Source organism: Amnibacterium sp. (genome assembly GCF_051956055.1).
GTDB lineage: Bacteria > Actinomycetota > Actinomycetes > Actinomycetales > Microbacteriaceae > Amnibacterium.
The window spans coordinates 1-42,259 of sequence record NZ_JBQCGC010000052.1; the positions used below are offsets into that span (position 1 = coordinate 1).

37 protein-coding genes are annotated in these 42,259 nt (G+C 73.0%); 13 read left to right on the forward strand and 24 right to left on the reverse strand.

The annotated features are described in order from the left end of the window. A partial coding sequence (locus ACTHLI_RS07680; RefSeq protein WP_440182606.1) for a WhiB family transcriptional regulator occupies positions 1–141 on the forward strand: 141 nt, incomplete at its 5' end. 69 nt (positions 142–210) lie between these two features. On the opposite strand, the gene ACTHLI_RS07685 is transcribed toward ACTHLI_RS07680, so the two are convergent. The 4 genes from ACTHLI_RS07685 to ACTHLI_RS07700 all read right to left on the reverse strand — a co-directional run bounded on the left by ACTHLI_RS07685 (position 211) and on the right by ACTHLI_RS07700 (position 4,594). Beyond that, positions 211–1,707: a sensor histidine kinase gene (locus tag ACTHLI_RS07685; RefSeq protein ID WP_440182571.1), complete on the reverse strand. Its 1,497-nt coding sequence runs from the start codon at positions 1,705–1,707 to the stop codon at positions 211–213. A gap of 112 nt (positions 1,708–1,819) precedes the next feature. Next, the gene (locus ACTHLI_RS07690; protein WP_440182572.1) at positions 1,820–2,698 is read right to left on the reverse strand and encodes an aminodeoxychorismate lyase; all 879 of its coding nucleotides are present in this window, start codon (positions 2,696–2,698) and stop codon (positions 1,820–1,822) included. Positions 2,699–2,711: 13 nt separating this feature from the next. Continuing rightward, positions 2,712–3,965 (reverse strand): nucleotide-binding protein, encoded by a 1,254-nt coding sequence (locus ACTHLI_RS07695; RefSeq protein ID WP_440182573.1) that lies wholly within the window; start codon positions 3,963–3,965, stop codon positions 2,712–2,714. Beyond that, the gene (locus ACTHLI_RS07700; RefSeq protein WP_440182574.1) at positions 3,962–4,594 is read right to left on the reverse strand and encodes a hypothetical protein; all 633 of its coding nucleotides are present in this window, start codon (positions 4,592–4,594) and stop codon (positions 3,962–3,964) included. Before ACTHLI_RS07700 ends, ACTHLI_RS07695 begins: the two co-directional genes overlap by 4 nt. A gap of 102 nt (positions 4,595–4,696) precedes the next feature. Here ACTHLI_RS07700 and ACTHLI_RS07705 point away from each other — a divergent pair, with 102 nt between their 5' ends. After that, entirely contained in the window at positions 4,697–4,972 is a 276-nt protein-coding gene (locus tag ACTHLI_RS07705) for a helix-turn-helix domain-containing protein (protein ID WP_440182575.1), read from the forward strand. A 56-nt stretch (positions 4,973–5,028) separates the two neighbouring features. On the opposite strand, the gene ACTHLI_RS07710 is transcribed toward ACTHLI_RS07705, so the two are convergent. Next, entirely contained in the window at positions 5,029–5,598 is a 570-nt protein-coding gene (locus tag ACTHLI_RS07710) for a hypothetical protein (protein WP_440182576.1), read from the reverse strand. Positions 5,599–5,753: 155 nt separating this feature from the next. Here ACTHLI_RS07710 and ACTHLI_RS07715 point away from each other — a divergent pair, with 155 nt between their 5' ends. After that, entirely contained in the window at positions 5,754–6,185 is a 432-nt protein-coding gene (locus tag ACTHLI_RS07715) for an Rv3235 family protein (protein ID WP_440182577.1), read from the forward strand. Positions 6,186–6,618: 433 nt separating this feature from the next. Here ACTHLI_RS07715 and secA read toward each other — a convergent pair whose 3' ends face one another. The 6 genes from secA to mtrA all read right to left on the reverse strand — a co-directional run bounded on the left by secA (position 6,619) and on the right by mtrA (position 15,188). Beyond that, on the reverse strand, positions 6,619–9,474 hold the full coding sequence (secA, locus tag ACTHLI_RS07720) for a preprotein translocase subunit SecA (RefSeq protein ID WP_440182578.1): 2,856 nt from the start codon (positions 9,472–9,474) through the stop codon (positions 6,619–6,621). Between the two features lie 148 nt (positions 9,475–9,622). Then, positions 9,623–10,309 (reverse strand): ribosome hibernation-promoting factor, HPF/YfiA family, encoded by a 687-nt coding sequence (hpf, locus tag ACTHLI_RS07725; protein ID WP_440182579.1) that lies wholly within the window; start codon positions 10,307–10,309, stop codon positions 9,623–9,625. Between the two features lie 173 nt (positions 10,310–10,482). After that, entirely contained in the window at positions 10,483–11,121 is a 639-nt protein-coding gene (locus ACTHLI_RS07730) for a ComF family protein (RefSeq protein ID WP_440182580.1), read from the reverse strand. Positions 11,122–11,187: 66 nt separating this feature from the next. Next, positions 11,188–12,846, reverse strand: a complete 1,659-nt coding sequence (locus ACTHLI_RS07735; RefSeq protein ID WP_440182581.1) for a hypothetical protein — start codon at positions 12,844–12,846, stop codon at positions 11,188–11,190. Next, positions 12,843–14,504: an MtrAB system histidine kinase MtrB gene (mtrB, locus tag ACTHLI_RS07740; RefSeq protein ID WP_440182582.1), complete on the reverse strand. Its 1,662-nt coding sequence runs from the start codon at positions 14,502–14,504 to the stop codon at positions 12,843–12,845. The genes ACTHLI_RS07735 and mtrB overlap by 4 nt, the downstream gene beginning before the upstream one ends. 3 nt (positions 14,505–14,507) lie before the next feature. Continuing rightward, positions 14,508–15,188 (reverse strand): MtrAB system response regulator MtrA, encoded by a 681-nt coding sequence (gene mtrA, locus ACTHLI_RS07745; RefSeq protein ID WP_440182583.1) that lies wholly within the window; start codon positions 15,186–15,188, stop codon positions 14,508–14,510. 208 nt (positions 15,189–15,396) lie between these two features. On the opposite strand from mtrA, the gene ACTHLI_RS07750 reads away from it, so the two are divergent. The 6 genes from ACTHLI_RS07750 (at position 15,397) to ACTHLI_RS07775 (ending at position 21,353) form a co-directional block, all read left to right on the forward strand. After that, positions 15,397–16,551, forward strand: coding sequence for a hypothetical protein (locus ACTHLI_RS07750; RefSeq protein WP_440182584.1), 1,155 nt, complete (start codon positions 15,397–15,399; stop codon positions 16,549–16,551). Then, entirely contained in the window at positions 16,548–17,186 is a 639-nt protein-coding gene (locus ACTHLI_RS07755) for a DUF4129 domain-containing protein (RefSeq protein ID WP_440182585.1), read from the forward strand. Before ACTHLI_RS07750 ends, ACTHLI_RS07755 begins: the two co-directional genes overlap by 4 nt. Continuing rightward, on the forward strand, positions 17,183–18,382 hold the full coding sequence (locus tag ACTHLI_RS07760) for a DUF4350 domain-containing protein (protein ID WP_440182586.1): 1,200 nt from the start codon (positions 17,183–17,185) through the stop codon (positions 18,380–18,382). Before ACTHLI_RS07755 ends, ACTHLI_RS07760 begins: the two co-directional genes overlap by 4 nt. Beyond that, entirely contained in the window at positions 18,379–19,326 is a 948-nt protein-coding gene (locus tag ACTHLI_RS07765; protein WP_440182587.1) for an AAA family ATPase, read from the forward strand. Before ACTHLI_RS07760 ends, ACTHLI_RS07765 begins: the two co-directional genes overlap by 4 nt. A gap of 139 nt (positions 19,327–19,465) precedes the next feature. After that, positions 19,466–20,797 (forward strand): DUF58 domain-containing protein, encoded by a 1,332-nt coding sequence (locus tag ACTHLI_RS07770; protein WP_440182588.1) that lies wholly within the window; start codon positions 19,466–19,468, stop codon positions 20,795–20,797. A 106-nt stretch (positions 20,798–20,903) separates the two neighbouring features. Further along, positions 20,904–21,353 carry a PRC-barrel domain-containing protein gene (locus tag ACTHLI_RS07775; RefSeq protein ID WP_440182589.1) on the forward strand — a complete coding sequence of 150 codons (450 nt, stop codon included), beginning with the start codon at positions 20,904–20,906 and terminating at the stop codon, positions 21,351–21,353. Here the strand turns inward: ACTHLI_RS07775 and ACTHLI_RS07780 are convergent. After that, the gene (locus ACTHLI_RS07780) at positions 21,337–21,888 is read right to left on the reverse strand and encodes a hypothetical protein (protein WP_440182590.1); all 552 of its coding nucleotides are present in this window, start codon (positions 21,886–21,888) and stop codon (positions 21,337–21,339) included. The genes ACTHLI_RS07775 and ACTHLI_RS07780 overlap by 17 nt on opposite strands. Positions 21,889–22,752: 864 nt before the next feature. Further along, on the reverse strand, positions 22,753–23,748 hold the full coding sequence (locus ACTHLI_RS07785; protein WP_440182591.1) for a stage II sporulation protein M: 996 nt from the start codon (positions 23,746–23,748) through the stop codon (positions 22,753–22,755). Between the two features lie 95 nt (positions 23,749–23,843). On the opposite strand from ACTHLI_RS07785, the gene ACTHLI_RS07790 reads away from it, so the two are divergent. Continuing rightward, positions 23,844–24,671 carry an RDD family protein gene (locus ACTHLI_RS07790; protein ID WP_440182592.1) on the forward strand — a complete coding sequence of 276 codons (828 nt, stop codon included), beginning with the start codon at positions 23,844–23,846 and terminating at the stop codon, positions 24,669–24,671. Here ACTHLI_RS07790 and ACTHLI_RS07795 read toward each other — a convergent pair whose 3' ends face one another. From ACTHLI_RS07795 to ACTHLI_RS07805, 3 genes are all read right to left on the reverse strand, one after another. After that, complete coding sequence (locus ACTHLI_RS07795) at positions 24,672–25,868, reverse strand: hypothetical protein (RefSeq protein ID WP_440182593.1); 1,197 nt, start codon at positions 25,866–25,868, stop codon at positions 24,672–24,674. 243 nt (positions 25,869–26,111) lie between these two features. After that, entirely contained in the window at positions 26,112–27,614 is a 1,503-nt protein-coding gene (gene ahcY, locus ACTHLI_RS07800) for an adenosylhomocysteinase (RefSeq protein WP_440182594.1), read from the reverse strand. 156 nt (positions 27,615–27,770) lie between these two features. Continuing rightward, positions 27,771–28,010, reverse strand: coding sequence for a DUF3499 family protein (locus ACTHLI_RS07805; protein ID WP_440182595.1), 240 nt, complete (start codon positions 28,008–28,010; stop codon positions 27,771–27,773). A 69-nt stretch (positions 28,011–28,079) separates the two neighbouring features. On the opposite strand from ACTHLI_RS07805, the gene ACTHLI_RS07810 reads away from it, so the two are divergent. After that, complete coding sequence (locus ACTHLI_RS07810) at positions 28,080–28,520, forward strand: metallopeptidase family protein (protein ID WP_440182596.1); 441 nt, start codon at positions 28,080–28,082, stop codon at positions 28,518–28,520. Positions 28,521–28,545: 25 nt separating this feature from the next. Here ACTHLI_RS07810 and ACTHLI_RS07815 read toward each other — a convergent pair whose 3' ends face one another. The 6 genes from ACTHLI_RS07815 to ACTHLI_RS07840 all read right to left on the reverse strand — a co-directional run bounded on the left by ACTHLI_RS07815 (position 28,546) and on the right by ACTHLI_RS07840 (position 36,949). Continuing rightward, a complete protein-coding gene (locus tag ACTHLI_RS07815; protein ID WP_440182597.1) occupies positions 28,546–29,769 on the reverse strand; it encodes an acyltransferase family protein in 1,224 nt (407 codons plus the stop codon). Positions 29,770–29,872: 103 nt separating this feature from the next. Further along, positions 29,873–31,432 (reverse strand): DUF5719 family protein, encoded by a 1,560-nt coding sequence (locus ACTHLI_RS07820; RefSeq protein WP_440182598.1) that lies wholly within the window; start codon positions 31,430–31,432, stop codon positions 29,873–29,875. After that, positions 31,423–34,449, reverse strand: coding sequence for a glycosyltransferase (locus tag ACTHLI_RS07825; protein WP_440182599.1), 3,027 nt, complete (start codon positions 34,447–34,449; stop codon positions 31,423–31,425). Before ACTHLI_RS07825 ends, ACTHLI_RS07820 begins: the two co-directional genes overlap by 10 nt. 347 nt (positions 34,450–34,796) lie before the next feature. Further along, the gene (locus tag ACTHLI_RS07830; RefSeq protein WP_440182600.1) at positions 34,797–35,117 is read right to left on the reverse strand and encodes a WhiB family transcriptional regulator; all 321 of its coding nucleotides are present in this window, start codon (positions 35,115–35,117) and stop codon (positions 34,797–34,799) included. A 482-nt stretch (positions 35,118–35,599) separates the two neighbouring features. Beyond that, the gene (galE, locus tag ACTHLI_RS07835; protein WP_440182601.1) at positions 35,600–36,559 is read right to left on the reverse strand and encodes a UDP-glucose 4-epimerase GalE; all 960 of its coding nucleotides are present in this window, start codon (positions 36,557–36,559) and stop codon (positions 35,600–35,602) included. Between the two features lie 51 nt (positions 36,560–36,610). Continuing rightward, on the reverse strand, positions 36,611–36,949 hold the full coding sequence (locus tag ACTHLI_RS07840) for a hypothetical protein (protein WP_440182602.1): 339 nt from the start codon (positions 36,947–36,949) through the stop codon (positions 36,611–36,613). A gap of 79 nt (positions 36,950–37,028) precedes the next feature. Here ACTHLI_RS07840 and ACTHLI_RS07845 point away from each other — a divergent pair, with 79 nt between their 5' ends. Then, on the forward strand, positions 37,029–37,721 hold the full coding sequence (locus ACTHLI_RS07845) for an SOS response-associated peptidase (RefSeq protein WP_440182603.1): 693 nt from the start codon (positions 37,029–37,031) through the stop codon (positions 37,719–37,721). A 345-nt stretch (positions 37,722–38,066) separates the two neighbouring features. Here ACTHLI_RS07845 and ACTHLI_RS07850 read toward each other — a convergent pair whose 3' ends face one another. Continuing rightward, positions 38,067–38,966, reverse strand: a complete 900-nt coding sequence (locus ACTHLI_RS07850) for an endonuclease domain-containing protein (RefSeq protein WP_440182604.1) — start codon at positions 38,964–38,966, stop codon at positions 38,067–38,069. A 292-nt stretch (positions 38,967–39,258) separates the two neighbouring features. After that, the gene (locus ACTHLI_RS07855; protein WP_440182607.1) at positions 39,259–39,996 is read right to left on the reverse strand and encodes an HAD-IIB family hydrolase; all 738 of its coding nucleotides are present in this window, start codon (positions 39,994–39,996) and stop codon (positions 39,259–39,261) included. A gap of 290 nt (positions 39,997–40,286) precedes the next feature. On the opposite strand from ACTHLI_RS07855, the gene ACTHLI_RS07860 reads away from it, so the two are divergent. Further along, positions 40,287–41,825: a sugar transferase gene (locus ACTHLI_RS07860; protein ID WP_440182605.1), complete on the forward strand. Its 1,539-nt coding sequence runs from the start codon at positions 40,287–40,289 to the stop codon at positions 41,823–41,825. Positions 41,826–42,259: the final 434 nt, after the last annotated feature.

The window sequence follows — 42,259 nt, forward strand, 5'->3', positions numbered from 1 at the left end:
TGCGGTCGCTGCACGGTCACCGAGTCGTGCCTCCAGTACGCGCTCGAGACGAGCCAGGACTCCGGCGTCTGGGGCGGCCTGTCCGAGGACGAGCGCCGCGCCCTGAAGCGCCGCGCCGCGCGCGCCCGCCGCTCCGCCTGACACCTTCCATCGTTCAGGGGGCCGGTGCACATCGGGCATCGGCCCCCTGAACGGTGAGGGACGACCGCGTTACGCGTTCTCGGTGAAGTTGAACGGCACCGCGATCGTGACCTCGGTCCCCCGGCCGGACATCGTGTGCCAGTCGATGAGGCCGCCGAGCTCGCCCTCGATGAGCGTGCGCACGATCTGCGTCCCGAGCCCCATGCCGACCTTGCCCTCCGGGAGCCCGACCCCGTTGTCGCGGACGGACACCGTGAGACCCTCGTCGGCGCGATGGGCCGTGATGACCACGGTGCCCTCGCGACCGGCCAGCCCGTGCTCGACCGCGTTCGTCACCAGCTCGGTGAGCGCGAGCGCGAGCGGGGTCGCGTAGTCGCTCGGGAGCACCCCGAACGACCCGCGCTTGATCGGGTGCACGCGCGTGTGGTGCGACGACGCGACCTCCGCGATGAGCATCAGGACCCGGTCGAACACCTCGTCGAAGTCGACGCTCTGCGCGAGCCCCTGCGCCAGGGTGTCGTGCACCACCGCGATCGCCGACACGCGCCTGGTCGCCTGGGCGAGCGACTCCCGCGCCTCCTCCGAGTTCGAGCGCCGCGCCTGGATCCGGAGGAGGGAGGCGACCGTCTGCAGGTTGTTCTTCACCCGATGGTGGATCTCGCGGATCGTCGCGTCCTTGGTGATGAGCTCCTGCTCCTGGTGCCGCAGCTCCGTGACCTCGCGGCACAGCACGATAGCGCCGACCCGGTCCTCCTCGTGCCGCACGGGGATCGCCCGCAGGGACAGCGTCGACCCGCGGGCCTCCACCTCCGTCCGCCACGGCGCCTTCCCGGTCACGACGACCGGCAGCGTCTCGTCGACGCCGAAGCGCTGCGGGAGCAGCTCGACCACGGCCTCCGCGAGCGTCTGCCCCTCCAGCTCCCCGGAGAAGCCGATGCGGTTGAACGCGGACAGCGCGTTCGGGCTCGCGAACAGCACGGTGCCGTCGACGTCGAGCCGGATCAACCCGTCCGACGCGCGCGGGTTGCCGCGGCGCGGCGCGGTCGGCGCCGTCAACGTCGGGAAGTCCCCGGTGGCGATCATGCGGAACAGGTCGTTCGCGCAGTCGTTGAACGTAAGCTCCTGGCGGCTCGGCATCCGGGCCTCGGAGAGGTTCGTGTGCCGGGTGAGCACCGCGATCGGGCCGATCGTCTGCTGCGGGCCGGCCGACGGCGAGGTGCGTCGCAGCACCGGGACCGCGCGCACCCTCGTCGGGGTCTCCTCGAACCAGTCAGGAGCCGACGAGTCGAGGATCGCGCCGCGCTCGAACGCGTCCGTCACGAGCCGCTTCCAGTCCGGCTTGATGACCTGCCCGACGAAGTCGCGGTAGAAGAGCGTCGCCGCGGAGGACGGGCGGGCGTGGGCGACGGCGACGAACTCGCCCTCGACGCCCGGCGTCCACAGCACGATGTCCGCGAAGGCGAGATCGGCGAGCAGCTGCAGATCGCCCAGCAGGGCGTGCAGCCAGTTGAGATCGTCCTCGCTCGCCCTGCCGTGGGCGCTGACGAGCTCGCTCATGGTCGGCACCCGGGAAGTCTACGGAGCATTCCGGCGCCTCCCCCGTGCCGTCGATCGACGCTCCGTCCCTCGTCCGACGGGGCGCTCGGTCGATTCAGGGACGGCGCGTCGATCGGACCCGTCAGTCGCGGCGGGCGAGGAGGTGCGCGTTCAGGTCCGCGGTGAACGCGGGGTCCATGGCCCGCGCGACGCCGTCGACCGAGCGGACGGGCGCGGCGTTGCGCACGCTCGACACGAACCACAGCGCGTCCGCCTCGGCCAGCGCGTCCCGGCCGAGCACCTCGTACGACGTCGTCATGCCCCGCGCCCTGGCGAACCGGAACGCCTCCGCCTGCGTCGTGCCCGCCAGGATCCCGAGCCCCGTGGAGGGAGTGAGCAGGCGGTCGCCGACCTTCAGCAGGATGCTCGACGTCGGCCCTTCGAGCAGGATCCCGTCGGTGCTGACGAAGAGGACGTCGTCCGCCCCGCGCCGCCGCGCCTCCCGCATCGCGGCCATGTTCACCGCGTAGGAGAGCGTCTTCGCGCCCTGCAGCAGCCACGGGGACTCGCTCGCGCTGTCGTGCCGCAGCCCGCGGTCGAGCACGACGACGTCGATCCCCTCGGTGCGCGCGACCGTGTGGTCCGGGGAGGAGGAGCCGAGCACCCAGCCGGTCGGCGTGCCGGTCCCCTCCACGCCGCGCGTGTAGACCAGCTTGACGAACGCCTCCGGGTGCTCGGCGAGCCGCCCGGCGACGGCGATGGTCGCCGCGCGCCACGCCGACTCGTCCGGCGCGGGCAGGTCGAGCATCGCCGCGGATCGCGTGAGGCGGGTGAGATGCGCGTCGACCGCCTGCGCCCGCCCGGCCCCGACGCCCATGGTCTCGAAGACCCCATCGCCCCGGGTGACACCGAGGTCGAGCACGGTGAGCACCGGGGCGTCCGGGTCGACGAGACGGAACGGCTCCGGCGCCTCCGATCCTGTGTGGGGCGCGGTCAGGACGGCGAGCACTCTGTCGGGCACGGCTCCATTCTGCTCACGACGCGGTGGGGCGGAGCCCGCGCAACCCCGGCAGCCGCCGCCGCTGCACCCGGATCGGCCGCTCGATCAGGTGATCCGCCGCGAACCGCCGCAGCGCTGCGGTCGCGGCGGATCGCGGCGCCGCCTCCGGCAGCGGCCGCGCCGTGAGCAGCGCGGCGTCGCACGCGATCGGGTCCGAGGGCACCAGCGCGACCTCCCCGATGCCCCCGAAGCGCTGCAGGCTCGCGCGGATCTGGCCGCCGGCACCCATCCCGACCGCGCTCTGGCGCACCTTGCCGATCACGGCACGCACGCGATGCGGGTCGACGAGCTCCACGAGCTCACCGAACGCGCGCACGTACCGGGCGAGCCCCACCGGGTCGCCGGCGCCCACCGCAACGACCGTGTCGGCGGCCCGGACGGCCGCGATCGTCGCGGCGTTGCGGCGCGGCGCGAAGAGGTCGCTGACGATCTCCTCGTCGGCCTCGAGGTTGAACCCGGTGTCGACGATCGTGTGGTCCGCCCAGGACCGGCAGTGGTCGAGCACCGTCGTCACCCGGTCCGCCGACAGCTCCGGCCAGCGCGCGGGGCGCCCGATCCCGGTGAGCACGAGCAGCTCGCCGCGGGCCGCCCGGTACCGCTGCGCGATCCGGTCGAGCTCGGCGTCGGTGAGCGCGCCGGCTGCGGCGAGCCGGCACGCGGCCGCGAGGCCCGGCGCCTCGTCGAGCAGCCCGAGGGAGGGGGCGATCGCGGCCCCGATCGTGTCCGCGTCGACGAGCGCGACACGGAGGCCGGCGGCGGCGAGCTCCGCGGCGAGGGCGATCGCGGTGGTGGTCCGCCCCGGCGCGCCGGCCGGGCCCCAGACCGCGGTCACCCGTCCCGGCCGCGCTGCGGTCGCGGGCCGTTCGACCGGGTCGGGCACGGCGACGCCGTGCGCGATGCGGGCGGCGATGTCCTCCGCGGAGACGTCGGCGTCCAGCGGATCCCGCACCCCGAGCCCGGCCGCGTGGGCGCGGCCCCGCTCCCCGTCGGCGAGCACGACCAGCGCGGTCCCCGTCGCGGCCGCCTCGAGCAGCAGCTTCGCGTCGAGGTGCCACGGCTCGGCGCTCGCGATGAGCACGCCCGGCCGGAGGCGCCCGAGCGCGGCCGCCGCCTCCTCCGCGCCCGGCGGCCTCGCGACCACCAGGATGCCCGCGTCCGCGAGGCGCGGCAGGAGACGGTCCTCCTGATGCGGGGCGAGGCAGAGGACCGCAGGCACCGGCTCGGTCACGGCCGTCCCCCGCCCAGCTCGACCGCGGACAGCCGGGCACCGCCCGCCTGGGCGGCGAGCCCCGCGGCGACGTCGCCGCGCGGGACCTGCAGCTCGACCGTGTCGTCCTGCGCGCCGGCGATCAACCCCGCCGGGGCGGAGACCTTCGACACGACGGCGTCCCCGACCAGCACGACCGGCGCCGCGTACCGGTTCTGCGTCGGGTCGGTGCGCGCGGCGGACCAGAGGTCCACCGTCGACCCGACCCGGACGCCCGCGGCGAGCGGGGAGGCGAGGTCGACGACCACGGTCGCCGAGTCGACCGCGGTGGCCGTGCCGACGGCCGATCTCGGCACCATCTCCCCCGCCGCCACCGTCCTGGTGGCGACGAGGCCGTCCTCCGGCAGCGGCCCGGACAGGTACAGCGCGGCCGCGTCCCCGAGCCGCACCGTCGCGGGGGCGAGCCGGGCCTCCGTCAGCCGGTCGCCGGCGACGATCGCCTGAGCGGCCCGGTAGACCACGACCGTCCGCGTCAGGGCGCCGACGAGCAGCGTGGTGCCGATCGCGGACGCGGCGATCAACACGATGCCGATGAGGATCCGCGGATCGGGCGCTCGGCGGCGCCGCGGAGCGTGCAGGAGGGCGACCATGGGGCGTCATGCTGCCCCGCCGGAGGCATCGGCGTCGGGAGTTATCCACAGCACGCGGCCGGCCCGATCGGGGCCCGCCGCCCGGTGCCATGCTTGCCGACCATGACCGCAGCCGAACGCGCCGACCCGGTGGGGCGATTCCTCACCGTCGCCGAGACGGCGGAGGTGCTGCGCGTCTCCGCGGCCCAGGCCTACGCCCTCGTCCGGTCGGGCGAGCTGCCCGCGATCCGGGTCGGCGCGGCCCGGCACTGGCGTGTGGAGCGCGCGGAGCTCGAGGCGTACATCCAGGCGCGGTACGAGGAGGAGCGCCGGCGCGCGAACTGGCGACAGAGCGAGTTCGCGATCGTCCCGGAGCTCCGCACCGGCCCGCTCCTCTGAACCGTCCGCGCGGCGTGGCGTCCTCCTGAGCCGCGGATCGGCGGGACCGACTCGATTCAGTCGACGCGGACCAGGAGGATCTGCGAGAGCGCGAGCACCTCGACCCTGGCGACGGCGGTGGCGCGGCGGACCCCGTCGACGGGGTGGACGGCGAGGTCCAGGTGGTCGCGTCCGACGCGGTCGACGGTGCCCGCCAGCACGCCGCGTGCCGTCGTCAGCTGCAGCCGCCTGCGGCGTCTGGCGAGATCGCGCAGGACGAACGCGAGCCCGATGCGGTCCGTGACCGCCCCGAGCGCGACCGGCTCGAGGCTGCGCTGCAGCTGCGCGGCCGTGGGGAGCACCGCCGCCACCGCGGCGAGCGGCAGCACCGCCTGCGCGGTCGACCCGGCGAGGTCGCCGGACACCCAGTCGCGGCCCACGGTTCGGGGCACGAGATCGACCAGGCCGCCGTCGACGAGGCGCACGCGGACCGCCTCCGTCCCGTCGGCGAGCGCCGCGACCCGGTCCCGCAGCGACGCCCTGCCGACGCGGAGCCGCTCCTCCTCGAGCTCCGCCTCCCGCTCCTGGCCGTCGAGCCCGTGTTCGAGCTGTCCCTCGAGATCCGCGAACAGCTCGTCCCAGCGCATCGCGGCACGGTACCCGGAAGCCAGGGCACGACGAGGGCACTTATCCACAGATCGCGGCGAACGCTGGACGCGGCTCGGAACCATTTGCTTGGGTATGCCCACCCGCCTCCCCCGGCGGGTCATCCGCGAAGCAACCCATTCGCATCGGAGCCCCCATGAGCGCCGTCCCGCCGCCTCCCGCCCGCCGGCACCTCGCCGCCGTCACCGCCGACGAGTACTTCGAGCGGCAGGCCACTCATCGTTCGCAGCTGCCCGACCCCCTGGTGCTCGTCGAGAACCTCGCGACCGGCGTCGTCGAGGTGCTCGGAGGCGTGCGGGACCTCGAGCAGCTCGGCCGGTGGCTCTCGGAGGGCGTCTACCGCCACCTCCTCCGCCGCTCGGTGATCGCCGCACGCGGTCGCGCGATCCGGGGCCAGATGCCGGGGCGGCCGATGGCGCGCATCGCCGCGACCCGCATCACCTACCCGGCGGGGAACGTCGTGGAGGCGACGGTGATCCTCCACGGCAGCGCCCGCACGCGCGCGGTCGCCATCCGGCTGGAGGGCATGGACAACCGCTGGCGCGCCACGGCGCTCGCGGTGCTCTGAGCCGCGCGAGCTGCGGGGTGGTCTCGAGTCCCTCGGCGGGGAACACCCGCCGTTGGGCCCATCGCTCCGCTCACTGATGCACCCTGGTGGTGTCGGTGGCTCTGGATGGGTTGCTGATGCACCTGCGGTGCTGTCGGGTGATCGCCCCGCTCGCTTGACCGGTTGGAGGTCCAGTGCGAGATCTGCGGAGCCCGATGGTGTCGCGGGGTGCGGAGACCGTCAACAGGGCTGAGCACCATCGAGTGCCGTTCAGTGAGCGAAGCGGCTGCCGTATCCCGTCACCGTGACATGCAGGTGCCTCCTCACTGGGTGAAGCAGCAAGGAGGCTGACATGGAGTCTGCCAGAGGAGCACTGATCGAGACCGGCCCGTTCGGACGGGTCGAGGCATCGCCTCGCACCTCGACCACCGGATGGGACCGGAGCGAAGCCCTCCTACTGGCCGCGTTCGGCGGCTCGGCGCTGCTGACGGTTCTGCGCCGCCGGCGCCGACTGCTGCTGCTGCCCGAACGCGCCGCGCTGCGCCTGTGCGGCCGGCCGCTGGGGCGCGGGTCGCTGCGGCGCCGGGCGCTGCGGGCCGCGGCTCGGGCGCTGCTCCTCGCCCTGCGGCAGCTCCCCGCCGAACTGGGTCGCCTGCTGGGCCGCGGCGAGCTGTGCCTTCGCGGTCGCGGCGCGCTCGAGGAGCCCGCGCTGGTTCCGCACCTCCACGCCGCCGTCGTCGGACGGCGCCGTGAACCGGAGGGTGTCGTTCGACTGGCCGCCCTCGAGCCCGCGCGCGTTGACGCCTCCGGGCTGCACCTCGACCTCGAGGTTGTAGAGGAAGCCGATCGACTCCTCGCGGATGGCGCCCATCATCGTCTGGAACATCGCGTAGCCCTCGCGCTGGTACTCGACCAGCGGATCGCGCTGCGCCATGGCCCGCAGGCCGATGCCGTCCTTGAGGTAGTCCATCTCGTAGAGGTGGTCGCGCCAGCGGCGGTCGATGACGGAGAGCACGACGCGTCGCTCGAGCTCGCGCATCGCCTCCTCGCCGAGCTGCTGCTCCCGCTTCTGGTACGCGATCTGCGCGTCGGAGAGCACCTCGCGCTTCACGAAGTCCCGGTTCACGCGACCGCGGCTCCCCGCCTCCGCGAGCACCTCCTCGATCGTGATCGAGATCGGGTACAGCGTCCGCAGCTCCGCCCATAGCGCGTCGAAGTCCCAGTCGTCGCCCGCGCCGTCGCCCGTGTGCGAGTCGATGACGTCGGAGATGACCGCCTCGAGGAAGCTCTGCACCCGGAGGTGGATGTCGTCGCCCTCGAGGATGTGGTGGCGGTCGCCGTAGATCGCCTCGCGCTGCCGGTTCAGCACGTCGTCGTACTTGAGGACGTTCTTGCGGATCTCCGCGTTGCGCGCCTCCACCTGCGACTGCGCGGAGCGGATCGCGCGCGACACGACCTTCGACTCGATCGCGAGGTCGTCGGGGACCCCGGAGCGGCCCATCAGCGCCTCGGCGGCGCCCGCGTTGAAGAGGCGCATCAGGTCGTCCGTGAGCGACAGGTAGAACCGGGACTCGCCCGGGTCGCCCTGGCGCCCGGAGCGGCCGCGGAGCTGGTTGTCGATGCGGCGCGACTCGTGCCGCTCGGTGCCGAGCACGTAGAGGCCGCCCGCCGCGACGACGCGCTCCGCCTCCTGCTCCACCTCGGCCTTGACGGCCGCGAACACCGCGTCCCACTGCGCCTCGTACTCGTCCGGCGTCTCGGACGGGGAGAGGCCCCGCGCCGTCATCGCGGACACGGCGAGGAACTCGGCGTTGCCGCCGAGCATGATGTCGGTGCCGCGGCCCGCCATGTTCGTCGCCACCGTGACGGCGCCGTAGCGGCCCGCCTGGGCGACGATCGCGGCCTCACGCGCGTGGTTCTTCGCGTTCAGCACCTCGTGCCGCACGCCCTTGCGGGCGAGGAGCTTCGAGAGGTACTCGCTCTTCTCGACGCTGGTCGTGCCGACGAGCACCGGCTGCCCCTTGCGGCTGCGCTCGGCGATGTCCTCGACGACCTGCGCGAACTTCGCCTGCTCGTTCTTGTAGATCAGGTCCGACTGGTCGACACGGCGCATCGGCTTGTTGGTCGGGATCGGGATCACGCCGAGCTTGTACGTCGACATGAACTCGGCCGCCTCGGTCTCGGCGGTGCCGGTCATGCCCGACAGCTTCTTGTAGAGGCGGAAGTAGTTCTGGAGGGTGACGGTCGCGTAGGTCTGGTTCTCCGCCTTGACCTGCACGTTCTCCTTGGCCTCGATGGCCTGGTGGATGCCCTCGTTGTAGCGGCGGCCGACCAGGATGCGGCCGGTGTGCTCGTCGACGATGAGCACCTCGCCGTTCATCACGACGTAGTCCTTGTCGCGCTTGAAGAGCGCCTTCGCCTTGATCGCGTTGTTCAGGAACGAGATGAGCGGCGTGTTCGCGGACTCGTAGAGGTTGTCGATGCCGAGGTAGTCCTCGACCTTCTCGATGCCGGGCTCGAGCACACCGACGGTGCGCTTCTTCTCGTCGACCTCGAAGTCGACGCCCGGCTTCAGCTGCTTCGCGAGCTGCGCGAACTCCGCGAACCACCGGTTCGCCTCGCCGCTCGCGGCGCCCGAGATGATGAGCGGGGTGCGGGCCTCGTCGATGAGGATCGAGTCGACCTCGTCGACGATCGCGAAGTAGTGCCCGCGCTGCACGAGCTCGTTCGGCGACCACGCCATGTTGTCGCGGAGGTAGTCGAAGCCGAACTCGTTGTTCGTGCCGTAGGTGATGTCCGCCTGGTACTGCTCGCGGCGCTGCTCGGGCGTCTGCCCGGAGAGGATCACGCCCGTCGTCATGCCGAGCGCGCGGAACACGCGGCCCATCAGCTCCGACTGGTAGGAGGCGAGGAAGTCGTTGACGGTGACGACGTGCACGCCGCGCGAGGCGATCGCGTTGAGGTAGGCCGGCATGGTCGCGACGAGGGTCTTGCCCTCACCGGTCTTCATCTCGGCGATGTTGCCGAGGTGCAGCGCCGCCCCGCCCATGACCTGGACGTCGAAGGGGCGGAGGCCGATGGTGCGGGCGGCGGCCTCGCGGACCGCGGCGAACGCCTCCGGGAGCAGGTCGTCGAGCGACTCCCCCGACGCGTAGCGCTCGCGCAGCTCCGCGGTCTCGTTCCTGAGGTCGTCGTCGCTGACGTGCCGGAAGTCGTCCTCCAGGTTGTTCACCTGGTCGACGATGCGCTGCAGCTTCCGGAGCAGGCGGCCTTCGCCCATGCGCAAGGCCTTCTCGAGCACATTCGCCATGTGGGCTCTCCCTCCGTACCCCGCCCTCACGGCCGGAACGTCAGCGTGCGAATCTACCCCAGGCCCCTCGCACGGGGGCGCGCGCCGGAAGGTGTTCCTGGATCCGGGGAACTGCGCAGCTCCCCGGATCCAGGAGCACCGTGCTCCGTCAGGCCGTCGCGCCGGCCGAGGCGAGGATCCGCTCGGCGACCTCCTCACGCCCGTCGAGGGCGATCACGCCGTAGTTCCAGCCGACCCGCCGGTACACGACGGACGGCTCACCGGTCGCGGCGTCGATGAAGAGGAAGAAGTCGTGGCCGACGAGCTCCATGCGGTCGACCGCCTCCTCGACGGTCAGCGCCTCCGCGGGGAACCGCTTGCTGCGGATCACCACGGGGCTCCGACGTTCCTCCTCGACGGTCAGCGCCGCCTCCTGGGCGCCGCCCTCCGCGACCGGCCGCAGCAGCGACGCGTCCGCGGGGACGACACCGTGGGTGGCGAACTCCTTCGCGGAGGCGTCCCGGAGGCTCTCCACGCGCCCGCCGTGCCCGCGGTGCACCTTCTTGCGGTCCTTCGCCCGGCGCAGCCGCTCCATCAGCTTGTTCAACGCGACGTCGAACGCCGCGAACTTGTCGATGCCGGAGGCCTCCGCACGGATCACCGGCCCCGGCCCGATGAGGGTCATCTCCACTCGATCGTCGCCTGCCGTGCCGTTCGTCTCATGGTGTCGGCAGAGCCGCACCTCCAGTGCGAGCGCCCGGTCCGCGAGGTGCTCCACCCGTTCCGACTTCTCCTCCACGTAGGAGCGGAAGCGGTCGGTGATCCCCACGTTGCGACCGATGAGCGTGATGTCCATCGGGACCTCCCTCGTGTCGCGGCGCGCCGCCCTCGGTGGACCTCCTGGTCGCCTGGCGGCGGCCCCTGCGGAGGGCCGGGCGGTCTTCTTCGACGCCGTTGCAGCACCGTAGACCGCGCGCATGGACGGCGTCACTACCCCCGGACCCGGTTCATGCGATTCGCACGCTCCGCTCACCGGCGGGGCGTCGACGCCACCGTGGCGGCACCGAGCACGACGCCGCCCGCGGCCTGGACGCAGCGGCGCGCCTCCGCGAGCGTCGCCCCCGTCGTCACCACGTCGTCGACGAGCAGCACGCGTCGCCCGGCGAGCGGCAGCCGTGCCCCCATCGTGTGCTCGAGGTTCGCGAACCGCTCCTGCCGCCCGAGCGCGAGCTGGTCCCGCGGACGGCGCACGAGCCGCAGGGCGTCGGTGCGCGGGAGGCGCGCCGTCCGCAGCAGGAGGCGGACCGGGTCGTAGCCGCGCTCGACGGCGGAGCGGCGCGTCCTCGCCATCGGGACGAGCAGCACGTCGTCGTCCGGGACGGCCGCCACGGCCTCGGCGACGGCCGCGCGCAGCGCCGCGGCGAGCGGTGGGGCGAGGCCCGTGCGCCCGTCGTTCTTGAACGCGACGACGACCGGTTGCACGACGCCCGCGTAGCGCAACGCGCTCACGACGCGCATCCCGCCGATGTCCCGTTCGGCCGGAGTCGGCAGGAGCCGGAGGCGGCAGTCCCGGCACAGCGCGGGCCCCGCGGACCCGCACCCGGCGCAGTCGACCGGGAGCACGAGCTCCTGGAGGAAGCCGGCGATCCGGGCGAGGGTGCGCTCCACGCGGGCATGCTGCCGCGCCGGACGCGCGCCGTCCTGTGGAGGACGCGAATCCGTGCCCTGGGCGGTTCAGCGCTGGACCGCGAGCACCGACACGCTGGGCGCGGTCGAGGACTGCGCCTGCCAGCTCGGGTCCTGCCACACGAACAGGTCCCCGGTCTGCAGCAGCACCCGGAGGTCCGAGGTGCTGGAGGTGCCCACGATCGCGGTCGCGTTCGGGATCGAGCCGAGCGGCGAGCTCAGGCCGCCGAGCTGCTGCAGCTGCACGCGCTCGGTCGAACCGTCAGGCGAGTTCACGAGCACCGCCACGTCCCCCGGGTCGACCCAGGTGGCGTCGACCGCCAGCCCGGTGTTGCCGCCCAGATCGACCGCGTACTGCGCGTCGGTCAGGCCGGTCGGGGTGCCGTCCGGGTTGCGCAGGATCCCCTTGACGAACGCCACGGGGCCGTTCGGCCGCTGCAGGACCACGAGCATCCTGGTGCCGTCCGGTGACACCTCGATGGCCCTGACCGTGCCGCTCGGCAGGCTGGACACGAGCTGGATCGCGTTCCCGCCCGCGTCTGTCGCGGTGAACGCGTTCGGCGAATCGGCCGGCACCGAGTAGGTCCAGCCGCGCTGGTCGAGGGCCGGGGCCACGACGCCCGAGCGGGAGTCGACGGTCCGAGCGCCGCTGGTCGTCACGACCGCCACCTCCCCGGCGCCCGTGAGCACCGCCGCCAGCCCCTGTCGCAGCGAGACCGTGATGGCGGAGGGGTTCTCGGCCTCGATCCTCCTGCCGAGCGTCCCGTCCTCCGTGAACGTGCCCGAGGAGGAGAGCGTGCCGAACCGGCCGTTCGCGACCACGTACGCGGCCGGCTGCGGCGACTGGCTCACGAGGGACTTCACCGGCGACGCGAGCTTGTCGTTCACGACGAGCCGCAGCGCGTTCGGCGTCGGGAGGCGGAGGGACTGGATCAGCTGCTGCTGCATCCGCGTCAGGGTGGCGGCATCCGGGCCCTGTCCGGTGGTGCGCAGCGTCACGGTGGTCATGCCCGTGCTCGCGGCATCCACCCCCTGCACCGTCGCACCGTGGAGGGCGTTCATCGTCACGCCGCCGGCGAGCGGGCCGGCCGGGCCGGCGATCAGCGCCGCGACCACCGCGCTGCTGCTCGGCGCGGTGGTGTCGCTCGGGAACCAGCGCAGGTCGGGCACGAGTCGCGACCAGCTCTCGTCGTAGAACTCGAGCGACTGCGGCTTGTAGTTCCGCGCGAAGACGGTGGGCGTGAGGACGATCCCGTCGGGCGCCTGGTCGATGCGCCACTCGCCGCTGCGCTGCGTCAGGTGGAACACGAGCGGCACCGTGGCGGTCGTCTGCGTGTAGACGCCCTCCGCATCCACCTTCGCCGTGACGGGCATCTCGAGCGTGAGGACGTTGCCGTTGGCGCTGCTGGTCGGCTGGGACGCCTGCACCAGCACGCGGCTGTTCGGCTTCCACTTCGCCGCGAAGCCTGGCGTGAGGTACTGCTTGGCGACCTGGAGGCGACCGCCGGCGCTCGCGGCGGTGAGGAACCCGCTGACGATGTCCCGCTGGCTCGCGCCGGGCGCCGGCGGGTTCGGCGCGTAGACGATGCTCGTGCCGTTCGGCTCCTCCGTCGTCCCGGGCTGCACGGGACCGGCGCTCGGGATCGCCGAGCAGCCCGCGAGCAGCAGCACGGCTGCGAGGCCCACGAGCCAGCGTGCCCGCCTCACGAGCCGACCCGCAGCGGTCGGCGCGGCTTCCTCCGCGCGGGCGGCGGCTGCTCGGGTGCGGCGTCCGCGGGCACGACCGGCACGGGACGGTGCTGGTCGACGCCGTCGCTGCCCCGCGGCAGGGTGAGCACGAAGTTGGTCCCGTCCCCGCGCCGGCTCCACACCTCGAGCGCGCCGCCGTGCAGCGCGGCGTCCTCCAGGCTGATCGCGAGACCGAGGCCCGTGCCGCCGATCCGGCGCTGGCGGGAGGGGTCGGCACGCCAGAACCGGTCGAACACGCGCTCCGCGTCCTGGGGGTCCATCCCGATGCCGTGGTCGCGCACACCCACCGCGACCGCGCTGCCGGAGCTGTCGATGGTGACGTCGATCGGGCGCCCCTCGCCGTGCTCGAGCGCGTTCGCGAGCAGGTTCCGCACGATGCGGGCGATGCGGCGCGCGTCGACGTCGACGGAGGCGTGCCCGCCCGGCGTGTGCAGCCGCACCGAGCTGCCGGTCTCCTCCGCGAGCCCGCCGAGCGAGTCGATCCCCTCCCGCACCAGATCGACGAGGTTGGTGGGCTCACCGCTCAGGTCGGCGGCCCGCGCGTCCATACGGCTGATCTCGAGCAGATCGGCGAGCAGCAGCTCGAAGCGCTGGACCTGGGCCTTCAGCAGCTCCGCGGACCGGGCGGTGGGGGCGTCGTAGCGCTCGCGGGCGTCGTAGATGACGTCGGAGGCGAGCCGGATGGTCGTGAGCGGGGTGCGCAGCTCGTGCGACACGTCGGACACGAACCGCTGCTGCACGCGCGACAGGTTCGCGAGCTGCGTGATCTGGCGCTGGAGGCTCTCCGCCATGCGGTTGAAGGACCGCGCGAGCGTCGCGACCACGTCGTCGCCGTGCTCCGGGATCCGCTGCTCGAGGTGCCCGTCGGCGAGCTGCTCGCTCGTCGCTGCGGCCTGCTTCAGGGGCGCGATCACGAGGCTCGCCACCACGGCGGCGACCGCGCCGATCAGCACGAGGAGGACGAGGCCGCCGACGAGCAGCGCCCGCTGCACCAGGGTCAGCGTGGTCTGCACGTCGTCCAGGTCGTAGATCAGGTACAGCTGGGCGCTGCCGTCACCGAAGTGCAGGGTGTCGCCAACCACGACCCCCGGGTGCATCCCTCCGTCGGCGGTCGGGAACGCCACGGACTGCCAGTGCTGCCCGCTGCCACCCCGGACCGCGGCCTGCAGCTCCGGCGAGACCACCTGCTGGATGCCGTCCGCGCTGTACACCGGCGCGAACGACTGCCCGGGGATCGGGTTCGTCAGCCAGTAGTACCCGGCCGGTCTGGCGACCTGCGCGACGCTCGCGATCGCCTGGGCGCGCACCGCCTCCAGCACGACCTGGTCGTTCGAGGAGGAGCTGTTGATCGTGTTCTGCGCGGCGGTGTTCGCGCGCAGGGACAGCGACTCCAGCTGCTGGACCCGGTCGTGGAAGAGGCCCTGGGCGATCGTGTAGGAGACCACCGTGTCGACCGCGAGCAGGGCGACGGAGGAGAGGAGCAGCGTGATCGCGACCGTGCGCACCCGCAGCGACCGGCGCCAGATCCGGATCGGCGCGATCAGCGCGCGCCGCACCCGGTCCGCAGCGAGGGCGGCCCGCAGCGATGCGGGCGGGCGCGGCTGCTCCGCGCTCATGGGTCAGACGGCCGCGCCGGCGCGGTAGCCCACGCCGCGCACCGTGGTGACGATGCGCGGGTTCTCGGGATCGAGCTCGACCTTCGCGCGCAGCCGCTGGACGTGGACGTTCACAAGGCGGGTGTCCGCCTTGTAGTGGTAGCCCCACACCTGCTCGAGCAGCATCTCGCGCGTGAACACCTGGTGCGGCTTCGACGCGAGGGTGTGCAGCAGGTCGAACTCGAGCGGCGTCAGCGGGATCGAGGCGCCGGCGCGCATCACCTCGTGCCCGGCGGCGTCGACGGTGAGGTCGCCGATCCGGAGGCGGTTGCCCGGCACGGGCGCGGCGGGGCGCAGCCGCGTGCGGATGCGCGCGACCAGCTCCTTCGGGTCGAACGGCTTCACGATGTAGTCGTCGGCGCCCGACTCGAGCCCGTCGACGACGTCGGAGGTGTCCGACTTCGCCGTCAGCATGATGATCGGTGCGCCGCTCTCGGCGCGGATCGCGCGGCACACCTCGATGCCGTCCATGCCGGGCAGCATCAGGTCGAGCAGCACCAGGTCGGGATCGGCGGCGCGGAAGCGCGCGAGCGCCTCCGACCCGTCCGCGCAGAAGACCGGCTCCCATCCTTCGGTGGACAGGACGATGCCGATCATCTCCGCGAGCGCGGTGTCGTCGTCGACGACCAGGATGCGACCGCTCATGCGTTCCTTCCATCCGCGCTCAGCCGCTCGTCGTCGTCGACGAGCAGAACGGGTGGAGATCAGCGTAATCGACGCGCGACGCGGCGCGGCGTCCCACCCCTCCGCACGCCCCTTCGTCGTTCAGGAGATTCTGCCGACTGCGGGCCGTTTCTCCTGAACGACGAAGGGGGTGCAGACCTTCCTGCGCCGCGCGTGGAAGCATGGCGTCATGGCTGATCAGGGCGACGACTGGACCTCGCCCGGCGGCGGTCCCGAGCGCGATGCCGACCCGCCCCGCTACGGCGAGCGCATCCCGGGCTGGTCCCCCGCACCTCCCGCGCCCGCACCGGCCGTGTCCCAGGGCTACGTGCCGCCGCCGAAGCCGGGGCTGATCCCCCTCCATCCGCTGTCGTTCGGCCAGCTGCTCGGCGCCTCGTTCCAGGTCATCCGGTACAACCCGCGCGCCACGATCGGGCCCGCGCTCGTCATCAGCCTCATCCAGAACGTGCTGACGCTCGGGCTCACCTACGGCATCGGGCTCGTGACGATCGACCGGGTGCAGCGCGCGACCAACGCCGCGGACCGGACCGCCATCGCCGTCGGCGGCGCGGCGACGGGCGGCGCCGCATTCCTGGCCGTGCTCGTGGCCTCGGTGGTCGGCTCGGCGCTGCTGATGGGCGTCACGACCCGGGTGGTCGCGCAGGGCGCGATCGGCAAGCGGCCGAGGGCCGGGGAGGCGCTCCGCGCTGCGGGGCAGCGCTTCTGGCCGCTCATCCGGTTCTCCCTGCTGCTCGGGGTGATCCAGCTGGTGCTGGTCCTGCTGCTGGCGGGAGCCGTGGTCGGTCTGGTCGTCGCGTTCTCGGGCCTCGCGAACAACATCGGCGTCGTCTACACCGTGCTGATCGCCATCCCGATCGCGATCGCCCTCTTCGTCGTCTACTTCTTCTTCTACATCAAGTTCGCGCTCGCCCCGTCGGTGATCGTCCTCGAGCGGCAGCGGGTCCTCCCCGCGATCGCCCGCTCGTGGCGCATCACCCGCGGCGCGTTCTGGCGCACCTTCGGCCTCGTCGCCCTCGTGTACCTCATGATCTCGGTCGCCGGTCAGATCGTGTCCCTGCCGTTCAGCATCATCGGCGGCGCGATCTCGGGCCTCCTGTTCCCGAACGCGGGCAACGACCTCTCGAGCACCGTGCTGGTCGGGCTCATCGGCAGCGCGCCCGCGCTCGTCGTCGCCGTGATCGTGGCGGGCATCGGGCAGATCGCGCAGGTGTCCGCGCTGGTGCTCATCTACCTCGACCGGCGGATGCGGACCGAGGGGCTCGACCTCGAGCTGCAGCGCTTCGTGGAGCAGGGCGGCGACGACCCGTACGAGCGGGTCGGATGATCGCGCTGCCGGCCGCCGTGCCGGTGCAGCCCGACGCCGGGACCGCGCGCCGGTGGCTGCTCGACGAGCTGGCCAAGCCCGCGTACCAGGCCGCGCAGCCGACACCGTGGGACCGGGCGGTGCAGGCCTTCCTCGCCTGGTTCGCGAGCCTGTTCGACGCCAAGCACGCGGGCGCACCGCCGATCGCGCTCGCGGTGGCGATCGCGATCGTGGTCGTGGTGCTCGTCGCCGCGCTGCTGCTGTTCGGGCTGCCGCGCCGCAACCGGAGGAGCACCGTCGGGGCCCTGTTCGGTGCCGACGACCGCAGGAGCGCCGCCGAGATGCGCAGGGCCGCCGAGGGTGCCATGGCCCGCGGGGACTGGTCGCTGGCCGTGCTCGAGCGGTTCCGCGCGGTCGCGCGCGGGCTCGACGAGCGCACCCTCGTCGCCGTCTTCCCCGGCACCACCGCGACCGGGTTCGCCGTGAGTGCGGGCCGCGTCTTCCCGTCCGAGCTCGGCGAGCTGCAGGCGGCGGCGGAGCTGTTCGACGCCGTCCGGTACGCCGACGAGGCGGCGACCAGGGAGGACGCCCTCTCCATCGCCGCCCTCGACGACCGGCTCGCAGCCGCGCGACCGCTCGTCGCGGAGCCCACGTGACGGCCGCTGCGACCGCGCAGGAGGCGGTCACCCCGACCCTCGGCGGCCTGGTGCGGCGTGCGCGCTTCTGGGTGGTCGTCGCCGTCGTGGTCGTGCTCATCGCGATCGGCACGGCGATCGCGAACTCCTCGCTCGTCCCCGGACCGACGTTCGGCCCGGACAACCCGGGCCCGACCGGGGCCCGCGCGCTTCGGTCCGTGCTCGAGCAGCAGGGGGTGCGCGTGTCGACCCCCACCACCGTCGCCGACGCGGCGGCCGCCTCCGGAACCCTCCTCGTCGACGACACCGAGGCCACGATCACGGCGGCCTCGTGGGCGAAGCTGCTCGCGGGCCGGACGAGGGTCGTCGTGCTCGACCCGGACCGCACGGCGCTCGACACGCTGCTGCCCGATGCGCAGCCCGCGGGCACGCCGGACGCCGCGACCGCGAGCGCCTCCTGCCCGCTGCCGCTCGCGCGCCGCGCGGGGACGATGTCGCTGCAGGGCGTCGGCCTCGCACTGCGCGCCTCGACCTCGACCGCGTGCTTCACGACCCCCTCCGGTGCGGCGCAGCTCGTGTCCGGCACGCACGACGGCGTGCAGGTGCTCCTGCTCGCCGACCGGACCGCGTTCACGAACGAGCACATCGCGGCCGCCGGCAACGCCGCGGTCGCGCTCGGGGCCCTCGGCGCGACCCCGGAGCTGGTCTGGTTCCAGCAGTCCCCGCTCGACCCGGCGGCGAGCACCGGCGCGCCGACCCTGCAGGACCTCACGCCCGCGTGGGTGACCCCGCTCGTCGTCCTCCTGCTGACCGCCGGACTCGCGGCGGCCCTCTGGAAGGGGCGCCGGCTCGGCCCGATCGTGGTGGAGGCGCTGCCGGTCGTCGTGCGCTCCCGCGAGACCGTGGAGGGCCGCGCGCGCCTCTACGGGCGTGGCCGCGCCCGGCTGCACGCCGCCGACGCCCTGCGGATCGGCGCGATCCGGCGCATGGCGCCCGACCTGGGGCTCTCCCGCACCGCCTCCGTCGACGAGGTCGTCGTCGCCGCGGCGCAGCGCACCGGGCGCCCGCGGGACACGGTCGCCGCCGTCCTGCTCACCGCCGAGCCGGCGACCGACGCCGATCTCGTCCGCCTCTCCGACGACCTCGCCAGGCTGGAGGCGGCCGTGCGCGCCGCCGTCGTGCCCGGCACCTCCGCCCCGACCACAGGAGCCCCATGACCGACGACCTCCGCGCCCGCCTGTCCGCCGTCCGCTCGGAGGTGGGGAAGGCCGTCGTCGGCCAGGAGGCCGCAGTCAGCGGCCTGATCGTCGCGCTGCTCGCCCGCGGGCACGTGCTGCTCGAGGGCGTCCCCGGCGTCGCGAAGACCCTGCTCGTGCGGTCCCTCTCCGCCTCCCTGGCGCTCGACACGAAGCGCGTGCAGTTCACCCCCGACCTGATGCCGGGCGACGTGAGCGGCTCGACCGTGTTCGACGCGGGCACGGGGCGGTTCGACTTCCGGCCCGGCCCGGTGTTCACGAACCTCCTGCTCGCGGACGAGATCAACCGCACGCCGCCGAAGACGCAGAGCGCGCTGCTCGAGGCGATGGAGGAGCGGCAGGTCACCGTCGACGGCGTCTCCCGCGCCCTGCCGGACCCGTTCCTCGTCGCGGCGACCCAGAACCCCGTCGAGTACGAGGGCACGTACACGCTGCCGGAGGCGCAGCTCGACCGCTTCCTCATGAAGATCGTGCTCGATCTCCCCGCGCGCGAGCAGGAGGTGGAGGTGCTCGTCCGGCACGCGAACGGCTTCGACCCCCGCGACCTGTCGGCGCTCACACCGCAGCTGACGCCCGAGCAGCTGCGCGCCGCGCGACTCGCGGTGCGGGAGGTCCACGCCTCCGGCGACGTGCTCGGCTACGTCGTCGACCTGGTGCGCGGCACCCGGTCGGCCCCGTCCGTGCAGCTCGGCGTCTCGCCGCGCGGCGCGGCGGCGCTGCTCGCCGCATCGCGGGCGTGGGCGTGGCTGCGCGGGGCGACGGCGCTCACGCCCGACCACGTGCAGGACATGGCGCTCCCCGTCCTCCGGCACCGGATCCGCCTCCGGCCCGAGGCGGAGCTGGAGGGCGTCTCCGTCGACGCGGTGCTCCGCAGCATCATCGCGACCGTCCAGGTCCCCCTGTGACCGAGCACGTCGGCAGGATCCAGCGCCATCAGCAGGACACAGACGACGTTCCTGTCCTGCTGTCGGTGCTGGGTCCTGCTGTCGTGCTCCCGGAGGCGCGCAGGCTCCCGGAGGCGCGCAGGGTCCCGGAGGCGCGGCGGTGCTGATCACGGGGCGGGTGCCGGTGCTCGTGCTCGTCGGCGCACTGGCAGTCGTCGTGCTCGGGTCCCTCGGCGCCGGATGGGCGATCGGCGTGCTCGGCGGGTGGCTCGCCCTCGTCGTCGTCCTGATCCTGCTCGACGTAGCGCTCGCCCCGAGCCCGCGCCAGGTGCGCCTGGAGCGCGAGCTGCCGTCCGCGGTCCGGCTCGGCGAGCGCACGGAGGCGGCCCTGCTCGTCACGAACCCGGGCGCCCGGCGCCTCCGGGGCCTGCTCCGCGACGCGTGGCAGCCGTCCGCAGGAGCCGAGCGGACCCGCTGGCCGCTCGACCTGCCCGGCGGTGAGCGCCGCGCGTTCCGGAGCGCGTTCGTCCCGCTGCGCCGCGGCGAGCGCCGCACCGAGCAGGTCACGGTCCGCTCCCTCGGCCCCCTCGGGATCGCCGGGCGGCAGGTCACCCTCCGCGCCCCGGGCTCGTTCCGCGTGCTCCCGCCGTTCCGCTCGCGCCGCCACCTCCCGAGCCGTCTCGCCCGCCTCCGGGAGCTCGACGGCCGCACGCTGCTGCAGGTCCGCGGGCAGGGCACCGAGTTCGACTCCCTGCGCGAGTACGTGCGGGGCGACGACGTCCGGTCGATCGACTGGCGCGCCACCGCGCGCAACCCCGCGCTGCCCGGCGCCGGGCAGCGCCTCATGGTGCGCACGTGGCGCCCGGAGCGGGACCGCCGCGTCGTGGTCGTCGTCGACTCCGGCCGCACCGCGGCGGCGCGCATCGCCGACGAGCCGCGCTTGGACACCGCCTTCGAGTCCACGCTCCTCCTGACGGCGCTCGCGACCCGCGCCGGCGATCGGGCGGACCTGCTCGTCTGGGACCGGAGGATCCGGGCCCGCGTGCACGCCGCGGCACCGGCGGACGTGCTGCACCGGATGGTCGACGCGATGGCGCCGATCGAGCCGGAGCTGCTCGAGACGGACTGGGCCGGCGTCCCCGCCCAGGTGCGCGCGCTCACCTCCCAGCGGGCGCTCGTCGTGCTGATCACCTCGCTGGAGGGCGCGGGCAGCGCCCGCGGGCTGCTCACGATGCTCCCGCAGCTGACGAGCCGGCACCTCGTGGTGATCGCCTCGGTCACCGACCCAGCGGTGGCGGCGATGACCACGGAGCGGCACGACCTCGACGAGACGTACCTCGCGGCGGCGGCCGAGCGCACCCTCCTCGAGACCGACCGAGTGGCCGCCGCGGTGCAACGGCTCGGCGCGCAGGTCGTCACGGCCCCGCCGGCCGATCTGCCGCCTGCGCTCGCCGATCGATATCTGGCACTCAAGGCGGCCGGGCGTCTTTAGCACGACTCACGGTCTTGCCGGAAGCCTTTGACGTGGGACCCAGGTGCCGTCACCCGCGTGTCCAGTTTCGTCCGGAAGCGTGGACGCCTCGGCCTCAGGAGGGCACATGATCACGTCCGACGTCATCGACAGCATGATCGGCGCAGACGCGCTCGACGCGCAGGACGACCGCATCGGCGAGGTGAGCCAGGTCTACGTCGACGAGCGGTCCGACCGGCCCACGTGGGTGAGTGTGCGGCTCGCGCTGCTGAGCGGCGCCGAGGTGCTCGTCCCCCTGGAGGACGCCGAGTGGGACGAGCGCTCGCTGCGCGTGGCAGTGGACCGGCAGAGCGCTCGAGAGGCGCCGCGGATGGAGATGGACGAGCCGCTCACCGTGGGTGAGGAGGAGCGCCTCTACACGCACTACGGTATCCCGACGGTGCGGCACCCGCGTGACGAGGACGCGCTGATCGTGCCGGACCCCGACGAGGTCTGCTACAGCGTGCAGGACGTCACGGCCGAGGAGGCGCGCTCCGTCCACGACGGGGCGCAGGAGGATCTCAGCCGGGCCTCGTGAGCGCGGTCCGCTCCGTCACGACGAGCACGCGCTGCGGCGGCGTGGAGCCGCTGACGGCACCGGAGACGCCGATCCACGGCCCGTCCGCGAAGCGGTAGGCGGCGGTGTAGACGACCGTGCCGGTCGCGCGGACGTCGGCTCGTGCGCCGTAGACGTGGCTCGTCGACGTCGCGGTCAGCTCCGCGTGTCCGAGTGCGGCCCACGAGGCGCCCGGGATCGCTGAGGTGCGGCTCGAGCCGTCCCCGTAGTCGAAGCGGTACGCCTGCGGGGTGAACCGCACCTGGGCCGTGTCCCCGAGCAGAGCACCGCTCACCGTGACTGCGCCGCTCTCGATCCAGAAGTTCGCCGGCACGCCGACGACCGCCCACCCGTTCGGCTCGACGTGCAGCGCCGCCGTCGCCGGGAGGAACCGGGCGAGGTCGTCGATGGTGATCGCAGGCGTCGTGGCCCTCGCGCCACCGGTGCCGGGATCGGGCAGCACGATGAGCGGGTTCAGCGCCGCCGCGGAACGGACGTCGCACTGCCCTGCGCTCACGCAGATCGCATCGAGCAGCGCTGCCCGCTCCGCGTCGGTGAGGACATGCCCCGCCCCGCTACCGGCTCCCACATGCGCCCCGGATCCGCTGGGATTCTGCTCGATGGAGCCAGTCACGTTCACGCCGGTGCCGTCGGACGTGCCGGAGGTTTTGCAGATGCCGGCCGTCTGTTGGAGGGGGGTGCAGTCCTGCTCAGCTGCGCTCGCTACGGGTGACTGCTGCACAAGCAACCCAGAGGTGAGCGACAAAAGAACAACTAGCAGATGGGATCGCCGGACCATGAACTTGTCTTCTTGACTACGAGACCATGGGCAGACCACACGAAGTTCGCCACTGAGGTCTGACGATCGTTTCGCGTCGAGGGCGTCACGTCGTCGCCCCCACGATCGAGTACGCGCGTGTCGCTCACGTCCACGCACACATAGGCCGTGACGTCCCCAGAGGCAAGATCAACGCTTTGAAGCCGCAGACGTTGCAGGCGCGATGCTCCCACGACGCGAAGGCCCTGGGCCTTGAGGCTGGCCGCGATAGTTCGCTCTCTCTCCAGTTCGGCCGTCGTGACAGAGTCGGCCAATACATCAACGCCATCACCGCCGTTGGCGGCCACTTGATCTGAGAGCGAGAGGTATCGCGAGTACGCGTGTTGCGCGGCGGTCTTCGCGTCCTCATTCGACGGAAAGACTGAAGACTGAGATTTCGTCGGCGAGGACGGTCGCGCTGACTCAGGTCGGGAGCACCCGGCGAGCGTTCCAACCAACAGGAGCGCGATGAGGCATATGCCCCTCCCCCAATTCACACGGTCACCGTAGAACAGGCGCGCCCCGTGGCGGGAGGGTTCTCCACAGGCCGACGGCCGTGACGCCTCAGTCGGCGATGATGCGGCGGGCTCCCGCCGCGAACGGGTCCAGGTCGCCCGTCTCGCCCGCTCGCACGGCCCGGCCGCCGACGAAGAGCATGTAAAAGAGGAACGCCGCGAGCGCCAGGGCGCCCAGGCCGATCTTGACGGGCCAGGGCAGATGGGACGGGGTCACGAACCCCTCCAGGGTCCCGGACACGAACAGCGACATCGTCAGTCCGACGGCGATGATGAACAGCGCACGGCCGTCCTCCGCGAGCGCCTGCCCCCTGGTCCGCGCGCCCGGCGCGATCCAGGCCCAGAAGACGCGCATGCCGGCGGCGCCGGCGACGAAGACGCTCGTCAGCTCCAGCATCCCGTGCGGCGCGATGTAGAGGAAGAACGTGTCGGCGTGCCCGTAACCGATGAGGATGCCGCCGGTCAGCCCGACGTTCATCGCGTTCTGCAGCAGGACGTACGGCACGTAGAAGCCGAGGATGCCGAACGCGATGCACTGCGCCGCGATGAAGGCGTTGTTGGTCCACACCTGGCTCGCGAACGAGGCCGCCGGGTTGTCGCTGTAGTAGGCGGTGAAGTCGTGGTCCACCAGCCGCTTCAGGTCGGCGTTCTGGCCGAGGGCCGCCTGCACGTGGGGATCGTTCGCGGACCACGTGCCGTACGCGATCGCGACCACCGCGCTCACGAGCGCGACCCAGAACGTCCACCACCGCACCCGGTACAGCGCCGCGGGCAGCTGCAGGAGGAAGAACGCGGGCACCTGGCTGACCACGTTCCGGCCGGTGCCGGTGAAGCGCATGCGGGCGCGGGAGAGCGAGACCGACAGCCGGTCACCGAGCGGCACGGATCCGGCCGTGGTCGTGATCCCGGAGAGGTCGGCCGCCGCATCCTGGTAGCGCAGGATCAGCTCGTCGCTGCCGCGGCCGTCGAGCCTCCGGTCGCCCGCGAGCTCGTCCAGCCGCTGCCACTCCCCCTGCCGGGCGGAGCGCAACGCGTCCAGATCCACAGCGCGAGCCTACGGGCTGCCTCCTGCGCCGCACCGCCCCCGGCAGCCCCACAAGCGGGGCCGCACGCCCGGGTCGGCGCGGGTAGGTTCGGGGCGTGGCGGCCCCGGAACTCGACGACCTCGGCATCGTCACGGGCGAGGCCGTCGCGCTCGAGGTTCGGTCGACGAGCTTCCCGCTGCGAGCGCTCGGCGCGCTCATCGACTTCCTGTGCGAGCTGGGGCTCTTCCTCGCGCTCATGTTCGGCGTCATCGCGCTCGGCCTGGTGTCGGGCGACCAGGCGCTGTCGCGGGCACTGCTCATCGTCGACCTGGTGCTGTCGTTCATCATCGCGCCGACGGTGCTGGAGACCGCGACCCGCGGCAGGTCCGTCGGCAAGTTCGCGGTCGGCGCGAGGATCGTGCGCGACGACGGGGGCGCGATCGCGATGCGGCACGCGTTCATCCGGGCCCTCAGCGGCCTCGTCGAGATCGTCATGACGCTCGGCGGCATGGCCGCCGTCGTGGGCATCCTCAACCGGCGTTCGAAGCGCGTGGGCGACCTGCTCGCGGGCACGGTGAGCCAGCACGAACGGGTGCCGCGGCCGGTCTCGAACGCCGTCGGGGTACCGGAGTCGCTCACCGAGTGGGCGGCGATCGCCGACGTGGCGCGGCTGCCGGATCCTCTGGCCCGCCGGATCGCGGCGTTCCTCGCCCAGGCGCCTCGGATGGTGCCGGCGAGCCGGGCGCGGCTCGCCGAGGCGCTGGCGGCGGAGGCGGCGCCCTACGTCGCCCCCGCGGTCGAGACCACGCCCGAGCTGCTGCTGGCGGCGGTGGCGGCGATCCGGCGTGACCGCGAGTTCACCGCGCTGATGCTCGAGCGGGAACGCTTCGAGCAGCTGTCGGCGACGCTCAGCGCCACCCCGCACGGCTTCCCCGACCGCTGATCAGGGGACGGGCAGCTCGACCTGCTGCTCGTCGCCGCTCGCGAGCCAGGTGACGTGCACCGACACCTGACGCCCCTCCACGCGGAGCACCGAGAACGCGATCGACTCGCCCGGAGGCACCGGCTTCGCCCGGGGCTCCAACGGCCGGACGAGGTGCCGGTCGTCGGCGGCGCCCTCCACCTCGACCTGCTCCGCCGTCGCACCACCGACGTTCACCGCCGCGTACTTCTGGCGCCCGACGGCCCGGATCTCGAAGCGGGCCGGCCCCATCGGCTGCCCCTGCGCCTTCTCCGGCGCCGAGTAGGTGCCCCGCGAGCGGGCGGGCAGCGGGATCGCGCCGGTGCGGAGGGCCTCGGCCCAGCTGATCGGCGGTGCGTCCGGACGCGACGCGGTGACCTGCCCGGTCGCGGCGCGCTCCGGTTGGGTCGCCGTGTGGGTCTCCTCCGCCGGCTGCTCCGCGCTCGCCTCGGCGGGCGCCTCCGCCGGCGCCTCGGGCTCTGGTTCCGGTTCTGGTTCGGGCTCAGGCTGCGGCTGCGGCTGCGGCTCGGTCTCGGTCTCCAGCTCGGTCTCAGTCTCGGGCGACTCCTCGACTTCGCGCTCCTGCTCGGCCGGCTGCTCCGGTTCGTCGCTCTCGGGAGCGGGCTCCGCCTCCGCCGGCACGGGCGACGTCTCCGGTCCGGTCTCGTCAGGGGGCGTGGTGGGGAGACCCGCGAACGGCGTGAACGCGGAGACGGGGCGCTCCGCCGGCTGGGGCTCCTCGTCGGGCTCGTCCGCGGAGGGGGGCGGCACCTCGAGCGCGGGGGCGAGCACCCAGTCGGGCACCCACTCCGGCTCCGGCTCGGCTTCGGGCTCCGGCGACACGGGCGGCCCGAAGATGCTCTCCTGCCGCGCGGGGACGGCGCGAGGCGGCAGCACCAGCGGCCCCGTGGGCAGGTCGGCGACGTCGCTCACGGACCGCGTGCCCGAGCCCGCGAATCGGTCGAGCAGGCTCTGCGCGGTGCGAGCGGACTGCTCGGCGTGGGCCTTCGCCTGCAGCGCGGCCTCCTCCGCAGCGGATGCGCGCTGGCGGATCAGCGTCGCCCGGCGCAGGGCGGCCGCGCCCTGCACGTAGCCGACGACGCCGCCGACGACGCCCAGCGCTCCAAGGACGACGGCCACGATCGACACGATCAGCGCCGCCGAGGCGGTCTCCTGCACCCCTCAACGGTACCGGCGCGATCCGGCCTCGGCAGCGCCCCGAGCACGACAGCAGGAACGGAGCACGACAGCAGGAAGAACGAGGCGCGTTCCTCCTGCCGAAGTGCGTCGTTCCTGCCGTCGTGCTCCGGAACGAGTCGCCTCGAGCACGACAGCAGGAAGGAAACGCATCAGCAGGAGGAACCGGCCCGATTCCTCCTGCCGAAGCGAATCGGTCCTGCTGTCGTGCTCAGGAGGGAGGCGTCAGTACCGGTAGGTGTCCGGCTTGAACGGGCCGTCGCGGTCGACGCCGAGGTACTTCGCCTGCTTCTTCGTGAGCCGCGTCAGCCGCACGCCGAGCGCGTCGAGGTGGAGGCGGGCGACCTCCTCGTCGAGCGCGCGCGGCAGCGTCGCGACGGCGACCGGGTAGGCCTCCGGCGTCACCCACAGCTCGAGCTGCGCGAGCACCTGGTTCGTGAAGCTCATCGACATCACGAAGGAGGGGTGTCCCGTCGCGTTGCCGAGGTTCATCAGGCGGCCCTCGGACAGCACGATGATGCTGCGGCCGTTCGGCAGCTGCCACTCGTCGACCTGCGGCTTGATCCGCACGCGCTCGGCGCCCTCGAGCGTCTCGAGGCCGGCGACGTCGATCTCGGTGTCGAAGTGCCCGATGTTCGCGACGATCGCGAGGTGCTTGAGCGACAGGAGGTCGTCGACCGTGACGACCTTCTCGTTGCCGGTCGTGGTGATGACGATGTCGACCTGGCCCGCGACCTCCTCGAGCGGCACGACCTGATGGCCGTCCATCGCCGCCTGGAGCGCGGTGATCGGGTCCACCTCGCCGACGATCACCCGGGCGCCCTGGCCGGCCAGCGCCTCCACGGCGCCCTTACCGACGTCGCCGTACCCGACGACGTAGGCGGTCTTGCCGCCGATCAGCACATCGGTCGCGCGATTCAGGCCGTCGACCAGGGAGTGGCGGATGCCGTAGCGGTTGTCGAACTTGCTCTTCGTGACCGAGTCGTTGACGGAGATCGCGGGGAACAGCAGCTCGCCGTCGCGGTCCCACTCGTGGAGGCGGTGCACGCCGGTGGTGGTCTCCTCCGAGACGCCGCGGATGTCCTGCGCGATGCGGGTCCAGCGCTGCGGGTCCCGGTCGAGGGAGCGCCGCAGGACGTCGAGCAGCGCACGCTCCTCGGTCCCGGTGTCGTCCTTCGTCTCCGGAACCCGGCCCGCGCGCTCGACCTGCACGCCGCGGTGCACCAGGAGGGACGCGTCGCCGCCGTCGTCGAGGATCATCGTCGGGCCGGTGAAGTCGCCGCCGCCGGCGACCGCCTCCCCCGACCAGTCGAAGATGCGGTCGGTGCAGTCCCAGTACTCCTCGACCGTCTCGCCCTTCCAGGCGAAGACGGGCACGCCGCGCGGGTCGTGCGGGGTGCCGTCGGGGCCGACGACGACCGCTGCGGCCGCCTCGTCCTGGGTCGAGAAGATGTTGCAGCTCGCCCAGCGCACCTGCGCTCCGAGCGCCACGAGCGTCTCGATCAGCACGGCGGTCTGCACGGTCATGTGCAGCGAGCCGGCGACGCGCGCGCCCGTGAGCGGCTTCGTCTCGGCGTACCGCTCGCGCAGGGCCATCAGCCCCGGCATCTCCTGCTCGGCGAGGCGGATCTGGTGCCGCCCCGCCTCCGCGAGGTCGAGATCGGCGACCTGGTACTCGAGGGTCGGACTGTCGGGCTCCGCATCGCGGGACGTGTCCAGAAGACTCATCCGAGCATCATCCCAGAAGCCGCGGACCCGCTCGTCCGCCTCCCCGGGTCTTCCCGGATCCGGAGATCCTTCGCGACACGCCGCCGCTCGGCGCCTCCGCCCGGGGTGTCGCCGAGGATCTCCGGATCCGCGAAGGAAGTCCGGATCGGCGAAGGGTCAGCGGCCGAGGAGGGAGGAGGGGTCCGGCTCGTCCACCGGTGCGCTGATCCGGAGGACGGACCAGCCCTGCGGGGCCGAGAGCCGGTCCGCGTGCACCTCGCACAGGTCGTAGCTGTGCGGCTCCGGCGAGGCGGACAACGGCCCGAGCACCGCCATCGAGTCCGCATACACGTACGTCAGCGTCGCGATCGCCGTCCTGCGGCAGGTCTGCCGCGAGCACGGGCGGATGGTCGGCACGCGCGCATCGTAAGCACACGCACCGCGGACGGTGCCCTCCCGCCGCGGCGCGGCGTACCATCGCTCGGCATGGCCCGCTCCCGTCGCGTGTCCCACGCGCCGTCGCCGCGGGGAGGGTTCCGGAACCGGCACGGTCGCGGGCTCCGCTCCTCCGTCACCGGGCCGCACCTCCCGGTGCTGCGCACGAGGGCGGAGACGTTCGAGGGCGCGGTCGCGGAGACGGCGGACTACCTGCGCGGGCTGTGGCCGGAGGATCTCGCCGACGTGTCCTTCGAGATCGCGGGCATCCCGCGCGTCGTGGGTCCCGCGGGCCTCGACCGCTGGTGGGTGGACCAGCACGCGAAGCGGATCGTGCTCTACCGGCTGCCGATCGAGCGGCTCTCGCACCTCCACGTCGACGACGAGGCGCACCAGCGGATGTACGTGGAGAGCTGCGTGTTCCGCGCCGTCGCGGAGCTGCTGGGCCGCGACCCGTGGGACCTGGCGCCGGACCGCTTCCGGCACTTCTGACGGGTCGGCGCCCGGAGACGCGGGGTCAGGCCGTCCGCTCGCTCCGCACGTAGCGTTCGACGGCCTTCGCCGACCCGCGCTTCGCCGCGCGCGCGACGCGGTGCAGCGGCTTCTCGACCAGCCGGAAGAAGCCCCACCCGGCCAGCACCGCGAGCGGCACGCCGATCAGGCCGGCGACCGGCCAGTTCCAGTCGCCGAGCAGCCAGGTCACCGTCGCGAGCACCGGGAGGTGCACGAGGTAGAGGCTGAAGGAGATCCGCCCGAGGAACTGCGGCACGCGTCGCTCGAGGAACCGGCGGAACCCGGTGTTCGCACCCGCGACGACCACGACGCCCACGCCGCCGAGCGCCTCCATGCCGATCAGGGCATGTCCACCGACCGTCCCCACCGGCACCACCGGCGCGAGCAGGAACGAGCAGATCAGCACGAGCGCGCTCACCGGCAGCAGCACCGCGAGGAGCCGCCGCGCACGCCGGGACTCGCTCCACTGCTCGATCGCCCGCAGGCGCACCGCGACGAGGGTGCCGAGGAAGAACACCGGGAGGTACTGGAGCGGCTGGATGCCGCCGACGCACCCGACCACCCCGAGGCCGAGCGCGAGCAGCCCGGTGGCGACCCACCAGCGGTGCAGCAGCACCGCCACGACCAGGAACCCGGGGAGCAGGAGGGAGAACAGGAACTCCCACTTCAGCGTCCACAGCACGTTGTCGTACGGCACGGTCGGGCCCATCAGCGACAGCTGCACGAGCAGGTCGGGCCACTTCCAGTCCGTCGGGACCTGCCGGGACAGCCAGGTGCCGCCCGTCACCTGCTGCGGCACCCGCGGCACGACGAGCAGCAGCACCGTGGCGAAAACGATCGCCGCCCATGCGGGCAGGAGCAGCCGCACGACGCGGCTGGCGACGAGCCCGGGCCAGGAGAAGTCGATGCGGCGCAGCGCGGGCAGCACCACGACGGCCCCGGACAGCACGAAGAAGACGATCACGGCCTCGTACCCGGCGGTGAGCAGCTTGAGCGGCGTCCGCTCGAGCCACCACCACACGCTGAGCACGGCGGGCTCCCCCGAGGGCTGCGACACCGGCTGCGCGAGGAGCAGGAGGTGGTGCAGCACGACGATGAACGCAGCGACCCCGCGGAGCCCGTCGAGCGCGTGCAGGCGCTCCCGGTTGCGGCGCCGCACGAACATCGGCTTGGCCGCGACGGAGGCCGGGTCGCGCGTGGCCGCCGCGGACTCGACCGAGACGGTCATGATGCGCCGCCGGGTTCGAGCGTCGGGACCGGCAGCATGCGCGAACGGTACCCGGTCGACCCCGCGAACCGGCGTGGATCCCCGGTGCGCGGAACGGAGGAGGTCAGCGGGTGATCCTGATCGGCTGCGCCTGCTGATCGGCCGCCACGACCGGGTAGCCGGCGATCGCATCGGCGCCGGCGTAGCTCACGGCCGCGCGCAGTCCCGACGCGCCGTGGAGCACGACGATGCCGCGTGAGGCGGGGATCGCCACCGACCCCTTCGCGGGCACCTTGACGGTCCGGTTGACCGCGCCGGTGAGGCGGACCGTGGCCGCCGAGCCGGTGCTCGCGATGGTCAGCATCGGAGACGGCGCGTCGACGACCGCGACGGCCGCCGTCGCGGTCAGGGCCGGAGCCGCCGCGAACCAGGCGAGATCGATGCCCCGCGCCGTCGACGTCGCGGACGCGCCGGCGGACGACGACGAGGTCGAGGACGAGGAGGTGCCGGAGGTTCCGACCGGGCCGACGCCCCCCACCAGCCCGGCGTCCGACCCGACGGCCGTGCTGCTGCCGGGGGTCGTGCCCGTGCCGGTCGGGGCCGAGTTCGTCGGCGTCACGGAGCCGCTCACGTCGCCCACCACGGAGGTGCGCACGCCCGTGACGAGCGGCTGCTTGGCCGAGACCCGGATCGTGTACGTGCCGTCCGCGAGCCCGGTGATCGGGAAGTCGGTGACCACGCCTGCGGAGACGTGCCGCCCGACGGTCACGGGCTGGCCGCCGCCGTCCGGCGTCGCGGTGATCAAGACGTCGGTCGCCGTCGGACCCGGCACCAGCACGCGCACGACCGTCTGCAGGTCCGCGTAGTCGTCGGCGCGGGCAGCGGAGGCGACGGCCGCCGCGTTCGACACCCGCACCCCGGGCACGATCTGCTCGAGCGCGGGAGCGGTGGTCGGGCCGGTCATGTCGAGGCCGCCGGACTCGAGGCCGCGGACGGTGCGCTGCTCGAGGGCCGCGCCGACGTGGCCGCCGGTGGAGGTCACGCGCACGACGGTCCCGCCGGAGGAGGGGGCGACGCCCGCGAGCGAGACGGCCGTGCGCCCCTTGCCGGGGACGACGAGCCGGCTGAAGGACGCCGCGTCGACGGGCCCGTTCTCGTTCCAGACCGAGACCCCGACCTCCGCGTCGACCGGGGAGGCGTTCGCGAGCGTGAGCACGGTCGTGCGCCCGGTGGACGTCGCGCCCGCGGCGAACCAGACGTCGCTCTGCGGCACGCTGCACGCGGTCGCGACGAGACCGGCGGCGTCGCCGACCGTGACCTGCTCGACCTGCGCACCCGCCAGCGCGCCCGTCTTCGTCGCCGCGGCGGCACTCAGCGCTCGCGGCTGCGCGCCTCCGGAGACCGCGCCACGGCCGAGCGCGACGGTCTTGGGCTTCGAGCCGCCGACGGTCCCGGCGACCCGCGAGGGCGATCCCGTGGCGGTGAGCGCGTTGGCCTTCGCGGGGTCCGCGCCCACCGCGATCGCCGGGCCGGGGCAGATGAGCGCCTGCGGCGCCGAGGACGGCGTGGCCACCTGCGATTGGTCGACCACCCCGAACGCGGGCAGTTGGCCCGCGACCGCGGCCGCGAGGGCGCCCGCGACGACGAGCGCGGTCGCCCCGATGATCCGGCCGTTCACCGCCACGAGCCCACCTCCTCCGCCTGCCGCGGTGCGAACTCCCGCGCCATCGCCTGCTCCGGTGTGCGGATGATCGGCTCGGGCCGCGGCGCGACGGTGCGCACGTCCGCCTTGGGCGCCCGCACGACCGCGACCGGTCGGAAGCGCTGCGTGATCCGCGAGGTCGGGAGCGCGAGCAGACCGGTGAGGGCGAACACGATCGCCTGCACGAGGAGCACCAGGAGGCCGATCGGGCTGCCGGTGTTCGAGGGGCCGCTCAGGAGGCGGACGGCCCCGGTCGTCTTCAGGTCGTCGAAGCGGTACAGCGTCCCGGAGTCCGTCGTCGACACGACGGACAGCAGCGGGTTCGCGCCGAGCGCGCCGCGGGCGGCCGCGAGTGGCGTGGTCGCCCCTGCGCCGTCGGACCGGAGCAGCACATACCCAATCCGGTATGCATCGAGGGACGCGGCGAGGTCGTCGCCGGTGGGCTGCACGAGCCCGGCAGCGAGGCGCGTGAGGCCGGGGCTGTCGCCGAACGCGTCCGTGCTCTGCAGGGTGCTGAGCGACTCGAGGGTGCGCCCCTGGCCGCGGGTCAGCAGGCTCCGGTACGCGCCGTCGGACTGCGCGGTGAGCGTGAGCATCCCGAGCTCGGGGATCGCGCGGCCCTCGGCGGCGACGAGCGCCGGGACGGTGGCGGCCGTGCCCGCCCGCACCTCCGAGGTGCCGAGCAGCACGCCGACGAGCACCGGGGAGACCGCGGCGAGCATGGCCGCAGCGGCCGTGAAGCCGACGGCTGCGGCACCTCCTGCGCGGACGCGCTTCGGGGTCCGCACCTGCGCCCTGGCGGGCAGCGCGCCCGCGGCGGCGAGCCGGTCGAGGCCGCACACGGCTGCTTCGAGCACGGCGAGCCACGCGAGGCTCAGCCCCGCCCCGGGCCACGCGGAGACCGGTGTGCCGCCGACCGAGACGACCTCGATGCGCGTCGCGAGGACGGCCATGACGAGGCCGCCGACCCCGAACATGCCGATGCGGATCGGGACGCTCTGCTTCGGCCAGAACAGGCCGATCACGGCGAGCAGGAGGAGCGGGACACCGAGGGCCCAGACGAACGCCGCGGACAAGCCGGTCCCGAAGCCGAGGGGGCCGGTGAGCCCCTCCCAGGCCTGCATCGCCCAGGTGGGCCAGCCCGCGGCCAGCTGCAGCACCCTGGCGATCTGCGTGGGCAGGCCGAGCAGGTCGGGCTGCGCGCCAGGCGGCACGACGGGACCCGGGTCCGCGAGCACGCCGATCAGCCGGCCGTGCGCGAGCTGCTCGGCGACGAGCGGGAGGAACAGGACCGCCGTCGGGATGGGCACCGGGAGGATGCGGACGATCCGGCTCCGCTCCCCGGACCGCACGACGAGCCCCACCACGACGGCGACGAGCCACGCGATGAACAGGAGGGGCAGGAGGCTCGGCGAGGCGGCGGCGATCAGCGCGCCGAGCAGCCCCAGCCACGCGGAGGCGGTCCACGAGGACCGCACCTTGAACGCGGCGAGCAGCAGGAACGGGGCCGCGAGATGCACGAGCACGCCGCTGATGCGCCCGCTGTCGAGCGCGACCACGAGGGTGGGCGCAGCCGCCCAGAGGAGGCCGCCGATGACGCGCAGCGGGCGTCGCCGGGTGAAGCGCGCGGTCGCGAGCCATCCCCCGGCCGCGGCGATCGGCAGGGCGAGGAGCCACAGGCCGACGATCGCGGCGGACGGATGCCAGAAGGTGATGGTGCCCAGCACCGCGAGCACGGCGGCGAACGGGTCGGCTGGCCCCACGAACCCGCTGCCGAGCGGATGGACGCCCCACCCGACGCTCCGCCAGAGGGAGTGCAGCGACCCGAGCGGCAGCAGCTGACCGCCGACGAGCGCGTCCGCCCCCATCAACGGCTGGAACAGCACGACGGAGATCGCGAGCATGGTGAGCACGGTCGCCATGCCGCCGCTCGTGAAGAAGTGGAGGGACTCCTCCCGGTTCGGCGGCTTGCCGTTCTCCCGGGCGAGCGCTCTCCGGTGCCGCACCTCCCGCCACGGCTGCCGCAGCGGGGCGATGGCCGCCCAGCCCACCTCGCGGTCCCTCGCGATGCGGGACCGCGAGCGCGCGATCGCCGCGAACCGGGTGCCGAAGATCACGAGGGCGGCGAGCAGCTCGGCGGGTGCCGATCCCGGAGCCTTCCGCAGGATCTGCCCAACGGCCCGCACCACGGCGACGGGCAGGATCGACAGCCAGTGCAGCGGCACGAGCGGGAGGGGCGCGTAGACGAGCCGGCGGTGCAGCTGGGCCTCGCGCCGGAGGCGGACCCGACGGGCCTCCGAGGTGGAGGCGCCGAGGAGGCGGGTGCCCGGCGCGTCGACGCCGCCCGACCGCACGCGCGCCGTCGGCTCCAGCTGGACGCGGTAGCCGGCGAGGCGGGCGCGGACGCAGAAGTCGAGCGCGTCGTCCACGGCAGGCAGGGCGCGGTCGAATCCGCCGAGGCGCTTCCAGGCGGAGGCCCGCACGAGCATGCCTCCGGCGGCGACCGCGAGCACGTCGCTGTGCCGGTCGTACTGGGCCTGGTCGAGCTCGGGCTCCGCCATCTCGACGGCGGTGCCCCACGGCGTCATCGTCTCGCCGAAGGAGTGGAGGTACTGCGGTGCGTCCCACTGCATCTGCTTCGGGCCGGCGACCGCCACGGAGGGCGACGCCTCCACGGAGTACAGGAGGCGCTCGAGCGCCCTGGGCTCCGGGGCGTTGTCGGTGGCGAGCAGCCAGAGCCACTCGTTCTCGGTGGCCTCGATGCCTGCGGCCTTGAACCCCTGCTCGGCGGCGTGCCCGAACCCGGCGCGGGCGGCGACCTTGGCGTGCACGGTCGGCTCGACGCCGTCGATGATCGTGCTGGTGACGGGGCTGTTCCCGAGTTGCACGACGACGAGGCGGTCGGGCAACCGCGTCTGCATGGTGATCGCATCGAGGGTGTCACGCAGATAGTCGGCCCCGTCCGCCGCGATGAGGATCGCGGTGACAGATCTCGGCACCGGATCACGGTAGGCGCGCCTCCGACGCACGGTCGCGCCGCCGCGCCGCGCGCCTCCTCATTCATGGCCACCGATGGTGGTCGAGGTGCGAGCGCAGCGGGCCTCGAGACCTCCCCGAGTCGGCACCCGGTACGCGGTTGCCTCGAGGCGGCTTCGCCGCACCTCGACCACCGGGAGGACAACCCGATCCCCTTCGCAATGCACCCACACCCAGTGGTCGAGGTGCGAGCGCCGCGAGCCTCGAGACCACCCCGCGCCGACGGACCACCCCGACACCGCCCCCGAGCACGGCGAAGGCCGCGGACCGTCGATGGTCCGCGGCCTTCGCGCGATGTGTGTGGGACCGCTCAGGCGGTCTTGCGCAGCTTCCGGCGCTCGCGCTCGGAGAGGCCACCCCAGATGCCGAAGCGCTCGTCGTTCTGCAGCGCGTACTCGAGGCACTGCGACTTGACCTCGCAGGAGGAGCAGATCCGCTTCGCCTCGCGCGTCGATCCACCCTTTTCCGGGAAGAACGCCTCAGGATCGGTCTGCGCGCACAGCGAGTCCGCCTGCCAGCTCAGCTGGTCGGCGTCGTCCTCCACGACGCGCCGGACCTTGGGGACGCCCAGGGCGACCGGGTCGACGAACCAGTCCGCTGGAACGGATGCCTGATAGGGGGAAGCGGTCATCGAAGATCGTCCTCTCAATGCTTCCGGAGCCCCGCGCTCCGAAAGCGTGGACGTAATTACACACAGGTGATTCGCGACCCGCAAGATCCGATCCGTGCACCCCGCTCGAGCCGCTGCACGGTTCGTCGCGTCGAGGCGCCGAGCGGCGCACCGCATGTCGGACGCCCCCGCGAGTCTTGAAGCGACCTGAGACCCGCCGTTCTGATCAGGTGTTTCTCTCGAATGCCGCGCTCGGACTACACAGGCCGCTATCAACTCTCAACGCGGGGTCGAATGCTTGCGACACGCCGATAACGACTGTCGCTTCGTAACATGACGTTTACATTGGGTGCACGGCGTGGCGAGGCACGTTCGAAGACGAGTTCGACTCATGCCGAATTCGGACTCGAATGCGCCCCCCGTTCAGGGGGCACCAGGCGCGCAATTCGTCGATTGCGGCGCATATCACAGCCGAATAACGGCTGTCGAATCGGACACGCCGGTCAGGCGCCGCGCCGGGCCTCCCAGGCGGACGACACCATGTCGCGCAGCGAGTGGCGCATCGACCAGTCGAGGTCCTTGGCCGCCAGCTCGCCCGACGCCACGATCCGGGCCGGGTCGCCCGGCCTCCGCGGGGCGATCTCGGGGGTGAACGGGATCCCGGTGACCTCCGCCATCGTCGTCATGATCTCGCCTACGCTGACGCCGTCTCCGGAGCCGAGGTTGTAGACGGGAGCGATCTCGTCACCGGCGGCGAGGCGACGGGCCGCCGCGACGTGCGACACCGCGAGATCCGCGACGTGGATGTAGTCCCGGACGCACGTGCCGTCGGGGGTCGGGTAGTCGTTCCCGTTGATCCGCGGCGTGCGCCCGTCGAGCAGCGCCTCGAAGACGAGGGGGAAGAGGTTGTGGGGGCTCGTGTCGTACACGTCGGGCGTGCCGGAGCCGACGACGTTGAAGTACCGCAGCGAGGTGTGTGCGAGGCCGGCCGCACGCCCCTGGTCCGCGAGCAGCCACTCGCCGATGAGCTTCGACTCCCCGTACGGCGACTCCGGGTGCTTCTCGGTCTCCTCCGTCACGAGCTCGACGTCGGGCGTGCCGTACACGGCCGCCGAGGAGGAGAAGACGATGCGGCCGACGCCCGCGTCCGCCATCGTCGCGAGCAGCGTCGCGGTGCCGGTGACGTTCTGGGCGTAGGTGTGCAGCGGCCGCTGCACCGAGACGCCGGCGTACTTGAAGCCCGCCACGTGGATCACGCCCTCGACGTCGTGCTCGGCGAAGGTCCGCTCGAGCAGCTCGCCGTCGAGGATCGAGCCGCGCACGAACGTGACGCCGTCCGGCACGAAACCGCGGTGCCCGCTCGAGAGGTCGTCGAGCACCAGCGGCTCGAGACCCGCGTCTCCGAGCGCCCTGACCACATGCGCACCGATGTAGCCAGCGCCGCCGGTGACCAACCACGTCATGCGCGCGACCCTATCCGCGGAGCCGCCATGCGTCCGTCAGCCTCGCCGTGCTCAGAGCAGGAGGGCGGCCCACGCCCAGCCGAGCGCCGAGACGACACCGACCGCGGCGAACGCCGCGGCGGCGAGCACGGGGCCCGAGCGGAGGGGGCGAGCGGTGCGGGTGCGGTGCCGAGCGGGATCGGCGACCGCGGCGCGCGCCTCCTGGAACGACCGGAAGGAGCCGATCGGGTCGCCGTCGGCGTCCGCGGCGAGCCAGCGGTGCCCCTCCTGCACGCTGCCGAGATGACGGCCGTCGCGCCGGGCGACCCAGAGGTGGGTGTCGAGCGGGCGCCAGGAGATGCCGGAGTCCGCCGGTGCCGGTGCTGCTGCCGGGCTGATCGCGATCGTCATCACCGCTCCTTCCTCCTCCTGGACGCTACCGAGGGCCTCGGACATGCGCGTGAACGACCGATGAATGGAGGATGGGGACATGTGCGGGCGCTACGTGGTGACGAAGGCCGTGACCGATCTGCTGCCGGATCTCCTGGGCGGCCTCGGCGGCCTGCCGGACGACTACAACGTGGCACCGACCGCGATGGTGCCGGTCGTGCGCGACCGCCACGGCGAGCGCGTGCTGCCGGAGGTGAAGTGGGGCTTCCTCCCGTCCTACGCGAAGGACGCGAAGCAGCGACCGCAGCCGATCAACGCCCGGATCGAGACGGTCGCGACCTCCGGCATGTTCAAGCGGTCGTTCGCGAAGTCGCGGTGCATCGTGCCGGCGCTCGGCTACTACGAGTGGGTCGTGACCCCGACGGGCAAGCAGCCCCATTTCATCCACGCACCGGAGGGCGCGCTCGCGATGGCCGGCGTGCTCTCCGCGTGGGCGGACCCCGCGAAGGAGCGGGACGACCCCGAGCGCTGGCTGATCTCGATGGCGATCATCACGCGCGACGCCCACGTCGCTCCCGGTGAGGTGCACGACCGCATGCCCGCATGCCTCTCCCCCGAGGGCTACGCGACCTGGCTGGACGAATCCGCCTCCTCCGCGGACCTGCTCGACCTGCTGGAGGACGAGTCGCTCGACGTCGCGCGGACGCTCACGCACTACGAGGTGAGCCGGGACGCGAACAGCGTGCGCAACAACGGCCCGGGCCTGATCCACCCCCTCCCGCCCGCCTCCTGAACGCTCCCCCTCCCGCCCTCCACGCACACTTGCCGCGAATCGGGGCGCGCCCAGGCGCGGCGGGCCCGATACGGGGCAAGTCCGCGCCACCCGCTCACGCACCCACACACGCTTGCCGCAAATCGGGGCACGCCCCGGCGCGTCGAGCCCGATACGAGGCAAGCCCGCGCCAGCCCCAGCCCCGCACCCACGCACGCTTGCCGCAAATCGGGGTGCGCGCCCGCGCGTCGAGCCCGATACGGGGCAAGCCCGCCCCACCCGCTCACGCACCCACACACGCTTGCCGCAAATCGGGGCATGCCCGGGCGCGTCGGGCCCGAAACGGGGCAAGCCCGCGCCGGAGCCTCAGCGCCCGATGCTCCGCTCCGCGATCGCGGCCTGGACGCGGGCCACCAGCCCCTCGCGATCGAATGCGAGATCGTCCTTGGAGACGCGGATGATCCGCCACCCGAGCGCCTGGAGGAGCTCGTAGCGATGGACGTCCTTCCGCAGCTGCGCCGGGTCGCGGAAGTGGAGGTCGCCCTCGTACTCGATCGCGATCTTCCACTGGGGGTACACGAGGTCGCACTCGGCGACCCAGACGCCGAAGTCGTCGTAGATGTCCATGTTGATGCACGGCTCCGGACATCCCGACGCGACGAGGAAGCGGCGCAGCTCGGTCTCCTTCGGCGACCGGGACCCCTCCCGGAGCTCAGGGAGCGCCCGGTTCAGGAGGCTCTGACGTGGCCTGTCGCCGGCCGCGACCGCGTGGGCGAGCACGGCCAGCCGCAGCCGATCCGGCCGCCCCTTCGCGAGGAGGCTCTCCCCCGCGATGACGAGATCGTCGAGGCCGAGCATCGTCGCCAGCTGACACCAGGCCTCCTCCGGTCTCGCGACCCGGAGACCGTCGCGCTCCACCGTGCCGCCGGGTCGGTCGATGAGGAGGTGGCCCCGGACGCGCTTGCCGCGCGGCTGACGGAAGCCGGGTGGGACCGCGACATGCACCTCCATGCGCTGCTCGACGACGATCGGCAGCCACATGCGGTGGGAGATCGACGCGGTCGCGTGGCTGAAGTACTGCTCCGGCGACATCCGCGGGCGGTAGTCGTGCGCGAGCTCCAGCACGGTGGTGGGTTCACTGAAGCCGCGGACGCCGTGGTGGGGCCTAGCCCAGCCGGCGTGCCGGAGCTCGTCCGGCGTCAGTCCGGCCTGCAGGCCCTGCTGATAAGTGAAGACGGACCCGAGTCCGGGGGCATTGCGCGGCATGGCCGAGAGGGTGGCCGCGCGGACGGGCGGCCCGGCACGAATTCGACGCCAGCGCCTCCGGATCGCGCAATCCGCGCCTGTGGAGGAGCCGATGTGCGCCTCCCGCCCCCTCAGAAACGCGGACTTGCCCCGAATCGGGCGCGCCACGCCGCAAGGCACCCCGATATGAGGCAAGCCCGAGGTCGAGCACGGAGCCGAACGCGCGGACTTGCCCCGAATCGGGCCCGACGCGCCGGAACCCACCCCGATATGTGGCAAGCCCGCGGTGAGGGCGCGGTGCGGCCGGAGGAGGTCAGCGGGCGGTGATCGCCGCGATCACGTCGACCGTGTCCTCCCAGCCCTCGACGGCGACCGTGGGGACGCCGAGCGCCTTCACCGGGTAGTCGTTGCCGTCCGGGTCGAGCCGGTCGCCGACGAAGAGCGTGTCGTCGAACGGGATCCCGGTCAGCTCGGCGAGCCGCTGCATCCCGTACGCCTTGTCGATGCCCTGCCGCGTGATGTCGACCGAGGTGGACCCGCCGCTGCGCACCTCCAGGTCCGGCAACCGCTCCTGCACGGCCGCCCGGAGGCGGTTCTTCTTCTCCCCGGTCGGGTCCCACGCCTTCTTCGCGTCGAGCGGCGCGCGCTGCCCGAGCGCCGAGAAGGTGATCTGCGAGCCGCGGTCCTCGAGCGCCGGGCCCCACGTCTCCTCCGCCCACAGGCCGAGCCGCTTCGCCTCGCGCTCCACGGCCGCCATCGCGCGCTGCTTCTCGTCGTCGGAGAGGTCCTCCGCGTAGACGCAGGTCAGCCCGTCGGCGGTGAGCCGCCAGTACTGCGTCCCGCACGTGGGCATGAGGTGGAGGCGCGTCGCGAGCCGGTCCGGCAGCGTGCCGAGCCGGTCGACAACCTGGGTTCGGAACTGCTCCACCTGGCCGCCGGAGATGACGCACACCTCCGACACCTCGAGCAGCGCGAGCAGCGCGTCCCGGACCGGGTCGGGCAGCGGCGCCTTCGACGGGGCGAGGGTGTCGTCGAGATCGAACGCGGTCATCCGAGGGCGGACGGGCACGGGGTTCACCACGCGCCCCACGGTAAAGCACCGGTCGGCACGCGATCGACGGGGAGGCCTTAGGTCTCTTCCGGTCACGAAAGGTGCGCTGCTACGCGAACGACACCAATGTAACGAACCGGTAACGGCGGCTGGAACAGGGCATCTGCGTAGTTGCGCTGCCCCCCGTTCGGGGGAAACCATAAGGGCGTCCTGAGCCCTTGGTAACGATGCCCGAGCTCACCACCTTCGCCACGCCGCTCTCCCAGGCGGCTGCACGTGACAGAGGATTCATGGAATCAGGAGCCCTTGGCGACGCCATGCCGGACGGCAGGCTGAGCGCGGCGCGCCCGAGCGCCTTCGCCGGGTCGACGTTCGCCGCGCCCGACCTGTCCGTGCCCGTGCAGCGCATCGGCTGGCGCCGGGGCTACCACGCCGCGCTCGTCGCGACGGACTTCGCCGCGATCGCGGTCGCGGTCCTGACCGCCCAGTCGCTCCGCTTCAACGACACGCCCTGGCACATCCTCAGCACCCTCGACGTCGACGGCTACCCGCTGATCGGGATCGCGCTCGGGCTGGTCTGGATGGCGATGCTCGCCGCCAACCGCTCCCGGGAGGTGCGCGTGCTCGGCGCGGGCGCCAGCGAGTACCAGCGCGTCGCGAAGGCGACCGGGGTCGCGTTCGGGGCGTTCGCGGTCATCATCGTCCTCTTGAAGCCGGACATCGCTCGCGGCTACCTGCTCATCGCGCTGCCGGTCGGCCTGCTGATGCTGCTCGTCGAGCGGTTCCTCTGGCGCTCCTGGCTGGTCGCGAGGCGCCGGGAGGGCCTCTGCCTGATCGGCGCGGTCGTCGTCGGCAACCGCCAGGACGTCACGCGCGTCACGAACGACCTCATCAAGCACCACCACGCCGGCTACCGACCGATCGGCGTCGCGTACACGGACGGCACCGGAGGCGCGGAGTTCGCCGCCGCGGACGGCCGCTCCGTGCCGCTCGTCGACTACGGGATGCTCGCGGACACGGTCCGTGCCACCCACACCCGAGCGGTGATCGTCGCCGGCGAGCTGCCCGGCGGAACGGAGGCGCTCCAGGACCTCGGCTGGCGGCTGGAGAACTCGAAGACCGAGCTCATCCTCACCTCGCACCTCACGGACGTCGCCGGGCCGCGCATCCACATGCGCCCCGTCGACGGGCTGCCGATGCTGCACGTAGACCTGCCGCTGTACGCGGGCCTCAATCACACGATCAAGCGCGGCATCGATCTCGTGCTCGCGGGGCTCGCCGTGCTGCTGCTCTCCCCCGTGCTCGCGGCCGTCGCGCTGGCGGTCGTGCTCGAGGACCGCGGGCCGGTGCTGTTCCGGCAGGAACGGGTGGGCGTCGCGGGCGGCTCGTTCACGATGTTCAAGTTCCGGAGCATGGCCGTGGACGCGGAGGCGCGCCTCGCTCAGCTCGTCGAGCAGAACGAGGGCGCTGGCCTGCTGTTCAAGATGAAGGACGACCCGCGCATCACTCGGGTCGGCGCGTTCATCCGCCGCTACTCGCTCGACGAGCTGCCGCAGCTCTTCAACGTCCTGAACGGCAGCATGAGCCTCATCGGCCCGCGTCCCCCGCTGCCGCGCGAGGTCGCCGCCTACGAGGGTCGCGTCAACCGCCGGCTGCTCATCAAGCCGGGCATCACCGGGCTGTGGCAGGTCAGCGGTCGCTCGAACCTGTCGTGGGAGGAGAGCGTCAAGCTCGACCTCTACTACGTCGAGAACTGGTCGATCACGACGGATTTCGTGATCCTGCTGAAGACGGTGAAGGCGGTCGTCGCCCGCGACGGCGCCTACTGATCCGGTCCGTGCGGGACATCCCGCCTCCGAGATCGCTTCCGCACGTGATGCGCTTCTCCTTCATGCGGCGCACGGGCAGCGATGACGCCCGGCGACATCCGAACGAACCTCGGGCTCGAGCCGGCGATGGCCGATGGGGCTGGACTCAGGAGGTCGTGGTCTGGTCGACGAGGGCCGCTTCGCACCTCGTGCGGGTGGGTAGCACGGCAGTCCCCAGACCCAGGCCGACACGCCGAGTTCGCGAGATTCCATCCGGATCCTTCGTCCGACCGGAAGGATCGTCGCGAGAAGGCGCGAATGTCGCGATTCGCGCGGGTCGCGTGGTTATCGTCGAGTCGCGCCGGTGAGCGTCTCCTCCTCCCCGCCCCTCTGCCGGAAGGCCCTCCTCGTCATGCCTCTGCGCCATGGTTTCCGTCGTCGCCCTGCGACCGCGA

Bases quoted from the DNA above. Each gene is read 5' to 3' on its own strand.
- ACTHLI_RS07855 (WP_440182607.1), bottom strand. From the start codon at position 39,996: ATGACCGCGTTCGATCTCGACGACACCCTCGCCCCGTCGAAGGCGCCG.
- ACTHLI_RS07815 (WP_440182597.1), bottom strand. From the start codon at position 29,769: ATGACCGTCTCGGTCGAGTCCGCGGCGGCCACGCGCGACCCGGCCTCC.
- ACTHLI_RS07860 (WP_440182605.1), top strand. From the start codon at position 40,287: ATGGAATCAGGAGCCCTTGGCGACGCCATGCCGGACGGCAGGCTGAGC.
- galE (WP_440182601.1), bottom strand. From the start codon at position 36,559: ATGACGTGGTTGGTCACCGGCGGCGCTGGCTACATCGGTGCGCATGTG.
- ACTHLI_RS07850 (WP_440182604.1), bottom strand. From the start codon at position 38,966: ATGCCGCGCAATGCCCCCGGACTCGGGTCCGTCTTCACTTATCAGCAG.
- ACTHLI_RS07830 (WP_440182600.1), bottom strand. From the start codon at position 35,117: ATGACCGCTTCCCCCTATCAGGCATCCGTTCCAGCGGACTGGTTCGTC.
- ACTHLI_RS07765 (WP_440182587.1), top strand. From the start codon at position 18,379: ATGACCGACGACCTCCGCGCCCGCCTGTCCGCCGTCCGCTCGGAGGTG.
- hpf (WP_440182579.1), bottom strand. From the start codon at position 10,309: ATGGACATCACGCTCATCGGTCGCAACGTGGGGATCACCGACCGCTTC.
- secA (WP_440182578.1), bottom strand. From the start codon at position 9,474: ATGGCGAATGTGCTCGAGAAGGCCTTGCGCATGGGCGAAGGCCGCCTG.
- ACTHLI_RS07845 (WP_440182603.1), top strand. From the start codon at position 37,029: ATGTGCGGGCGCTACGTGGTGACGAAGGCCGTGACCGATCTGCTGCCG.
- ACTHLI_RS07755 (WP_440182585.1), top strand. From the start codon at position 16,548: ATGATCGCGCTGCCGGCCGCCGTGCCGGTGCAGCCCGACGCCGGGACC.
- ACTHLI_RS07750 (WP_440182584.1), top strand. From the start codon at position 15,397: ATGGCTGATCAGGGCGACGACTGGACCTCGCCCGGCGGCGGTCCCGAG.
- ACTHLI_RS07775 (WP_440182589.1), top strand. From the start codon at position 20,904: ATGATCACGTCCGACGTCATCGACAGCATGATCGGCGCAGACGCGCTC.
- ACTHLI_RS07710 (WP_440182576.1), bottom strand. From the start codon at position 5,598: ATGCGCTGGGACGAGCTGTTCGCGGATCTCGAGGGACAGCTCGAACAC.
- ACTHLI_RS07705 (WP_440182575.1), top strand. From the start codon at position 4,697: ATGACCGCAGCCGAACGCGCCGACCCGGTGGGGCGATTCCTCACCGTC.
- ACTHLI_RS07840 (WP_440182602.1), bottom strand. From the start codon at position 36,949: ATGACGATCGCGATCAGCCCGGCAGCAGCACCGGCACCGGCGGACTCC.
- ACTHLI_RS07810 (WP_440182596.1), top strand. From the start codon at position 28,080: ATGGCCCGCTCCCGTCGCGTGTCCCACGCGCCGTCGCCGCGGGGAGGG.
- mtrB (WP_440182582.1), bottom strand. From the start codon at position 14,504: ATGAGCGCGGAGCAGCCGCGCCCGCCCGCATCGCTGCGGGCCGCCCTC.
- ahcY (WP_440182594.1), bottom strand. From the start codon at position 27,614: ATGAGTCTTCTGGACACGTCCCGCGATGCGGAGCCCGACAGTCCGACC.
- ACTHLI_RS07715 (WP_440182577.1), top strand. From the start codon at position 5,754: ATGAGCGCCGTCCCGCCGCCTCCCGCCCGCCGGCACCTCGCCGCCGTC.
- ACTHLI_RS07700 (WP_440182574.1), bottom strand. From the start codon at position 4,594: ATGGTCGCCCTCCTGCACGCTCCGCGGCGCCGCCGAGCGCCCGATCCG.
- mtrA (WP_440182583.1), bottom strand. From the start codon at position 15,188: ATGAGCGGTCGCATCCTGGTCGTCGACGACGACACCGCGCTCGCGGAG.